Here is a 57671-nt window from a genome sequence, read left to right on the forward strand (position 1 = left end):
GTTCGAAGATGCCACCGCACAGGAGCTGCTGTCGATCCATGCCCAGAAGGACATGAAGACCAAGGTGCTGAATAACCGGATGACGGATGTGGTGGTGGACCACACCGAGACGGTGGGCAAAGGGCAGACGGTGACGGTGGGTAAAGAGAAAGTTGCCGGGCACGACCAGAAAACCACCGTGACAAATGACCGTGAAGTGACGGTTGGCAACGACCAAAAGCTTGACGTTGCGCATGACCACCACACCACAATCGGTAATGACCAGCATCTCGATGTGACCAATGATCGACATGCCACCGTCGGCAACAACCAGAGCAGCGACGTGACAGGTGTCGATACACAAAATGTCAAAAAATCGCAAATGATTACCATCGGCGAAAACTACACGCTGACGGTAAAGGACAGTCTCACCATCCAGGTAGGAAAAAGCCTGCTGACAATGAAAAAGGATGGGACAGTTACCCTGAATGGCGTAAAAATCCTGCTGAATGGGGAAAAAGACATCAAACAAGTCTCAGGTAAGGTCAATATTAACTGATGATTAATCTCACAACCGGTGTCGCCCCGCTGCTCGCGGAACAATATGCAGATATGTTATCGCTGGATTATCGCCGCCGGAGTGGTCTTCTGCACTCCTATCACCATAATACTGACGATTTGATTAAATGGGATAAGCGATTACACACTTATATTTCAGGTTTGCTTTATCTTAAAAATGAGGCGGCCTCTTACTTCGAAACACAACTCGACTCACCATTGAGTCGCGGAGATGTGTTTGCAATGGGTGTCTTCGCATTCCACTCGGGTAATATTCAACTGCTGGAAGGATGCCTGGGGCTTATGCAAGCAATACCGCATTTACTCTCTGTCATTAACCCTCTTATTGCGTGGGCACCAGTAAAGTCTTCTTTATGGGAACTCACATTTACAAATCCACTTTTCCGTGTTATTTCCACATATCAGAAAAATGGACTCCCACAAGCACCAGCATTGACAGATATTGAAATTAGCAAACTTGAAGATTTACCCGTGGCAATTCCAGGATTAATTTATGCACTTCATCAGCAACGGGATCCTGACTATTTCTCTCTGGTCGAGAGACTCTTAAACTCCCCAGACGTTCAAATAAGCCTAGAAGCAATACAAACCCTACTGGTACGGAACTTACCTTACCAGGGTATTTCTATTGAGGCGTTACTGTTCCGGCTTATTCAATGTAATAACGATAATATTCGTGAAAGAGCAGTGCAGTTATACCTTCTCAATACCGGTTATTCACCAACTCGTTGTATTGATATACTGAGTCAGAAATCATCTGACAAACGCTTGTATCTGAGCGCACTGGGAATATCGGGTATGCCAGAAAATATTCCCATACTCAGTGAATATCTCGAGTCACCTGACTATGCCCGTCTGAGTGCTGCTTCTATCGTTATGATTACCGGAAAGAGTCCGGAACAGGCCGGTTGGAATAAGCTATCTCCGCTTCCTGTATACTCCTCACACCTGACTCAGGATGACACGATCCCTGAAAATGAAGATGACGAAAATCTCAGTTGGGCAGATAAATCTGCTTTTGATCAATGGTGGGAAGAAAATTCCTGCAACTTTGAAAAATCGTATTTTTATACAGGTGGTTATCCCGCGACAGTTGCAGGACAGCAATCAGTATTACAACGTGGTTTACTTGCGCTGCATCCTTTGGCTATTGCCCGTTTGCAATACCTGAAACAAGAAGTCAGCACTCTCCCCATGCCCTCTTTTCTTCATATTTCCTGATATGAATAACGGGAAAACAAGGATGCACAAAATATGTTAGATACCAAAGAAATCCCCACTGCGCAAAATGATAACACGACGCGTAAAGATGCTGATGAAGTTATTTTTTCTTCCGAAAAGAAGATTACTCTCAGTTGCGGAAAATCGAGCATCACCCTTTATCCCAACGGTAAAATCGTTCTAAAAGGTGACTATATCCTCAGCGATGCAGAAGGTGTTAATCGCCTGTCTGGCGGGCGTATTGATATTAACTAAGGAACACAGGATGTGGAGCCTAAAAAATGAAACCCCTTACAGTGCAGAGCGAGGGTGGTACAGAGATGTTAATGGAGCAGAAGTTTGGGTTGTGGCGATGAAAGCAACCTACGACATCCGCGCTGACGGCTCAACCCAATTATCTTCACCGTTACCGGTTAATAGCAGCATTGTGATATCTCCTGACAGCGATGAGATATTATATGAAACAGATCTGGGCCCAGAAAAGAATTCCACAGATATTCTACTCAATGGCCACGCCTGGGCACCCAATAATCTCCCCGTGAACAGATTATTTATAGGCCTGAAAGTTTCCGGGTTATGTCGCCTTGCACGTGTAAGAGGTCCGCGTATCTGGAATGGTGATTCTTACGACTCGCCCTCAAAATTTCTAAGCATACCTTTGCGGTATCCTTATATGGCGCAGGGTTCTTTTTCTGATGAAAGTATTTGTAATCCGCTGGGAATAACTTTTGATGAAAATCCGGAAAAGGGTCGATCACGGCTTCCTCAAATTGAATTTTTGTCTGATTCAGGATATCCAGGCTTTGGTACCGTGCCCCGCCAGTGGCCGGGACGCGTTTGTCATGCGGGAACTTATGATAAGCACTGGCAGGAAACCCAATCCCCTTTATTACCTGAAGATTTTGACCCGCGTTTTTGGCAGGTAGCACCTCCGCCGCAGTATGCCGCAGGTCAATTACAAGGAAATGAAACAGTTACGCTGGCGAACCTTACCCCGCCATCGTTCAGCCCATCAAATATACTCAGTTTCGCAATCCCAAAGATTTCCTTCAATTTAAGAACTCAGTTTACCGACGGCAGTGTCAGCATACACAGAGCGAAAATACACACAGTCATTATTGAGCCGGATCACCCACGACTTAGCGTGGTATGGCATACCGCACTGCCCTGTCACCGGAAGGCCAACATGTTGGATTTCACGACGATTACTGAAAAGAAACGTCTGAATCACCACCCGCTGGTTTTGCCAACCCAGTTCAAAGAGTGGGAGCAATTATCATGAGTCTTGGGATCATCGCTGCTGGCTGTTCATTCCCTTCAGGTCCGACACTGGCACTGGCGGATATCGCAGTCAGAACACAATTTTCTCTTTCCCGTAAGCTTCCTTATGTTACTGATCGCTGTGGTATGCCGGTGAAAGCCAGCTATTTTCCACAACGTGAATTGGCTTTTGATATTTCCCGCTGGCAGGTGCTTGCAGACAACGCGATACAAGATGCGCTGTTATCAGCAGGAGATCTGATAAATCTGCCAACACGCCTCTGGCTCATATTGCCCCCTGCTGACCGGCCCGGCGTCCATTCCACGCTTGAACTGGTGCTGACAGCATCAATATCAACGCATTTGCCAGACTGCCAGCAAGTTAATGTACTGCGGGGCAATCATGCACAAGCCGGGAACGCACTACTTCAGATCCGTCAGTTGCAACTGCATGACACCAAATTAACTCTGGATATCCTCGTCGCCGTTGAGAGTTGGTTAAAGCCTGCAACACTGAATTGGCTTGAAGAGCAAAGACTGTTGCACGGCAGCTATAGTCGTTACAAAGACGAACCTCGTATAAATCCCTATGGCCGCATTCCCGGTGAAGGCGCTGCGGTACTGGTATTAGCGCCGACAAAATCCTTTTCTTGCTGGTGCGCTTTGCCAGGAATTGCTGCAACTGAAGAATCTGTTTTACCTGATGATGACCAGCCCTGTCTCGGATTCGGGCTGAGCGCAGCCGCCCATGAGGCGCTAAGGCAAGCCGATATCAATGCGATTTCGCATCTTTTCACCGATGTAAATGGTGAGATTTATCGCTTTGATGAATACGGTTTTACCCTTTCCCGCTTAAGTGGCTTTCTCAGTAATGATTTCCAGCGTATTGCACCGGTGCTGGCCAGCGGTGATTTAGGCTGCGCCAGCATAGTCACCCATCTGGCATTGGCAGCGTGGCAGATAAAATCAGACAAAGATAAAAGCAAGGGAAAATGCACTTTAGTGCTGTCCAGTTCAGACGGCCATCAACGCTGTGCGGTGGTGCTTAAGCCAATAACCCAGGGAGTGGAGCAGCATGATAACGATTAATATTAACGGGTTAACGCTGTGCCACAAAGGCAGCGGTGGGTTCACTCACAACACATTGCCTGATGTCTGTAAAACACCTCCGGATGCCGTGCCTGTACCCTATGAAAACGAAGCGTATTCCGCCGATTTAACCAACGGTACCAGCAGCGTATTTGCTGACGGCGGCAACACGATTGCTAATTTCGGCTCAAAATTTGCCCGCAGCATTTATGATGAATCCGGTTCAATGGGCGGAGTTAAATCCGGAACAAACAAAGCGGAGGCCGACTGGATTAGCCATTCATTTGATGTGTTCTTTGAAGGCAAACCCGCATGCCGCCTGACCGATAAGATGTTTATGAATCACCGGAATACGGTGAATATGGCGGGGCTAATGCAGGACCCATTGCCGGAACTTGCAGACGAAATTCGTGTGGCAAATGTTCCCGCAACCGGTGATGAGGCCGAAAACAAAGAGGACGAAAAACCTAATCCAATGCCTTGTATTGTTATTCTGATCCATGGTGTGAATGACGTGGGTGAAGCCTATCAGAATCAGGAAACAGGGATCATTACCGGACTGAAAAATCGTCTCAGCCGCACGGATTTAAGCGCACATGACTGGAAAGATTACCTCGCCATCCCGGCAAAAGACCCGCAGAAATCCAGTACTGCGGCCGGCCGCTCGCCAGTCATCCCCTTTTACTGGGGCTATAAGCCGGTCACGCATGATGATTACGTGGCAGATCAAAAACGTTACCGTGATGAGGTCAATAAACTAAGCAAAGACCCGAAACTCCCTTACGATGCCTACCAGGAAAACGATCCGAAAAAAATGGCTGCTCAGGGGAATGATGGCCATAACAGCGTAAAGTTTCAGAATGACTGTTTTAAAAATACGCTTGATGAAAATTACGCCAAAAATGGGGGTACATTTGCCAATGCGACAACCAATATCCCGGACATGCTCGGGCCGGGTTCTAACGGTACGGTCGTTGCGGCGGCGGGATTTGCCACTCTGTATATGAACGGCGGGGATTTCACCCACCCTATTTATCATAATCCGCACCGCATCTATCAATTTTTTGCCGCACAGCGGCTGGCGGATTTGATACTTCAGATCCGAAACGAACCAAATACAGCAAAAGATGTGATCAATATTGTCGCCCACAGTCAGGGTACCATTATTACTATGTTGGCAAATATGCTGGTTGAACAAGCAGGTCAAAAACCGGCCAACTGCACCATCTTTAATCACTCCCCGTACTCACTGGAAAGCCGGTTCAGTGAAAATCTCCAGGAAGGCCATCATCAGACGACGGAAGCGAGGGAAAAGACACTCAAAAACTTCTGCAAGCTGATGGCGACACAATACAAAGGCGGTTCTTACAGCGGTGGGGAAATTAAGCAGTTTGAGGAGTTATGTGTGCTTGGGGAGGCCGACCAGAACAAATGGCACAGCGATCCGCGCTTTAACCGTAACAATAATGGCAAAGTGTATAACTATTTTTGCCCGGATGACGGCACCGTTTCATTACAGAATATCAAAGGTTTTGGATGGCGTGGAATACCGCATGAAATTGCCAGGGATATGCCTAACCTCTATCAGCGAGTGTTCTATCAGCATGCAGTCGTGGGAAATAAGCCCGACGGCAAACTCTTCTCCATGCCCGCAAAAAAGGACGGCGACTACAAAACCACGCCAGTTATGAATGCCAGTTATGACTATGAAGATGTGATAGTTAACGGTGAAGAATTGCCTGAGACATTCATCTTCAAACTGATGGGCGAGGACAATCACCCGGATAACGATCCCAATAACTGCGATATTCCATACTCTGACAATATCGACCCGGACAGCCCCGATCAGGATATTTCCTATTCGGCTAAAGCGGGGGTTACTAGCAGAACAAATAAAGAAAACTATTCAATAGAAAAAAATGAATATCAAGATCTTGCCCCTGGTTCGGTACTGAATGAAGAACAACTGGCGAACGAGAGTGTTCTGCTCAAAAGGGAAGTTATTTATGGCGTGATAACAGGTAGCCGGGAGTACAGAGGAAAACAACTGACATGGCTTAAAACACGTGAAGAACTGGAAAAAGAATGGCTGGCAACGGATCCTGTTGCCTATAGCCAACATTCATCCATCGTGATGAGTGAATTTTCTCCGTCGCATGCCATGGCGTTTGATCTGGCTATTGGTCAATGTGAGTCTTTTGATTTTCAGGACGGGAAATTCTGGGAAGCATTGCTGCATCGGGCGGACTGGCGTGACCCACAGAATGGATATCCAGCGGCAAAAGAATATTATCAGACAGGTCGGCTTCCGACGGCTGAAACAAAATACCATATGAATAAACCTGATGAAGTATTGCCTACAGGAGAGTTCGGCGTAGTGAACGATTATGGTCCACGACTGAAACCGAATATACGTACTCGTAGAGAAATTGACCTGGGAATTACGCATGGCGATAGTGCAAGTATGATAACAATCATACAATGGGATATGCCGAAAACGCTCAATGACAAAGAGCTGAAATAAAACGGAGAAATAATGAAAGGATTAACAATATTAGTAGGTTTATTTGTGATGTTGATGGCTACTATCGCGCAGGCTAAAGACCCCCTTACTCAGGTGGTGTACCGCTTTGACGATCACCGATATCTGGAATTAAAAGGATATGATTGCGAAGGTGAACTTTGGTACACCGATACAGTGCGGGGTATCCACACTGAACCTGTAAGCCAGTTTTACCGGATTTTTACGCGTAAATTTATGCATCCTTCAGAACATTACATTGCTCTGCCTAATTGGGAGTCGGATGGTTTTATCATATCAAAAGATTATGGACAAACCTGGCAAGTTGCAAGGTTCTCACCAGGCCCCAATGAACCTAATGGGGATGATTATGCGCCTCGCGAAGATGTCACATCCTTCACCGTGGTCAACGACCAGGGTTTCTTACAAACAAAACACAGCCTCTATACCTCGTCAAAACCTTTTGAAGACCCGCGCGTTCTTCCCGGTGGGCCGGGTATTCCTTATACATTGGAAGATGGGACGGTTCAGACAGTCGAACCCAGCGCACCAGGTTGGGCCTGGGGAATGGTTTACATGACCAAGCAAGGACTTAGCCATAGTACTTCGCAATTCAAAACCAACTGGCAGGATTTACCCGATCACGTACCCGAAGTGAAAAACTATCAGGGCTGGGATCATATGCGCTGCGACATGGATGCGGGAAAAGCCACGCAGAAACTGTAAGCCGTATTCAGGCAACGCGATTCCCAAATAAAAAAAGGCCAGCAACGCTGGCCTTGTGTGTAATTAGGATCCTATAAAACTTACTGCGCCGCAGCGGCACCGGTTTGTTCTGCACCTACCAGCCCGACTTTCAGGTAACCGGCTTTACGCAGGTTATCCATGACGTTCATCAGCGTTTCGTAATCCACCGTCTTATCCGCACGGAAGAAAATCGTACTCTGCTTATTGCCCTGAGTACGCTGGTCAAGCATCGCGGTCAGATTATCGCTGTTCACTGGCGTGTCGCCGAGGAACAGCTGTTTGTCTGCTTTCACCGACAGGAAGACAGGTTTTTCCGGACGCGGCTGCGCTTTAGCCGTCGAAGCCGGTAAATCAACCCGGACATCTACGGTGGCCAGCGGCGCGGCGACCATGAAGATGATCAGCAGTACCAGCATGACGTCGATAAAAGGCGTGACGTTGATGTCATGCATTTCACCGCTTTCGTCGATATCGTCGTTTAACCGAATAGCCATAATCTGCTCTTATCCTACGCGTAACTGACCTGTCTGACCGCGTGGCGCATCGCCTTCGCTGGCAGCCAGATCCAAATCACGGCCCTGTAACAGGATAATCTGCGCCGCTACATCCCCGACCTGATGACGGTACGACGTAATGGTACGGGCGAAAATGTTGTAGATGACCACGGCAGGGATCGCTGCGACCAGACCGACTGCGGTCGCCAGCAACGCTTCTGCGATACCCGGCGCCACGACGGCCAGGTTAGTGGTTTGCGTCTGCGCGATACCGATGAAGCTGTTCATGATGCCCCAGACAGTACCGAACAGGCCGACGAACGGCGATATCGCGCCGATTGTGGCCAGAATACCATTGCCGCGGCCCATGTGACGCCCGGCAGCGCCGACGCGGCGCTCAAGGCGGAAGCCGGTACGTTCTTTAATGCCGTTGTTGTCGGTAGAACCGGCAGATAGCTCGAGCTCATTCTGCGCATCGCGGATCATCTGCGCGCTGGTGCTGCTGGCGGCGAAGCTTTCGGCTTGTTCAGCGGCTTCGTCGAGCGTACGTACAGAAGACAGCGCATCGAATTCACGGCGCATGCGGCGCTTACCGGTGAATACTTCAGCGCCTTTGCTGAACAGCAGCGCCCAGGTCACCACTGAAGCCAGCAGCAGGCCAATCATTACCGTTTTCACTACCACATCCGCGTGGTGATACATGCCCATAACAGACAAATCGGTTGGAATGACAGGCGTCGCTTCGGTCGGGGCCGGTTGCATCACCGGAGCTGGCGTTGCATCGCCGCTCGCCGGTGCAGGCGTTTCTGCCGTTGCCGGCTGAGTTGTTGCAGAAGTGACGGCTTGTCCAGCCGGCGTCGCAGGTGCTGCCATTGCGTTGCCGCTCAGACCAGCAACCAACATTAACGACATCAGTAATGAGGTCGCCTCTTTCATCTTATTGCGAGCCGTTTTCACGCGTCGCCTCCAGCCAGAATCAGTGTGTAGAAGGAATGAATAACGCCGAATGATATCAAAGAAAAAGCCCTAATTGATAGTCGTTCTCATTATTATTTACATTGTCGCGCCTGGAGGCTCGCGTGTCATTGACAGATGACAAGGTTTTTCCAGTTTGTACAAGGGTTGAACAATTTAGCCTCCGTCACACTTTCCATAAAAATCACGCAGTAAATCAATCATCTGAGCCTTGCTATTAAAGACAAAACAATGTTTTAAATATTAAGTAACACCTTTTTACATTTGTTATGAGTTTGTGATAACGCTCAAATACCGCGCAGCAAAAAATAGGATAAGGTGCTTGCACAGGCGAAGACCTCACACAGGTACGGCTTGTATCCCTATAATTTAAAAGCTTATTTGAAATTTTTGATAATGAACAGGCCAGAGCTTTCGTTCGCCCTGATCGACACTTGCTTTGATTTTTCTTTCCCTTACTGAGTACCCTGGAGACAAACTGATGAAAATGCAAAAAGCACTTCTCAGCCTTTGCCTGAGTTCCGCGACCCTCTTGTTCACCCACGGCGTATCCGCACAAACGCTGAAAGCCGCCGATGTGCATCCGCAAGGTTATCCGAATGTTGTCGCCGTTCAGCACATGGGCGAAAAGCTGCAAAAACAGACGGACGGACGCCTCGAAATCAAAACCTTCCCGGGCGGTGTGCTGGGCGATGAAAAGCAGGAGATTGAGCAGGCACAGCTCGGTGCGCTGGATATCATCCGTGTGTCGATGACGCCGGTCGCCTCGATTTTACCGGAGATAAACGTCTTCACCCTGCCCTATATATTCCGCGATGAAGACCATATGCACAAAGTGCTAGACGGTCAGATAGGTAAAGAGATCGGCGAAAAAATCACCAATAACCCGAATTCCCGGCTGGTGTTCCTCGGCTGGATGGATGGCGGCACGCGCAACCTGATCACCAAAGAACCGGTGGTGAAACCGGAAGATCTGCACGGCATGAAAATCCGCGTGCAGGGCAGCCCGATTGCGCTGGCGACGCTGAAAGCCATGGGCGCAAACCCGGTAGCGATGGGTGTCAGCGAAGTGTTCAGCGGCATGCAAACCGGCGTGATTGATGGCACCGAAAATAACCCGCCAACGTTTGTCGCCCACAACTATCTGCCGGTGGTGAAAAACTACACCTACAGCCGCCACTTCATCATTCCTGAACTGTTCCTGTATTCAAAAGTGAAATGGGACAAGCTGAAACCGGAAGACCAGCAGTTAATCCTCAAACTGGCGAAAGAAGCGCAGGACGAGCAGCGCCAGCTGTGGAAAGCCTACAACGAGAAAGCGCTGGCGACGATGAAAGCAGGCGGCGTGAAATTCTACGAGATTGATCCTGCGACGTATGTCAAAGCCACGCAATCTGTCCGTGATGAATTCGGTAAAGACCATCAGGATCTGATGCAGCAAATCGCTGACGTTCAGTAAAGCCTGATACCGGCAGCCTGCGGGCTGCCTCTTTATGATCTTTCGCCGGGGGATTTATGATTTCAAGTTATCACACCCTGATGGACATCCTTTACCGCTGCTCGATGTGGTTCGCCGGGATCGCGTTACTGCTGATGGTGGCGGTGATCCCGGTCGGGATCTTCGCCCGTTACGTGATGAACAGCGCCCTGTCGTGGCCGGAGCCGATCGCCATTCTGTGCATGGTGACGTTCACCTTTATCGGCGCCGCCGTCAGTTACCGTGCGGGTTCGCATATTGTGGTCGCCATGGTCACTGACCGTCTGCCGCCTGCCCTGAAAAAATTCGCCGCACTGCTTTCTGACCTGATGATGCTGGCGATAAGCGTATTTATTTTCTGGTACAGCCTGCAATTGTGCAGCGAGCTCTGGCAACAGCCGGTGGCGGAATTTCCGCTGCTGACCGCCGGACAAACCTATCTGCCGCTGCCAATCGGTTCTGCGCTGACGCTGTTATTCATCATTGAGCAGATCATTGCCGGACCGCAGCATCAGCGGCCTGTGGTGATGCTGGGCAATTCTGACGCCTGACCGGAGCCTGTTATGGATGCATTAATCTTGTTGTTAACGCTGGCGGTTATGCTGGCGATTGGCGTGCCGGTCGCTTATGCCGTCGGGCTGAGCGCGCTGGCGGGTGCCTGGTGGATTGATTTGCCGTTTGAAGCACTGATGATCCAGTTGACCAATGGCGTGAATAAGTTCTCTCTGCTGGCAATCCCATTCTTTATTCTGGCGGGTGCGATCATGGCTGAAGGAGGGATCGCCCGCCGGCTGGTCAGTTTTGCCTACATATTTGTCGGGTTTATCCGCGGCGGGCTGTCGCTGGTCAACATTGTGGCCTCGACCTTTTTCGGTGCGATTTCCGGGTCTTCGGTAGCGGATACCGCGTCGATTGGATCGGTGATGATCCCGGAGATGGAGAAGAAAGGTTATCCGCGCGACTTTGCAGCAGCGGTCACCGCCAGCGGTTCGGTGCAGGCGATTCTGACACCGCCGAGCCACAACTCCGTGATTTACTCGCTGGCGACCGGCGGCACAGTGTCGATTGCCGCGTTGTTCATCGCCGGTATTTTGCCTGGTTTACTGCTCAGCCTGACGCTGATGGTGATGTGCGTGGTGTTCGCCCACAAACGCGGTTATCCGAAAGGCGAACGTGTGCCGTTTCGTCAGGCGCTGAAGATTTTCATCGACACGCTATGGGGGCTGATGACCGTCGTCATCATCATGGGGGGTATTCTCAGCGGGATATTTACCGCAACGGAATCCGCAGCCATCGCCTGCCTGTGGTCGTTCTTTGTCACCATGTTTATCTACCGTGATTACAAATGGAGCGAGCTGCCGAAACTGATGTACCGCACGGTCAAAACCGTCAGCATCGTCATGATCCTGATTGGCTTTGCCGCCAGCTTTGGTGCGGTGATGACCTACATGCAACTGCCGATGCGGATCACCGAGTTTTTCACCTCGATCTCCGACAACAAGTACGTGATCCTCATGTGGATCAACATCATGTTGCTGGTGATCGGCACGCTGATGGATATGGCGCCGATCATTCTGATCCTCACACCGGTGCTGTTACCGGTGGTGTTATCGCTCGGCATTGATCCGGTGCATTTCGGCATGATCATGCTGGTGAATCTGGGAATTGGCCTGATCACTCCGCCGGTTGGCTCGGTGCTGTTTGTGGCCAGTGCGGTCAGTAAACAGAGTATCGAAAAAGTAGTGAAATCCATGATGCCGTTCTACTGCGTGCTGTTCGTGGTGCTGATGCTGGTGACCTACATTCCGACTATTTCACTGTTCCTGCCCAAACTCTTCGGCGTCTATACCGGCTGATGCCGAAACCTGTTTCTCCCTTGCCCGTCGTGATGACGGGCTTTTTTTTTGTGTGGAACGGGCGCGGTTGGCTGAAATTTTTTCATTCATCCGCCAAAAGTCTGATCCCATAAATTCATCATGTTAAGTTAATGACATATCAGCGGATGCCAGAGCGCGCCGCGCAACATAACAGGGTGAAATACGGATTATGTCGTCTAAAAAAATAGAAACTGCATTGGTCAGCGCCGGACGTGACAAGAAATTCACGCAAGGCTCAGTGAATGCGGTGATCCAGCGCGCATCATCTCTGGTGTTTGAAACCGTGGCTGATAAGAAACATGCCACCGCTAACCGTGCCAACGGCGAGCTGTTTTACGGACGCCGCGGCACACTGACGCATTTCTCCTTGCAGGAAGCGATGGTTGAACTGGAAGGCGGCGCAGGCTGCGCGCTCTATCCTTGTGGCGCGGCGGCGGTCAGTAATGCCATGCTCTCTTTTGTCAGCAGCGGCGACCACATTCTGGTGGCCGGTTCCGCTTACGAACCGACGCAGGATTTCTGCGAAAAAGTACTGAAGAAGCTCGGCGTTTCCACCACTTATTTTCCGGCCAATATTGGCGCGGCGTTAGATACGCTGATGCAGCCCAATACCAAAGTAGTGTTCCTCGAATCGCCGGGCTCCATCACCATGGAAGTGCCGGATATTCCGGCGATGGTCAAAGCCGTGCGTGCAGTGAACCCGGAAGTTGTCATCATGATCGACAACACCTGGGCGGCCGGCATTCTGTTTAAAGCGCTGGAATTTGATATCGATATTTCGATTCAGGCGGGCACCAAATACATCGTCGGGCATTCCGATGCGATGATTGGCACCGCCGTTTCAAATGAACGTTGCTGGGCACAGCTGCGTGAGCATTCTTACCTGATGGGGCAAATGGTCGATGCCGATACGGCTTATGTGGCGAGTCGCGGGTTGCGCACCATGGGCGTGCGCCTTAAACAGCATGCAGAAAGCAGCATTCGCATTGCGCAGTGGCTGGCAGAGCGGCCGGAAGTGGCGGTGGTTAATCATCCGGCATTGCCTGGCAGCAAAGGGCATGAATTCTGGAAACGTGATTTCACCGGCAGCTGCGGTTTGTTCTCTTTCGTGCTGAAACAGCGTCTGAGCAAACAGCAGCTTTCTGATTATCTCGATCACTTCGCACATTTCAGCATGGCGTATTCGTGGGGCGGCTTTGAATCGCTGGTGCTGGCCAATCAGCCGGAAGAAATTCAGGCTATCCGCCCGGCGGAAACCGTCGATTTTACCGGCACGCTGGTGCGTCTGCATATCGGGCTGGAAAACTGTGACGATCTGATTGCCGATCTTTCGGCGGCTTTTGAACGGATAACCGCTTCCTCATAAGCCACAGAGATTGCGACATACCGCGCAGATCGGTAAGGTAACCGGCGGATATTCATTCGCATATCGATAATAATCTGTAAGCTCTCTATAGCTCCGGGCGACTGATGCCGGAGCCTTCTGTCTTTTTACAGTGTCCTCAGATCAACATATCCTTCACTGATCCGCGTTACGATCCGCGTTACACTGGCAGGCGACAGTTTTTAATGAACAGAAACAGGACAGAATATGGCAGTGCTTTGCGACATTTTTCATGCACTCTGGCAGCGTGATTTCAGTATGCTCGCCGACCCGAATATCCTCTGGGTCATTTATGCCGTCCTGTTTGCCACGCTGTTTCTTGAAAACGGCTTACTGCCCGCTTCTTTCCTGCCCGGTGACAGCCTGCTGCTGCTGACCGGCGCGCTTATCGCCAAAGGCGTGATGAGCTTCATTCCTACCCTGATTATTCTGGTCACGGCGGCGAGTCTGGGCTGCTGGCTGAGTTATATTCAGGGGCGGTGGCTTGGCCACACCAAACTGGTCAAAGGCTGGCTGTTGCAGCTTCCGGCACATTATCATCAGCGTGCGCATCAGATGTTTATTCAGCACGGACTGATGGCGCTGCTGGTGGGCCGTTTTCTGGCTTTCGTGCGGACACTGTTGCCGACAATGGCGGGGATCTCCGGCCTCAACAATGCCCGCTTTCAGTTCTTTAACTGGCTGAGCGCGATATTGTGGGTCGGCGTGGTGATTTCTCTGGGCTTCGCGTTGAGCCATATTCCGATAGTCAAACGCCATGAAGACCAGGTCATGGCGGGGCTGATGATTTTACCGGTTCTGCTGCTGGTCGTCGGTCTGGCTGGTGCACTGCTGGTTATCTGGAAGAAACGCAAATGTCGTTTCTGAACCGTCATTTCTGAACAGCTGCTTCAGGCTTTCAGTACCACATCCGCTAGTGCCAGAACGCCGGAACTCCCTTCACGCAGGCGCGCCATTTCATCGCTCGGCGTGACGCCGAAATAGCGTTTGAACTCCCGGCTGAACTGGGACGCGCTCTCATATCCGACCTGTAAAGCCGCCACGCTGGCTTTCACACCATCATAAATCATCAGCGTACGTGCGCGGTGCAGGCGATAGGTTTTCAGATACTGCAGCGGCGAGGTGCTGGTCACCGCTTTGAAGTTATGGTGAAACGCCGAAATGCTCATATTCACTTCGCTGGCCAGCGTTTCCACGCTGAGATTGTCGGCGTACTGCGCTTCAATCCTGCGCAGGGATTTGGCAATCTGGCTGAAATGCGTATGACGGTTAACCAGCGCCTGGAGCGCCCCGCCGTTCTCACTGGTCAGAATAAAGAACAGGATTTCGCGGATAATTTTCGGCCCCAGAATTCGGGCGTGCAGCGGCTTATCCATCACATCCAGCAGGCGCTCGGTCGCACACAGAATATCGCCATCCAGCACACCGGAGTTGATGCCTGTTGAGGATTCTTTCTGACGCATCACGCTTTCGTCACCCATATCCATCAGCAGATCCTGCAACATCAGGTTATCAATGCTGATCTGGATACCGGCCAGAGGCTCTTCGGGGCTGCTGAAGGTTTCACATTCAAAAGGCAGCGGCACGGTCAGCATCAGATAATTATGCGGATCATAAGAGAAGGTTTTCTTGCCCAGGTAACCGACTTTTCGCCCCTGAAAGAGGATAACAATGCCGGGATTGTACAAAACCGGCTGGCGCGGATGGTAACGCGTGGTGTACATCAGCGTCACCTGCGGGACCGCTGACGGCACCAGGTTCTTATCTCCGCTGAGTTGTGCAACTCTGGCCGCCATACGGGCGCACAGGCTGTTCACGTTTTCCATCGTTGTGCTCCACTTATTCATTAAACTGGCAATGATTCTGCCATAACCCCTTATGTTCCTACAGAGACAAGCAGAAACAGGCAAGACTCTGGCAGAAATGGGCATCATGCTGCTGCCCATTTTCTCCTACAGTTAATGTCGCCTTCCGCAGGGGGACACTCCTGCATAAATGCGATGAACTGCTAGTCTGTATGAACGCACTTTTCATTCGCAGATCATGACCGGCGTTCCGGTCATCGGTTATATATTCTGATAACTCCTTATTTCTACTCATTATTCATCTAACCCGATAGTTCGGAGGATTTTATGTCTGCACCTGTTGCCACTGAAAATACCTTTAACGCCTGGGCCGCTACCGGCCCGAACCAGCCACTTGAAGCGTTTGCTTTCGACGCTGGCCCGATTGGGGATGAAGAAATCGAAGTCGCCATTGATTACTGCGGCGTCTGCCATTCCGATTTATCCATGCTGAATAACGACTGGGGCATTACCCAATATCCGTTTGTACCGGGCCATGAAGTGGTCGGAAAAATCGTCAAAATTGGCAATCATGCGCAGAACAAAGGGCTTAAAGTGGGCCAGATTGTCGGCGTGGGCTGGAACCGCGGCAGCTGTATGCACTGTCACCCGTGTATGTCCGGCGATCAGCATCTTTGTCATGATGTGGAAGCCACCATCATCGGCCATCACGGCGGTTTCGCGGATAAGATCCGCAGCCACTGGGCGTGGGCTATTCCGCTGCCGGAAGGCGTGGACATCACCAGTGCCGGCCCGTTGTTCTGCGGTGGGATCACCGTCTTCAATCCGCTGTTGCAGTTTGGCGTGCTGCCGACTCACCGCGTTGGCGTGATTGGCATCGGCGGCCTGGGCCACATGGCTCTGCGCTTCCTGAATGCCTGGGGCTGCGAAGTCACCGCGTTTACGTCATCACTGGCGAAACGTGACGAAGCGGTTTCACTCGGCGCACACCGCGTTATCGCCACCCGTGACAGCGATGAGCTGAAGAAAATCGCCGGTCAGCTGGACTTCATTATGGTCACTGCCAATGCCTCACTGGACTGGGACGCCATTATCGGCGCACTGGCACCGAAAGGCCGCCTGCACTTTGTCGGCGTCGTGCCGGAAGCGGTACCGCTGCATGTGATGGCGCTGATCAGCAAACAGGCTGAAGTTTCCGGTTCGCCGACCGGCTCACCTTCGCGTCTGGCCGACATGCTGGCGTTCTGCGCCCGTCATGACATCACGCCGCAGGTTGAGCACTTCCCGCTGAGCAAAATCAATGATGCCGTTGAGCATCTGCATGAAGGGAAAGCGCGCTACCGCGTGGTGCTGGATATGAACGCTTAAGCATCTTTCCTGTCTGAATATGCGTAGCCTGCTCAGCAAGATGCTGTTTCGTTTACTAGACTTAACGTCAATCCCTACACGGTGCCCGTGCTTTACAGCGGGCACTCTGCCCTGAAAGGAGAAACTCATGGCAACGCAACCCATCATCAAACTTCACGATGGCAATCTGATGCCCCAGTTAGGCCTTGGCGTATGGAAAGCCAGTAATCAGGAAGCCACCAGCGCGGTGAAAACGGCGATTGAAACCGGTTATCGTCACATTGATACCGCCGCCATCTACAAGAATGAGGAAGGCGTCGGCGAGGCGATTGCTGCCAATCTGGTGCCTCGCGAAGAGCTGTTTATCACCACCAAATTGTGGAACGACGATCAGTTAAACGCCCCACAGGCGCTGGAAACCAGCCTTAAAAAGCTGAGAACCGATTATGTCGACCTGTATCTGATCCACTGGCCACAGCCGGCTCAGGGGCATTATGTGGAAGCCTGGAAAGCCCTGCTGAAACTGAAAGAAGAAGGTCTGGCGAAAAGCATCGGAGTATGTAATTTCCCGCTGCAACATTTGCAGAAGCTGAAAGATGAAACCGGTATTTTCCCGGTGGTGAATCAGATTGAGCTTCATCCGCTGATGCAACAGCGCCAGCTGCATGCATGGAACGCCACGCACACCATTGCGACCGAATCCTGGAGCCCGCTGGCACAGGGCGGTGAAGGCGTATTTGATCAGCCGCTGATCCAGAAACTGGCCGAGAAATACGACAAGACGCCGGCGCAGATTGTCATCCGCTGGCACCTGGATAACGGCCTGATTGTTATCCCGAAATCGGTGACGCCAAAACGCATCCGCGAAAACTTCAACGTGTTTGATTTCAAACTGGAAAAAGAAGAACTGGCGGAAGTCACCAAGCTGGATAAAGAGCACCGTCTGGGCCCGGATCCGGAAAAGGATCTGTAAAATATTCAGTAACGCCATAAAACAAAAACCCGCCGAGGCGGGTTTTTTATTGCGCGATAACCGCTTACATCGAAGGCTGTACCAGCATATTGGCCGCAGAACCGCGATCGGCCAGTTCCAGCGCGCCACTGCGATAGACGAACGGGAAGTGTTCATAGGAAGGCTGATTGAAATACACCAGCAGTTCGACGTCACCGTCCACCCACACCGTGTCTTTGAATCCGGCATCTTCTACCAGCGGCGCGGCGCCATTGACGCTTTTCACCAGGAAGGAAACGCCTTCAACATGGAACGTCTGCGGCATATCCGCATGCACCGTCCAGCGTTCCCACGTGCCTTGCTGCGCCGTGAGATCGATACGGTTGATGTCCCATTGCGCGCCGTTGATCCCCGGCTCACTGTCGCCCAGACGCAGGTCACGGGTGCGGACAACGTTACCAGTAAGGATCTGATCCGCCAGTAAACGCATCGGCAGATTGTCTGTCACCAGCGGCAGCAGGCCGGTTGGTTTCAGGGTCAGCACGATGGTGGATACCAGAATGCTTGAAGGCTCGAACAGGCCGCGTAGTCTGTCCATCACGCCCGCCGCTTCACCAGCGGTGATCGACACTTCCTCGCCCTGCGACATATCCACCAGCACTTCACGGCGTTCACCCGGCCCGAGGGAGAGACGTTTCACCGTCATCGGCGCAGGCAGGAAACCGAGATCAGAACCGACGACGTGGAACGCGCGGTTATCGGTCATGCTCAGTTCGTAGCGACGCGCATTGGAGGCATTCAGTAAACGCAGACGAACCCAGCCGCGCGAAACCTCAACGAACGGGCTCTGAACACCGTTCACCAGCATGGTATCGCCAAAGAATCCGCCGGAAGCCGGGGTGTCGTATTGCGGTACGCCGAACCCGTCCAGACGCTTGTCCTGAATGATAATCGGGAAGTCATCCACGCCGTAGTGATTCGGTAGCGGCAGATTCTTGCTGACTTCATCCTCAACAATCCACATCCCCGCCAAGCCGTTATAGACGTGCGGTGCCATGCGGTTTGGCGTGTTTGCGTGATACCAGCAGGTGGCTGCGGCCTGTCGGATAGGCAATACCGGGGACCAGTCAACGCCCGGCTGCATCAGACGTGCTGCGCCGCCGGTTAAAGTGCCCGGTTCAAGCAGTCCGCTGACGGTCATAGAAACAGGTTCGGCCAGACGGTTGCTGTAAATCAGTTTGACGTCATCACCGCTGTGTACTTTGACCGTCGGGCCAAGATACATGCCATTAATGCCCCAGACCGGCGCTTTTGCACCGCCCAGGAATGACCAGTGAGCAGCCTGCAAAGTCAGAAACAGCGGTTGTCCGCGACGCGATTCGAGCAGCGGCGGAACAGGCAATGCGGGTTGCGAACCGCTCGCTTCTGCTTTTAATGGCAGAGCACCTGCGGCAAGAGCCACGCCGGAGGCTTGCAGGAACGAGCGACGACTGAGTGACATATCTTCTCCATGAAAACAAAAGTGATGACCCGTCGCCATCAATGGCAACGGGCAGTAATTTACGTGGGATAACTTTTATTTTTTTGCAGCAGCTTCGCGCTGTGCGACTTCGGCATCAAGCTCGGCGATTTTATCCGTCATGATCTGACGGCAATGCTCCGACAATTCACGCAGGCGATCTTTGGTATAACCGCTGGTGTCGATTGGCGGCAGCATTTCGACAATCACCAGGCCATTTGACCAGCGATTTAACTTCACCTTGTTGCTGGTGTTTGAAACGCAAATCGGCACAATCGGCACGCCGGCCGCAATGGCAGCATGGAAAGCGCCGGTTTTAAATGGCATCAGGCCACGGCCGCGGCTGCGAGTCCCTTCAGGGAACATCCAGATCGACAGATTTTTTTTCTTAATCTGGGTCACCACCTGAGCAATTGTACCGTGCGCTTTGGCGCGATTATCACGGTCAATCAGCAGGTTGCCCGTCAGCCAGTAAAGCTGACCAAAGAACGGGATCCAGGCCAGGCTTTTTTTGCCGACGGTCACCGTTCCTGGCATGACAACGGACGACGCCGTCACCATGTCGTAATTGTTCTGATGGTTGGCAATATAGATACAGTTGCCGTTATTCACTGCTTCGGCAGGAATACGTTTTTCGACGCGAAGCCCAAATACCGGCGCCAGGCGGCCAAACAATTTGCCGAAAGTCGACACATGCTTCGGGTTACGCGGACTGAAAAGACAATAAATACAACCAAAAACAGAGACCAGAATCGAGTAAACCACCACGATAATCAGACGCAAAATAAATAACATAACATCCTCTTAAAACTACAGCCGAAGCCGGTAAGAAACCTGTGCAGTTTCGCTCCCTGTGAGGTGAACTATTCTCAAGCCTCATTCAGCAGGGTACAACGGTTTTATTGATACAAATGTAAAATCTTTGCACTGCACAACAGTCTCAGGCCACTGCTTTCCCTCAAAAAGAGTTCAGGGCACAAATGTGCCCTGACTTTAGGAGGTCAACAGCGGTCTTATTCTTCGCTGTCACCACCGGTGGTACGTGCAGGCGCGTCGACTTCTACCCGATCGATACGTTGCAGACCGCGTGGCAGCAGAGTTCCTTTGCGGCCACGTTCAGCGCGGAATTTCTGCAAATCTTCCGGACGCAGAGCCAGCTTACGTTTACCCACATACAGGATAATCGACGTTTGCGGTGGCAACACCAGCAGCCATTGTAGTTTATCTTCGCCACTTGCTGCCTGAGCAGAAGGGATTGAAACAATTTTGTTACCTTTGCCCTTCGACAACTGCGGTAAATCGGCCACCGGGAACATCAGCATACGGCCCGCGGCTGTAATCGACAGTAACATATCATCGGCGCCATGAAGCTCCATTGGCGCGAAGGCTTTCGCATTTTCCGGCAGAGTGATCATGGCTTTACCGGCACGGTTTCTGGCCACTAAATCGTTGAAGGTACAAACGAAACCATAACCGGCATCAGATGCCATCAGTAACTTCTGATCGTCGGCGGCCATCAGCACGTGTTCAATGGTCGCACCCGGCGGCGGCGTCAGTTTACCGGTCAGCGGTTCACCCTGACCGCGCGCCGATGGCAGCGTGGTCGGATCGAGCGCATAACTGCGGCCGGTGGAGTCCATAAACACCACCGGCTGATTGCTCTTACCTTTCGCAGCGGCACGGAAACTGTCACCGGCTTTGTAGCTCAGGCCGGAGGCATCAATGTCATGGCCCTTAGCACTGCGCACCCAGCCAGACTCGGACAACACAATCGTGACCGGCTCGGACGGAATGAAATCGTGCTCACTCATCGCCTTGGCTTCATCGCGTTCAGTGATCGGCGAACGGCGCTCGTCACCAAAAGATTCGGCATCAGCCTGAATTTCTTTGCGGATAAGCGTGCTCAGTTTGCGTTCGGACGCCAGCAGCGCCTGCAACTGATCGCGCTCTTTCGCCAGTTCATCCTGCTCACCGCGAATTTTGGTTTCTTCGAGTTTCGCCAAATGACGTAATTTCAACTCGAGAATAGCTTCAGCCTGAGTATCTGACAGCTCGAAACGCTGCATCAGCACCGGTTTCGGCTCATCTTCCGTACGGATGATGTGAATGACTTCATCGATATTAAGGAACGCAGTCAGTAGACCTTCGAGGATATGCAGGCGTTTCAGGACTTTATCGAGGCGGTAATTCAGACGACGGCGTACGGTATCGCGACGATAAGCCAGCCATTCTGTCAGAATTTCCAGCAGCCCTTTCACCTGCGGACGGTGATCGAGGCCGATCATATTCATGTTGATGCGGTAGCTGCGTTCCAGATCGGTGGTCGCGAACAGGTGGTTCATCACCTGATCAAGATCGATACGGTTAGAGCGCGGTACCACCACCAGACGCGTCGGGTTCTCGTGATCGGATTCGTCACGCAGGTCTTCGACCATCGGCAGCTTTTTGGCACGCATCTGGTTGGCAATTTGCTCCAGCACTTTTGCGCCGGAAACCTGATGAGGTAATGCGGTGATCACCGCACTGCCGTCTTCTTTATGCCAGACCGCACGCATACGCACCGAGCCTTTGCCCGATTCGTACATTTTGCGGATTTCATTGCGTGGCGTAATGATTTCGGCTTCGGTCGGGAAATCTGGCCCCTGAACGAATTCCAGCAAATCTTCCAGCGAGCTGTTCGGTTTTTCCAGCAGCGCAACCGCAGCGGCGGCTACTTCACGGATGTTATGTGGCGGAATGTCCGTCGCCATCCCGACCGCAATGCCGGTGGTGCCGTTGAGCAAAATATTCGGCAGACGCGCAGGCAGCATTTTCGGCTCCTGCATGGTGCCGTCAAAGTTCGGCACATAATCGACCGTCCCCTGCCCTAATTCACGTAACAGAACGTCGGCATATTTTGACAGACGCGATTCGGTATAACGCATCGCGGCGAAAGATTTCGGATCATCCGGCGCACCCCAGTTCCCCTGCCCGTCGACCAGCGGATAGCGGTAAGAGAACGGCTGAGCCATCAGTACCATCGCTTCGTAACAGGCGCTGTCGCCGTGCGGATGGTATTTACCCAGCACGTCACCGACGGTACGGGCGGATTTTTTGAATTTGGCGTTATTACTCAGGCCGAGCTCGGACATCGCATAAATAATACGGCGCTGTACGGGCTTGAGCCCGTCACCGATAAACGGCAGCGCGCGGTCCATGATGACGTACATGGAATAGTTGAGATAGGCGTTCTCAGTAAACGTGTGCAGTGCTAAACGCTCTGTTCCGTCATGAGTCATTTCGCTCATTGATGTTTAATCCTCAGACCCGTGGCGTTATCGTTTTTGGAAATTAAGGAAGCTTGCACCTGCAGGCGCACACAGGCGGCTTTCGCAGGGCAATGATGTTCGCGATAGTACATCATCTGCCGTATGGCTGTCACAGTTGCTGTGTTTATGGTTCTTTTTTCAGCCATTTTTCCACAAAAGAAAGATTAAATTGTCGTGTCGATTCTTCGATTATTGCATCTGAGTCAATAGTCTTGTGCGCTATATCACATTTTTCTGCGGTACAGAGTTAAGTACACTATGTGATAACAGCCTGACCACCAGAATTCTATTTAAGGGAAATCCATGAGCAATATCCTGATTATCAATGCCGGCAAAACATTTGCCCACTCTAAAGGCGCGCTGAATAACAGCCTGACTGAAGTCGCCACCAGCTTCCTGCGCGACAATGGCCACGACGTGCGTGTGACTGTGCTGGAAGACGGTTACGACGTGCAGACCGAAATCGAAAGCTATCTGTGGGCGGATGCCATTATTTATCAGCAACCGGGCTGGTGGATGGGGATGCCGTGGACGCTGAAAAAATATGTCGATGAAGTGTTCACTGAAGGCCACGGTAAACTCTACGCCAGCGATGGTCGTACCCGTTCTGATGACGCGAAAAAATACGGTTCCGGCGGCCTGCTGGAAGGGAAATGCTACATGCTTTCCGTCACCTGGAATGCCCCGCTGGAAGCGTTCGAAGATAAAGAACAGTTCTTCCACGGCGTCGGCGTTGACGGCGTTTATCTGGCGCAGCATAAAGCCAACCAGTTTATCGGCCTTGATACCCTGCCGACCTTTATGTGTAACGACGTGATTAAACAGCCTGATGTGGAAGGTGATTTTGCGCGCTACCGTGCTCACCTTGAAAATGTATTCGGTCAGGCTTAAGGTTGAAGGTCACCCGGGAAAGAGGTTTTTATGATCACTGTTATTGCTGAAATCAAAGTAAAACCAGGCCGCCGCGATTCGGTTATGGAAAAAATCACCGCCCTGCTGCCGGACGTTCTGGCAGAGAAAGGCTGTCACCGTTATGAGCCTTACGTTGATTTCAGCGGTCAGATCCCGTGGCGTAAAACGGTACCTGATTCCATCTTTATGCTGGAAGACTGGGAAAGCCTGGCGCATCTAGAAGCGCATCAGCAGGCTGAGCATATGGACAAGCACCGCGAAAACATCAAAGCCGACGTGCTGGATGTAGTGATCCATATTATTGAGAAAGCGTGATTTTCTGATTCGTTTCTAAGACATCGATTTTCTAGAAACCAAAATTCAGAAACAAAAATGCCGGAGCTGCAAAGCGTCCGGCATTTTTTTATGGCGACGGTGAAAGGATCAGACGTCCAGTTCGGCGGTGTCGCCTTTTTCCTGCAACCAGTTGCGGCGATCTTCAGAACGCTTCTTGGCCAGCAACATATCCATCATTCGCAGCGTCTGATCGATATCCTCTTCATCGATAGTCAGCTGCACCAGACGGCGGGTATTCGGATCCAGCGTCGTTTCGCGCAGCTGTAACGGGTTCATTTCACCCAGACCTTTAAAGCGCTGTACGTTCGGTTTGCCTTTCTTGCGTTTCAGCTGATCCAGCACGCCTTCTTTTTCCTGCTCGTCCAGCGCATAGAACACTTCTTTGCCCAGATCGATACGGTATAAAGGCGGCATCGCCACATACACATGGCCGCCACGCACCAGAGACCGGAAGTGACGGACAAACAGCGCGCACAGCAACGTGGCGATATGTAAGCCGTCGGAGTCCGCATCCGCCAGGATACAGACTTTGCCGTAACGCAGCTGGGTCAGATCTTCGCTGTCCGGATCAATACCGATCGCTACAGAAATGTCATGCACTTCCTGCGAAGCCAGCACTTCATCGGAAGAGACTTCCCAGGTATTTAAGATCTTACCTTTGAGCGGCATGATCGCCTGATATTCACGATCACGCGCCTGTTTGGCAGAACCGCCTGCGGAATCTCCTTCCACCAGGAACAGTTCAGTCATGTTCAGATCCTGCGACGTACAGTCCGCCAGTTTGCCCGGCAGCGCAGGGCCGCTGGTCAGTTTCTTACGCACGACTTTTTTCGCCGCGCGCAGACGGCGCTGGGCGCTGGAAATACACAGTTCCGCCAGCTGTTCTGCCGCCTGAACGTTCTGGTTCAGCCACAGGCTGAACGCATCTTTCACCACACCGGAAACAAACGCCGCACACTGACGTGATGACAGACGTTCTTTCGTCTGACCGGCGAATTGCGGATCCTGCATTTTCACGGAAAGCACATAGGCGCAGCGTTCCCAGATATCTTCCGCAGACAGCTTCACGCCGCGCGGCAGGATATTGCGGAATTCACAGAACTCACGCATGGCGTCGAGCAGCCCCTGACGCAGACCGTTGACGTGTGTACCGCCCTGCATGGTCGGGATCAGGTTGACGTAGCTTTCGGTCAGCAGTTCACCGCCTTCCGGCAGCCACAACAGCGCCCAGTCGACCGCTTCAGTATCACCGGCAAAATTACCGACGAAGGCTTTTTCTGGCAGGGTAATCAGGCCATTAACCGCTTCCATCAGGTAGTCAGTCAGACCGTCGTCATAACACCAGCGTTGTTCGGTGTTATTCACTTTGTCTTTGAACAGGATTTCTACGCCAGGACACAGTACGGCTTTGGCTTTCAGCAAATGGCTGAGGCGGCTGACCGAAAAACGCGGGCTGTCGAAGAAGCTGCCATCTGGCCAGAAATGTACGCTGGTGCCGGTATTGCGTTTACCGCAGGTGCCGGTCACGTGCAAATCCTGCACTTTATCGCCGTTTTCGAACGCCATTTCATACACTTCGCCGCCGCGTTTTACCGCCACTTCGACACGTTTAGATAAGGCGTTGACCACCGAAATACCCACGCCGTGCAGGCCGCCGGAGAACTGGTAGTTTTTATTTGAGAATTTACCACCTGCGTGCAGACGGCAGAAAATCAGTTCGACTGCCGGGACGCCTTCTTCCGCGTGGATATCCACCGGCATACCACGGCCATCATCGATGACTTCAAGAGACTGGTCTTCGTGAAGGATGACTTCGATGCGTTTCGCGTGGCCGGCTAATGCCTCATCCACGCTGTTATCAATGACTTCCTGGCCGAGGTGGTTTGGCCGGGTGGTATCGGTATACATGCCCGGACGGCGGCGCACCGGTTCGAGTCCGCTGAGGACCTCTATGGAATCCGCGTTATAAGTTGATTGGCTCATCGTTGATTATTCGTGGCTCATAGGTTTGTGGGCTAACGATACAGTATTTGGGCGGGAATCAGCACTGGCAGCAAGCAGACGCGATAAATCCGGGGATCAAATCACCCTGACGATGTTAGTCTGCGGCCAGTTCAAGGAAATCTACAATCGGCGAAAAGAAACGCTCAAAGCCGACAAATGCATGATTCCCTTCGGGTTCGACCGTCTGGCGACAGGTGGTGTAATACGCCACAGCCTGACGGTAATCGAGAGTTTCATCGCCCGTTTGCTGCAGTAACCAGATTAAATCAGGTGACTCCAGCGGTTCAACCTGCATCACTTTCAGGTCATAAACGTGGCGTGACTCTAACACATATTGCTGGCCGGTGTAGGGGTTCTCGTTTTGTCCGAGGAAGTCGATCAGCAGCTCATACGGCTTCACGGCGGGGTTCACCACCACTGCGGGCACGGCAAAACATTGCGACAGCCAGGTGGCGTAATATCCGCCAAGCGAAGAGCCGACAATCCCCAGTTTTTTACCGGCATTCTGGATAACCAGCGTTTCCAGCTGCTCAGCCGCGTCCGCCGGATAAGGCGGCAGTTGCGGGATCACCATATCAATATGGGGATAATTGACCGCCAGCCAGTTTTTTAACGACGTGGCTTTGGCTGAGTTCGGGGAACTGTTGAATCCGTGCAGGTAAAGTAAGGTGTTCATTCGTAGCCGTCCGACTCCGTGTCAGGATGAAACTCGCTGGTTGCCAGACGGAAGACTTCAGTCTCCACACGGCCATCCGGATACAAATCAAGATAGCGCCAGCCCGGCGCAACGGTATCAATCGTAAAATTAGTGCAATGCGGTTTGAACTGCACACAGGTTGAGGGCGTCGCATAGAGACGACGGCCATACCAGTCGAGATCCAGTTCCTGATGAATATGTCCGCACAAAAGCGTATTCACTTTCGGGTAATTCACCAGCGTGTTCGCCAGCATATGTGCGTTGCGCAGGCTGTGCTGATCCAGCCACGTACAGCCGGAAGGCAACGGGTGATGATGGAGCATCAGCAACGTAAAACGATCCGGATAACCCTTCAGGCAACGTTCCAGCCACTCCAGCTGATATTCGCTCAGTTCACCGTGCGGCACGCCAAACACCTGGGTATCGAGCAGAACGACCTGCCAGTGTTGCCCCAGAAGTACGTGCTTGGAAGGGTTGATACCGGCATCGCGCAGCGCATCTACCATCGCTGGCTGAAAATCATGGTTGCCGGGCAGCCAGACACAAGGAGCGGTGAGCTCACAAATGCCGCGGGCAAACTGATGGTAGGCTTCCAGCGACTGATCCTGAGCCAGGTCACCTGTTGCGGCGATGATATCCACTTCACGCTGCTGTGCCTTGATGGCATCCAGCACTGCGCGATAGCTGTTAAACGTATTCACGCCTAACAACGTTTCATCTTCGCCGGCAAAGAGATGGGTATCAGTAATCTGTAGAATCCTGACTTTGGCCCCATTCACCAAAGGCAGTGTAAACAGGCTTTCCAAATCGTTTCCTTTGTTGTTGAAGTCTGTCTAACAAACCGGAATTGCCATCGCTCCATGCGCAAGGCAATAACGCAGCCAGTCCGCCAGGAACTGGTTAATTTGATGCTTTTCATCACGCTGATGCAACTTTTTATTCGGGTAATCATAGCGTGCTTTGAAGCGAAAAATCTGCTGACTTGCACACACTTCGGCCACCATCGCATCGTGATACAGGCGAACGGTGAGCGAAGGCAGGCTCCAGTAACTGACAGCCGGTGCCGTCTGTTTGATTTCCACCAGCGAGGTATAACGCGTTGATTCGAGGATCGTCAGGCGATACGTGGCGCTACTTACCTGATATGTCACAGTTTCACCGGGCTCGTCGGTGCGTGGCATTAAACGGCGCAATTGTGCAAAGTTAGTTTCGCACAATCTCATCATTTCAGGGAAATCAGGGGTATAGCGCTTAATCATTCGTTGGCCCACTCTTTTCTCAGGGATTCATGGTGCAGTTGCAGCCATTGCAGGGCAATCACTGACGCCGCATTGTCTATCGCTCCTTCTTCCACCCAGCGGTAGGCCTGTTCGCGGCTCACCACATGTACCCGGATGTCTTCATTCTCTGCTTCCAGACCGTGAATTCCTTCTGCCGTTGTGGCATCGACTTCACCGACCATAATAGAAAGGCGCTCACTGGTTCCGCCCGGACTTGCCAGATAATTCAGAGCCGGTTTGCAGCGCTTCACCACTATGTTCGCTTCTTCGTGTGCTTCGCGGCGGGCGACATCTTCGACTGTCTCGCCCTCTTCAATGATACCGGCGACCATCTCAAGAAGCCAAGGGGTATCACTGGAATCCAGTGCCGGGATACGGATCTGTTCAATCAGCACCACTTCGTCCCGTTTTGGATCATAAGGTATGAGCACCGCCGCATGTCCGCGCTCGAAAACTTCGCGCACAACTTCACCGCTCATTTCCCCATTAAACAGCCGATGGCGAAACCGATATGCAATAATAGAAAAAAAACCTTTATATCGCGTCTCACGTGCAATAATTTCTACATCATCTTTGCCGAAAGTAACCGGTGACCGTTTAAATGAAGACATAAAACGTTTCCTTATCCCTCTTAAAGGTAATTTATCGCCCTTTGAGGTCAATTTGATGAAAATGCGTTAATAATAATCAAGGTTGTTTGTGATAGATTTAGGCTCATTCAGTCGGGAGGGCACGTTAAGCCAACCAACCCGTTAGCCTGACTCTGCTAGAATCCGCGTCTATTGGTAATTTGACAGCGCCACCATACATAACAACATTGCTGCACAACAAGGAATGCAAATGAAGAAACTGCTCCCCCTTCTCATCGGACTCAGCCTGGGCGGCTTCAGTACGATAAGCCAGGCCGAAAACCTGATGCAGGTCTATCAGCAAGCCAGGACAAGTAACCCGGACCTGCGCAAATCTGCTGCTGACCGGGATGCTGCATTCGAAAAAATCAACGAAAGCCGCAGTCCTTTATTACCGCAACTCGGTTTGGGTGCGGATTATGGATATACCAATGGCTATCGTGATGCCAATGGCGTTAACAGTGATGTTGGCAGTGCCAGCCTGCAATTAACGCAGACCATCTTTGATATGTCAAAATGGCGCGCCCTGACCTTGCAGGAAAAAACTGCGGGTATTCAGGATGTGTCATATCAGACTGACCAGCAATCCTTGATCCTGAATTCCGCCACGGCATATTTCAACGTTTTGAGTGCGATCGATTCACTCTCTTATACCGAAGCGCAGAAACAGGCTATTTACCGTCAGTTGGATCAAACCACGCAGCGCTTTAACGTCGGTCTGGTCGCGATTACCGATGTGCAGAACGCCCGTTCACAATACGACACCGTATTGGCCAACGAAGTGACTGCCCGTAATAACCTGGATAACGCACTGGAATCTCTGCGTCAGGTTACCGGTATGTACTATCCGCAGCTGTCTTCGCTGAATGTCGACAACTTCAACACCACGCGTCCGCAACCGGTCGCCACTCTGTTGAAAGAAGCCGAAAGCCGCAACCTGAGCTTGCTGTCTGCACGTCTGTCACAGGATCTGGCACGTGAGCAAATCCGTTATGCGGAAACCGGCCACATGCCAACGGTGGACCTGACTGCCTCTACCGGCATCAGCAACACCAAGTATCACGGCGACAAAACCGGTGGCGGATCCAGCTATCAGGATGCCGACGCAGGTCAGAACAAAGTGGGTCTGAGCTTCTCCCTGCCACTGTACAGCGGCGGCTCAGTGACCTCTCAGGTCAAACAAGCTCAGTACAGCTTCGTGGGTGCCAGCGAGCAACTGGAAAGCGCGCACCGCAGCGTTGTTCAGACCGTTCGTTCTTCCTTCAACAACATCTCTGCCTCAATCAGCAGCATCAACGCGTATAAACAAGCCGTTGTTTCTGCTCAGAGTTCTTTAGATGCAATGGAAGCCGGCTATCAGGTAGGTACCCGTACCATCGTTGATGTGCTGGATGCGACCACCACGCTGTATAACGCCAAACAACAGCTTTCCAGCGCACGTTACACGTATCTGATCAACCAGCTGAATATTAAATCAGCGCTGGGTACGTTGAACGAAAGCGATTTGCTGGCACTGAACGGTGCACTGGGCAAACCGGTTCCGACTGCGCCTGATCAGGTTGCGCCGGAAACGCCAGACCAGGATGCAGCAGCAGACGGTTACGGTAACAAAACCGCAGCAGCACCTGCACCACGCGCTCAAAAAGCCAGTGCAACAACCTCTGCGAACACCACGAAAAAGAACGGTAATCCTTTCCAGAACTGATCCTGAAAAGTCCTGCACATTTCGACTAAAGCAGCCTGAAAAGGCTGCTTTTTTTTGCCTGTGTCACGCCGCTCTGTAAAGTCTCGTAACAATTGCCTGTCGCTGCTTTAACATTAACCAACTTTCCCCTATTCTTAGGCCCTACTGGGAAAGGGCGAAAAAGCCCTACACATGGGATAAGAACGATGAAACGGACACAACAAGTCAACTTAGCTACCTTCCGTAAATCATGGCGTAGCTCTCGGATCACTCCTGTCGCTCTGGCAGTCAGTGCGGTCTTTATGCTGGCCGGCTGCGAGAAAACCGACGAAACAGTTTCTCTGTATCAGAACGCGGACGACTGCTCGAAAGCCAATCCGTCAGGCAGCGCGCAATGTGTCGCCGCTTACGATGCTGCAAAACAGGAAGCGGCGAAAACTGCGCCGAAATATGCCAGCCGTGAAGACTGTATTGCTGAATTTGGCGAAGGTCAGTGTACTCAGGCTCCTGCTCAGGCAGGCGTTGCGACAGCTGAAAACCAGAGCAGCGGTGGCAGCATGTGGATGCCACTGATGGCCGGTTATATGATGGGTCGTATGATGAGCGGCGGCGGCTACGCGCAGCAGCCACTGTTTAGCTCAAAAAATCCTGCCAGCCCGGCGAACGGCAAATTCGTTGATGCGACCGGTAAAAACTACGGCCCGGCAACCACCGGTGGCCGTACCATGAACGTACCACGCACCGCGATGGCACCAAAACCGGCCGTGACCAACACCATCACCCGTGGCGGTTTCGGCGACAGTGTTGCTAAACAAACCTCGATGCAGCGCAGCTCTTCTGCCGCGACCCGCAGCCCTGGCCGCAGCATGGGTGGCTAAGAGATACCGATGAAACGTTTAGCCATTAATGAGCGCCCGGACTGGCGCGAAAAAGCCACGGAGTTTGGCTTTAATTTTCACACCATGTATGGCGAGCCGTACTGGTGTGAAGATGCGTATTACCAGTTCACGCTGGCGCAGATTGAAGAGATTGAAGACGCCACCGCTGACATTCACCAGATGTGCCTGAAAGTGGTTGAGCGCGTGGTGAATGACGACAAGCTGATGGCGAAATTCCAGATCCCAAAACACGTCTGGGACTTTGTCCGCAGTTCATGGCGGACAAATCAGCCTTCGCTGTATTCACGTCTGGATCTGGCTTACGACGGAATCAATCCGCCTAAGCTGCTGGAAAACAACGCCGATACGCCGACCTCTCTGTATGAAGCGGCCTTTTTTCAGTGGCTGTGGCTGGAAGATCAAATCGCGGCGGGCAACCTGACTCAGGATGCTGATCAGTTCAACAGTTTGCAGGAAAAGCTGATCGAGCGTTTTGCCGAGCTGAAAAACGAACATGGTTTTTCGCTGCTGCACATCGCCTGCTGTCAGGACACCGAAGAAGATCGCGGTACTGTGCAATATTTGCAGGACTGCGCGCTGGAAGCCGAACTGGCCAGCGAGTTCCTGTTTATTGAGGAAATCGGTCTGGGCGAGCGCGGGCAATTCACTGACACGCAGAATCAGGTGATCTCAAACCTGTTCAAGCTGTATCCGTGGGAATTCATGTTCCGTGAAGTGTTCGCCACCAAGCTGGAAGATGCCGGTGTACGCTGGCTGGAACCCGCCTGGAAAGCGATTCTGTCGAATAAAGCCCTGCTGCCGTTGCTGTGGGAAATGTTCCCGGATCACCCGAATCTGTTACCGGCCTATTTCGCCGAAGATGCACATCCGCAACTCGATCACTACGTCGTGAAACCGCTGTTCTCACGCGAAGGCGCTAACATCAAGGTCATCGAAAAAGGCCAGGAAGTGGCGAGCGTAGAAGGCCCGTATGGCGCTGAAGGCATGATCGTGCAACAGTTCCATCCGTTGCCGGTGTTTGAAGGCAGTTATACTTTGATCGGCAGCTGGCTGGTGAATGATCAACCTTGCGGCATCGGTATCCGCGAAGATAAAGCGCTGATCACACAAGATCTGTCCCGTTTTTACCCACATACCATCGTCGGATAAAAACAAAAAAAGAGGATAATGCAGAAATTCATTATCCTCTTTGCTTTACCGGCTTAACCCACCTGTACCGACAGCATCGAAAGCGATCCCATCACGATCCCGTCAGTCGGCTGAGTGACCGGCTCCGCACCATCCCACGCCCCTAAAACATACAGCAATGGCAGATAGTGATCCGGTGACGGATTCGACAACGCGCCGCCCTCATGTTCCATAAACTTCACCAGAGGATGATCTTTCGCCTCGCCCTTCCAGCTCAGGTTATCTTTCACATATTTCTCGAATGCAACCGCCCACGGATATGGCTCGCCGTTGCCGTCCCATTTCACCATACGCAGGTTATGCACCACGTTTCCGCTGGCGACAATCATCACACCTTCATCCCGCAGAACCGCCAGCTTCCTGCCTAACTCGAAGTGATATTCCGGCGGTTGCGTGCCGTCGATGCTCAGCTGGATAACCGGAATATCCGCATCAGGATACATCTTGATAAGCACCCCCCAGGTACCGTGGTCAAAACCCCACTCGCTGGTGTCGGCCATCACATTCACCGGGCTGAGCAATTCCTGCACCCGTTTCGCCAGCGCCGGTGAACCCAGTGCCGGATAACGTTTATCAAACAGCGCCTGCGGGAAGCCACCAAAGTCGTGAATGGTGCGCGGGTTTTCCATCGCCGTCACAGCGGTACCTCGGGTGAACCAGTGAGCAGAAACCGCCAGTATCGCTTTTGGCCGTGGGAGTGACCCGCCCAGCGCATGCCAGGCACGGGTATAAGTGTTGTCTTCCAGCACGTTCATCGGGCTGCCGTGGCCTAAGAAAAGTGCGGGCATACGTTGAGTTGTCATCATAAATTCCTTACCGCAAATAAAAGTGAGCGGGCCAAAAAGCAGCCTGTGCGTGATGTGATTACGGTACTCTTTTTGATTACGGGTTACAGCCGGATAACCGTGAAGGAGATGTTCAATAAATTTGATGAGACAAATCAAAAGAAGAAGGTGGGAAATAGCGCTAAAGACAAATTGCAGCAATAGAAAGCAAAAAGGCCGCATAAGCGGCCTCCTGGTCATGCACTACTGGTCAGTTAACTGGCCTGACGGGTCTGCGCCTGACGATAAGCCACCAGATCGGCGATGGTCACGACCGGCATATTATGCTGACGGGCAAAGACAATCACTTCCGGCGCATGCGCCATGCTGCCATCGTCATTGGTCAGTTCACACAGCACGCCGAAAGGCTTCAGGCCAGCCAGTGTCGCCAGATCGATGGACGCTTCTGTATGACCGCCGCGGGTCAGCACGCCACCTGCCTGCGCACGCAACGGGAAGATATGCCCCGGGCGGTTCAGGTCGGAAGGTTTCGCGCCGTCTTTGATTGCCGCACGGATAGTCGTGATGCGGTCAGCGGCAGAAACGCCGGTGGTCACACCTTCAACCGCTTCGATAGTCACGGTGAAAGGGGTCTGGAACGGGCTGGAGTTGTTCTCAACCATCATCGGCAGGTCCAGCTTTTTACGGCTGTCTTCGTTCATGGTGAGGCACACAATTCCGCTGCCGTGGCGAATAGTCAGCGCCATTTGCTCAACGGTCATGTTTTCAGCGGCAAAGATTAAATCGCCTTCGTTTTCACGATCTTCGTCATCCAGTACCAACACACCAACGGCGTTACGCATGGCGTCAAGAGCACGCTCAACACGTTCAGTTGATGTACCGAATTCGGAAAGTAGGGTCTGATTCATGGTAAAAATAACCTCATGTTCTGTATGTGGATTACCAGAATCAGGGCGTCTTGAGGAGGCTAGCTGCAACAGCCGCATGGCGTGCTACAGTTATAAAAAATAACGCAGCGGGCAATAATGTGCCCGGCTTGAATCGTTACTCTCTCCCATCCGGACTTTAACCGTCGGCCCCGGAATTACACCGGATCTGCTGACCTCTAACCCCGAAGGATTGAGCGCTCGCGGGCTTCCACATGGAAGGATTATGACTCTTCCGATATTCCGTGGTTTACCGCCGGTGGGGACTTTCACCCCGCCCTGAGAATAAGCAAAGCAACTATAGCGCCAATAAATGAACAGGGCAATCCTGCGGATTGGCCAATTAGTGCCACTGATGGTTTATAGAAACGGCGTCAGCGATTACACTAAGGGAAAGCACCTCCTTCGAGAAAAGGACTAATCATGATTGACCCGAAAAAAATTGAACAAATTGCCCGCCAGGTTCATGAATCTATGCCTAAAGGGATCCGTGAGTTTGGTGAAGATGCCGAAAAGAAAATCCGTCAGGTATTACAGGCGCAGTTCAGCCGTATGGATTTAGTTAATCGCGAAGAGTTTGACGTTCAGACGCAGGTTTTACTGCGCACCCGCGAAAAACTGGCCGTACTGGAACAACGTCTCGCGGCGCTGGAAGGCAAACAAGCTGAAGCGGCAAAACCGCAAGATCCGGCCTGATTGCTGCTGGGTGCAGAAATGGGTCCGGAAACAGAAAAGGCCTGCTAAGCAGGCCTTTTTACTTTGTAGTCATGCACTTATCTGGCGTTAAGAACCGCTTTAGAGCGTGGCAACAGCAGCGACAACGCCGCAAACACCACCACCGCGTACAGCGCTTTCCAGCCGACCATCGCCAGCAATCCGCAGCACAATACCGCGCCCAGCATCGCCATCCATTTTGACCTCCCTTTCAGCAGTCGCGTACCCGCCAGCATACAAAGCAGGTAGATCAGGATGAAAATACCGTTGGCGTAAGTGATCAGCGCGCCCAGCGGCAAATGCAGCCAGTAAATCAGCAAGGTAAACAACATACAGCTGCCGACCACCAGATTCAGCGCAGCGACCGGCACCTGCTGAGAGGAAAGCTGCGCCAGCTTACTGTGCGGCTTGAGCTGAGCCTGCGACCACACCAGCCGGGCGAAGCTTTGGGTATAAATATTCACGCTGGCAAAACACGCCAGATAGCCAATGATGCAGGCCACCCACAGCGCTTTTTGCCCGAACAGTTGCACGACGATGCCGGGGAGCGAAGCGCCCGCTTCCCGCCCTTCTCCCCACGCATGGAATTTCAGTACGGCAACGGTACAACCCCAGTACACGGCGCCCGCCACCAGCATGCCAATCAGCAGAGCACGCGGGAAATCCCGCTCCGGATTGCGAAATTCTGTCGCCAGATGGGCAAATGCTTCCAGTCCGACAAAGCACCAGAACATCACCGCCAGCGCATCAAACAGGTTTGATAGTGAAACGTCACGTATCGCAGGCAACGGGATTTCAGGCAGGGAAATCCCGCCTTTCCACCAGATAGCAATTACCAGCGCAATGACCAGCAGAGCAATCAGCGTCTGGATATTGGCGCTCGAACCGGCACTGCGTGTGCCCAGAAACCAGATAACCAGCAACGTTGCGAGCTGTACCAGCAGCAGATTTTCACTGCTCCAGCCAAACGCCGCCTGCCAGAAACCGGCCGCGATATGCAGCGCGGCAGGTAAGCCGACCGGAATAACTGACAGAAACAGCCAGCCGGTGACGCGCGCCATATGCGGGCCGAAGGCTTTACCGACAAAATGCGCCGCGCCGCCTGCACTGGGAAAATGTCTTCCCAGCGCGGCGAAACCAATAGCGATGGGAAACACCAGCAGGATCAGCACCGGCCACGCCCACAGGCTGTCGTTTTGCGCCAGTTGTGCCGCCAGCGCAGGCACGGCAAAAACACCGGTTCCCAGCAACGACGTGGATAACAACCCGACGCCCTGCGCCAGGCTTAATTCCTGTTTTAATCCGCTCACAGCGTGGATCCGCTCATAACAAAGTCACTTCCGTTTTGTGTTATTGACGAAATACTCAAAAAGAAAAAGGGCTTATCAGATAAGCCCTTTCATGCAGACAGCCGGTATTAAAATCAGTCCTGCGCTTTGATCTGATTGATGATTTTGGTGGTAGATAAACCATCTTCAAAATTCAGCACGCGCACTTCACCGCCATTCGCCCAGACTTCCTCACAACCGGCAATTTGCTCAGGCTTATAGTCGCCGCCTTTGACCAGCAGATCAGGCAAGATCCCGGCGATCAAACGCTGCGGGGTATCCTCTTCGAAAGAAACCACCCAGTCCACTGCACCCAGCGCACCCAGCACGATCATGCGGTTTTGCAGCGCATTCACCGGACGGGTTTCACCTTTCAGACGTTTGGTCGAGGCATCGCTGTTAACCGCAACAATCAGGCGGTCGCCGAGTTTGCGGGCATTCGCCAGATATGAAACGTGTCCGGCGTGCAGGATGTCGAAGATGCCATTGGTCATCACGACTTTTTCGCCGCGCTGACGCGCCATCGCCACCGCCGCTTTCAGCTGTTCTTCATTCATGACACCAAAGCCGACGTCCGAACGCCCGCCGATGGCGTTTTCCAGTTCAACCGGAGAAACGGTAGACGTACCCAGTTTACCGACCACCACACCGGCGGCGGCATTAGCCAGGAAGCAGGATTCTTCCAGCGTATTACCGGCGGCCAGAGCCGCTGCCAGGGTGCCAATCACCGTGTCACCGGCACCGGTCACGTCATACACTTCCTGCGCCTGCGTTGGCATATGGAAAGGTGCTTTGCCCGGCTGCAATAAAGTCATACCGTGCTCGGAACGGGTCACCAGCAATGCAGAAAGCTCGAAATCAGCAATCAGCTGCATACCGCGCGTGACGATTTCATCTTCGTTTTTGCAGCGACCGACAACGGCTTCGAATTCGGACAGATTTGGCGTCAGCAACGTCGCACCACGATAACGTTCAAAGTCAGAACCTTTAGGATCCACCAGCACCGGCACACCGGCTTTTCTCGCCAGCTGGATCATCTTCTGGACTTCTGTCAGCGCGCCTTTGGCGTAATCTGAAAGCACCAGCGCACCGCTTTGCGGTAAGGCCTGCTCGATTTTGGTCAGCATCGGCTGGAGATCAACACCTTCAAAACCTTCTTCAAAGTCGAGGCGGATCAGCTGCTGGTTACGGGACAAAATGCGCAGTTTGGTGATGGTCGGGTGAGTCGGCAACGCCACGAAATCGCAGTTTACTTTCACTTCCGCCAGACGTTCGCTCAGCGCACGTGCCGCGTCATCCACACCGGTCAGGCCGATGAGACGCGAAGAAGCCCCGAGAGACGAAATGTTCATCGCCACGTTTGCCGCGCCGCCAGGACGTTCCTCGATAGTATTCACCTTCACGACCGGTACCGGTGCTTCAGGTGAAATACGGTTAGTCGGGCCATACCAGTAGCGGTCTAACATTACGTCACCGACCACCAGCACGCCGGCACGGTGGAAATCAGGCAAAGTCACTTTCATCCCAAGACTCCAAAACAGATAAATCAAATCGGGTAAACACAATGCGCCGGATAATATCACAAGCGCCTGTTAGCCGAATAAAAACCCTCAGCCCAGCCAGTTCGCCCAGCTGGCGCGGATTTGCGCACGCTCTGTCGCAAAGCTGTCTGCGGCCACTTTTCCGCTGTGTTCCTGCAAGGCGAGGTGATGAATTTCATCGCGCAGCGTGACATAAGCCTGCGTCAGATTTCGTGCCTCTTCTTCCGGCATGATGTCGTATTGTGCCATCAGCTCGAAAATCCTCACATTATCGGACCAGCGTGTCAGCTTTGGCTCGTCGTGAGCAAAACGTAAGACCAGATATTGTGCAATGAATTCAATATCAGTGATGCCACCCGGATCGGCTTTCAGATCAAACTGGTCGGCCTTTTTACTGCCCAGATGCGCATACATTTTCTCGCGCATCTCGCGCACTTCTTTGCGCAGCCCTTCGTCATCACGCTGGCGACACAAAATATCGCGGCGCGTAGCGTTAAATTGCTGCGTCAGCTGCGGGTCACCATAGACCACACGGGCGCGGACCAGCGCCTGATGCTCCCACGTCCAGGCCTCATTTGCCTGATAATCTGCAAAGGCTTCAATGGTGCTGACCAGCATGCCGGAAGCACCCGAAGGCCGCAGGCGCGCATCGACTTCATACAGAATGCCGGATGACGTTCGCGTGCTGAACAGGTGCATAATGCGCTGCGCCAGCCGCAGATAAAACTGACGCCCGTCGATGACGCGATCGCCGTCGGTCATGACTTCCGGCGCACAGTCGAGCAGGAAAACCAGATCCAGGTCTGAACTGTAGCCCAGCTCCCAGCCGCCGAGTTTGCCGTAACCAATGACGGCAAAACCACGCCCTTCGCGAAGCTGAAGATGCGTTGGCTGGCCGTATTTCACCACCATCTGTTCCCACGCCTGCTGCACCACAACGTCGAGAATGGCTTCGGCGAGATAGGTTAAGTGGTCACTGACTTTCATCACCGGCAACGCGCCGGAAATATCCCCGGCGGCGATACGCAGATGCTGCGCCTGCTTAAACTGGCGCACGGCTTCAAGCTGCTGCTCTTCGTCTTCTGTCGGCACGCGCATCAGATACTGGCGCAGTTCATCACGATAGGCGGTCAGTTCAATCGGCTGATACAACGTGCGCGGATCAAGTAATTCATCAAGCAATAACGGGTGACGGGCCAGCTGCGTCGCGACCATCGGGGACGCCGCACACAGGCGGATTAACTGTTTGAGCGCGCCGGGATATTCCACCAGCAGCTCGATATAAGTGGTACGCGTGACGATATTCAGCAGCAGTTGCATCAGGCGCTGAAGCGTTACGTCGGCGTTTTTATAGATACAGACCTGCGCCAGTAAACGCGGCATCAGTAAATCCAGTTGCTCGCGTCCGCGCGGTCCGATGGTGCGTTTATCGACGTCCCGACGGAATTCGGCAATTTGCTGTAAAACATGGCGCTGCGCATTTTCATCGAGCAGTGGAACCAGCGGTGCCAGTTCGGCAGGTTCCAGCGCATCAATCCACAAACTGCTGAACTGGGCTTGTTGCTGATCGTCTTCAGCATCCGGCGTATCATCGCCAATCAGATCGTTAAACACCGCACGCACGGCCTGCATGTGAGCATTCACTGCATCCAGAAGCTGTGGCCAGCCGGCGTAATCCATTCCCCAGGCCAGACGCGCCTGATTCAGTTCGTCAGAAGGTAAGGTTTGTGTCTGCTCATCGGAAATGGCCTGCAACAGGTTTTCCAGACGACGCAGGAACAGATAACTGGTGCGCAGTTGCAGCACCTGCTCGACCGGCAGCAGCCCCAGATTCTCCAGCGCCTGCAATGTCGGCAACAATGCGCGCAATTGCAGCGCCGGTTCACGTCCACCACGGATCAGCTGGAAGACCTGAACAACAAATTCAATCTCGCGGATACCGCCCGCGCCGAGTTTGATGTTGTCTTTCAACCCCCGGCGGCGGACTTCACGCGCGATCATCCCTTTCATGTTACGTAATGACTGGATCACGCTGAAATCAATGTAACGACGGAAGACAAAAGGCATCAGCATTTTGCGCAGTTCCTGACTGCTGATGTCTTCCGCGCCGCCCATCAGACGCGCTTTCACCATCGCGTAACGTTCCCAGTCGCGCCCCTGCTCCTGATAATAATCCTCCAGTGCCGGGAAACTCATCACCAGCGGACCGCTGTCGCCGAACGGGCGCAGACGCATATCCACACGGTAAACAAAACCGTCGATAGTCGGCTGATCCAGCGCCTTAATCAGCCGCTGTCCGAGACGGGTGAAGAACTGAGCGTTATCCAGTTCGCGGCGTCCGCCACGGGTCTGGCCGTTTTCCGGATAGGCAAAAATCAGGTCGATGTCAGAAGAAAAGTTCAGCTCCCCGCCGCCGAGTTTGCCCATACCGAGGATCAGCATTCGCTGCGGTTCGCCCGCCGCATTCACCGGTGTACCAAATTCACGACAACAGGCGTCGTACAGCCAGTCGCGGGCGCTGACGATCAGCAGTTCAGCCAGTTCGCTCAGTTGATGCAGCGTGTCTTTAGCCTCGCTGGTTTGCGCGGATTGCGACCAGGCAATGCGGGTCAGAATACGGCGGCGGAACAGGCGCAACGCTTTCATCAGCCCGTTTTCATCCGTTACACCGGCCAGAGCTTCTTCCAGCCACGGACGATAAAGCTGCCACTCCTGCGCCCCGGGCGGAGTTTCATTGATTTCATGCCACCACTGCCCGAACGCCAGCAGGCTGTCCGTAACGAATTCACTGCTGGTGAGTACAGCCAGCTGTTGCTCATCGGGAAGCGGGAGGTTTTCAGGATGTTCACGCCAGCGCTCAAGCACACTCTGCGCATGGCTTTGCAAAACAGAAGAAAGTGGCAACATGAAGTCAGATTCCTTGCAAAAAAAAGCCCGGGCAAGTTGCCCAGGCTTATCAGTCAATTAACGAGGTTGTCCGTTTAACCAGAACGCATCCATCATCACCGCGTGGGAACGGGCTGAATCCTCCCAGGCATGCTGTTGCTGAACGATAGCCTGTTGCAGCTCGACCCAGCCGGCAATGTACGCAGCAACGTCTTTCTCAGGATAAGCACCGCCCAGCAGATGGAAGGTAATAATCTGACGCTTCAGACGCGCCAGCTGATCGCGATAGCCTTCTTCGGTCAGCGGCTGTGCAAACGCTTCTTTCAAATCGGCGGCGGTGCGGCCCAGCATGATGTCGGCAAAGCGCTTGAAGGAGCCTTCCAGTTTTTTCGCCGATTTATCGTCGATGAACGGCGTCCAGCCTGAAGTCGCCAGCCAGGAAGTAAGCACTAACTTGCATTTCAGATAGCTGGCGCTGTAACAAATTTCCTGCGCATCAGCAGATTTCTGTTCCAGCACAGGCACCAGATCAGTGAGCAATGTACGCAGTTCAGAAGAGGCTTTACGCGGTACCAGGCCGCCGAACAGCACCAGAACCTGACGCACGGTTTCTACCGCCTGTAATACGGTCAGACGCGCAGTTTTGTCGCCACGCACCCACAGTTCTTCGTGATATTGCCAGTGATCCAGCGCCAGTTCGAACATGGCTGACATCGCCTGCTCCAGGGTCGCTTTTGGCTGGGCTTTGAACACCGGTAACGGCTTGATTTCACGGGCAGGATTGCCTTTCGCCAGATGATAGCCGCGGGCTGCCTTGCTGAATCCGCCCTGACGTAAACCGCCGTGTGCGCCGATTTCAGCGGCCAGCGCCAGCAGATCGGCGGTGTTGCCTTTTTTCAGTTCCAGTTCCACTTCTGCCAGTGCTTCAGAAAGCTCACCGGCGACGATTTCGCCCTGATCCAGACCCAGTTCGATCTCGCTTTCGCCATAAGTGATCACCCACTTCTCACGGGTGAAATCCGTACGGAACAGCGGAGCCAGCTCTTTTTGCAGCGCGGCAGGCTTACAGCCTTCCGGCCAGATATCTTTCGGGAAGGCGCTGAGCTTCAATACCGGCTTTTTCAGCTCGACATTATATTCTGGGCGCTGATGCAGTCCGCCCACCACTTTCCCGCCGGTTTTGATGGTCATTTCGTACTGATCGTCGAAACCACGGATACGCAGGCCAATATCGTGCGAACGTAAATAGTTTTCCGCAGTCTCAAAATAGATGTTGGTCAGTTTCGAAGGCGCGGTGTGCACGCTGTTAAAACCAGCGAGTTGCGAAGGTAATTCGGCGATTGCGGCCGGGGTGGCGATAAATTTTAATTCTATTTCTACGGTCATAGGAGTCTTCACACCGATTCTTTGCTGCCAAAAGGGATAAACGCGTCGCTGCAATTCTATCATAACCACTGCCCGCAAGCCGCATGTTGCGGGATTGTAAGATAGTTCTCATTCCGGTTTATACATTGCGTCGTCACACTGTTGCCCTTACTATCGGTATCCAAACTTTTAGTACATTCATGAAAGCAATGGCCGGACAGAGGCGGTTGCAGAAGACGTATCCCGATAAAACGGATCCACACTTCACGTTCCCTAAATTCACAAAGAAACGATGAAATAATGCAGAAATTACGCCTAATTGGTTTCGCTTTGCTTGGTTTAAGCATCACATGGGGCGCTCACGCTGATGAGAAGCGCTATATCTCCGACGATTTGATCACCTATATCCACAGCGGTCCGGGTAATCAGTATCGCATTGTTGGCACCCTGAATGCCGGTGAAGAAGTCACCCTGCGCAGCGTCAACGACAGTACTAAATACGGTGAGATTGTTGATTCAAAAGGTAAAACAGCCTGGATCCCACTGGATCAGTTAAGCAATGTGCCGAGCCTGCGTACCCGCGTTCCGGATCTGGAGCAACAGGTGAAAACGCTGACGGACAAGCTGACCAACATTGATTCCAGCTGGAACCAGCGTACTGCGGAAATGCAGAGCAAGGTTTCTTCCAGCGACGGTATTATCAATGGCCTGAAGAAAGAAAATCAGGATCTGAAAAATCAGCTGATCGTGGCGAAGAAGAAAGTTGATGCAGTAAACGTTCAGCTCGACGACAAACAAAGAACCATTATTCTGCAATGGTTTATGTACGGCGGCGGCGTTGCTGGCGTAGGTCTGGTTCTGGGCCTGTTGTTGCCGCATCTGATCCCACGTCGCAGGAAGAAAGATCGCTGGATGAGCTGACAGCTCACCTGCAGATCACACCTGTTAAGACATTTTAATCCGTTAAGGCACATTGGTGCCTTTTCGTGTTTCCATCAATCAGGAAATCTTCATCGCAACTTTGCTATGATGAACAAAGAGTCATTTGCCTTATTTCAGGAGTTATCGCGTGGAGATTTACCTGGTCGGCGGCGCAGTCCGAGACAGTTTATTAAACCTGCCTGTGTCTGAACACGATTGGGTAGTGGTGGGCGCAACGCCTGAATACATGCTCGAAAATGGCTATCAGCAGGTCGGCAAAGATTTTCCGGTCTTCCTGCATCCGCGTACCCGTGATGAATATGCCTTGGCCCGCACCGAGCGAAAATCAGGTTCCGGCTATAACGGGTTTACCTGCTACGCCGCACCCGATGTCACGCTGGAACAGGATTTGATGCGCCGTGACCTGACCATCAATGCCATCGCAAAAAGTGAAGATGGGACGCTTTTCGACCCCTATCACGGACAGCGCGATATCGAACAACGTCTTCTGCGCCATGTCTCTGACGCCTTCGGTGAAGATCCGCTGCGCGTGCTGCGTGTCGCCCGCTTTGCCGCGCGTTTTGCCCATTTAGGTTTTACCGTCGCTCCTGAAACACAGGCGCTGATGCAGCACATGGCGCAAAGCGGTGAGCTCGAAGCCCTGACGCCTGAACGCGTCTGGAAAGAAACCGAGAAAGCCTTGCAGACGCAGGATCCGCAGGTGTATTTCCAGGTGCTGCGTGACTGCGGCGCGCTCAAAGTGCTGTTCCCGGAAATCGACGCGCTGTTTGGCGTTCCGGCTCCGGAGAAATGGCATCCGGAAATTGATACCGGCATTCATACGCTGATGACATTGAAAATCGCCAGCACGCTGACGCCTGAAGTGAATGTGCGTTTCTCTGCGCTTTGCCATGACTTGGGCAAGGCGCTGACCCCGCCGCAATTCTGGCCTGCCCATCACGGCCACGGGCCTGCTGGTGTGAAACTGGTGGAAAATATTTGTCAGCGTCTGAAAGTCCCGACGCATATCCGCGATTTAGCCAAACTGGTCGCAGAGTTCCATGACCTGATCCACACCGTCAATAAACTGCGTCCGGAAACTCTGTTAAAGCTGTTCGACACCATCGACGTGTGGCGTAAACCGCAACGGCTTGAGCAGATGATTATGACCAGTGAAGCGGATGCACGCGGACGTACCACCTTTGAAAACAACCCTTATCCGCAAGGTAATTACCTGCGTGAGGCTTTCAAAGTGGCGAACAGCATCACCAATAAAGAAGTGCTGGATGCCGGTTTTCAGGGGATAGAAATCCGCGATGAGCTGAAAAAGCGTCGCACACAAGCACTGGCGGACTGGAAACAAACGCAGGACGTGACGATTTAACTCGCATTAACGATCAAAAAAAGCCCCGTGCGTTTTGCGCCGGGGCTTTTTTTTGTCGCCAGTATTTTTGTCGCCGATAAGGGAAATCAGGCGATAAAGACGAAGTAAACCGCGATAGCAACAAAGAACCGATAGATAGCAAACGGAATAAAGGAAATACGTTTAATCACCGCCAGGAAGGTTTTAATCGCAATCAGGGCCACGATAAATGCGCAGATAAAACCGGTGGCAAACATCGGCAAATCAGCCATCGTCAGGAAGCTGTAACTCTTATACAAGTCCAGCGCCGTCGCACCCATCATCATCGGCACCGCCAGCAGGAAAGAGAACTCAGACGCGGCAAAACGGCTGATGCCCATTAACATCCCGCCGCTGATGGTCGCACCTGAACGGGAGAATCCAGGCCAGAGCGCCAGACACTGGAAAACACCGATCATAAAGGCCTGCAAATAAGTGATGTCATCCACCCCTTCAGCACGCGGTTTTTTTGGTTTCAGCAGTTCGGCTGCAATCAGCAAAACACCGCCGACGACCAGTGCATACATCACAAATTTCGGCTCAAACAGGGACTTGATCTGCGAATGCAGCAGTAAACCCAGGATGGTTGCCGGGATCATCCCTAAAATAATATGCAATAAATTCAGACGGCGGTTACCCGTGCCCTCATGAACTGGCGGCTTGCCAAAGTGCAGGCCAATCATGCCAAACAAACGACGCCAGAACATCACCACCACAGCAAGAATCGAACCTAACTGGATAACCACTTCAAATGATTTTGAGGTATCTCCGGTAAAGCCGAGCAGATTTCCTGCAATGATCAGATGGCCGGTCGATGAAACCGGTAAAAACTCAGTCAACCCTTCAACAACACCCAAAATTGCTGCTACAAGCAACGAATGACTTTCGACGATCATTATCGCACCCTACCCTATGAAATTTCCGCTAGTGGGAAAACATGCTCAAAGTACAGACAACAAAAAAGCGGCATCACGCTGAGCCGCCTCATTAAAGGAAGCCCGGTTCTCCGGACTTTCCTTGTAACGCTTCTTTATGACATTAAATAGACACGCATTTCTTAAAATGTATCCATTTAAGAATTAAAATTAAGAATTAAAAACGTTTTCCACGCTCAATAATCACGCCGACATTGGAGGCCTGCGCCACCGCACCGGGCTTACTGAGCTTAATCCGCACCCAGGGCGAATTAAAACGGGTCAGAAGCAGGGTTGCCACTTCTTCAGCCACACGCTCTACCAGCGCGAAATTTTGCGATGCCACATGTTCAGTCACCGCATCACTGACGTCGGCATAGCTTAAACAGTCATTCACATCGTCGCTGGCGGCGGATTTTCGGTTATCCCAGGCCATTTCGATATCGAACACCAGTTTCTGTTTAATGGTCTGTTCCCAGTCGTAAGCGCCAATCGTGGTGATTACATTTAGTTGCTCAATAAATACGATATCCATCACGTGATTCTCTGTTTTTGGCCCAGCCGGATACCACTTCCAGCAGAAAATGCGTATTATCCATGGATGTTGCGATTAAAACGACCCTTATTAGACGGAACTGCTTTATGAGTGCTACCGCGCTTGGAATGATTATTTTCGCCTACCTCTGCGGCTCGATTTCCAGTGCGATTCTGGTCTGCCGGGTAGCCCGGTTACCGGATCCGCGCACAGCGGGCTCTGGCAACCCCGGAGCCACGAATGTCTTGCGACTCGGTGGTCGTCTGGCCGCGGCGTCTGTGCTCATCTTCGATATTCTTAAAGGGATGCTGCCTGTCTGGCTGGCCTATCGCCTGAATATTCCGCCGATGTACCTCGGACTGACCGCCATCGCCGCCTGTCTGGGCCACATCTATCCGGTATTTTTCCGTTTTAAAGGCGGTAAAGGCGTTGCCACGGCGTTTGGTGCTATCGCCCCTATCGGCTGGGACTTAACCGGCCTGATGATGGGGACATGGCTGCTGACCGTGCTTCTGGGCGGATATTCGTCACTGGGCGCGATTGTCAGCGCCCTGATCGCACCTTTTTACGTCTGGTGGTTCAAACCTGAATTCACCTTCCCGGTCGCCATGCTTTCCTGTTTGATATTGTTGCGTCATCACGACAATATTCAGCGCCTGTGGCGCGGTCAGGAAGGTAAAATCTGGGATAATCTGAAGAAGAAACGTAAAGCAGCGAAAGAAGATAAAGCCGAATAACGGATAACCTCAGATTTCAGACATTAAAAAACGACCTCAAGCGGGTCGTTTTTTTATTGTTTTTTCACCTCAGCCAGCCTGACTGGACGTGAGCGAGACAAGGCGTCAGGAGACCTGAAAGCGCAGCATACTCAAGTATGTGAGCATTTCGGGTCGGCGCAGCAACGCAGTCTCAGCCTTGCTCAGACTGGCGGAAGCTCAGCGAGAGGCCAGCGCGGACGGACTGTCACGCCAAGATCAGGCGTCGCGCCGGTTTTCAACCGCACCATACCCGCGTAGGCGATCATCGCACCATTATCGGTACAAAATTCAGGACGCGCGTAGAACACCTTACCGCCGCGCTTAGTCATCACTTCTTCAAGTTTGGCGCGTAAAGTACGGTTCGCGCTGACGCCACCGGCCATCACCAGTTGTTTGAAACCGGTCTGATCCAGTGCGCGTTTGCATTTAATGGCCAGCGTATCGACAACAGCATCTTCAAAAGCACGGGCAATATCGGCGTGCGTCTGCGGGTCGCTGTCATTACCACGAATGGTATTGGCTGCAAAAGTCTTGAGGCCGGAGAAACTGAAATCCAGCCCCGGACGGTCAGTCATCGGGCGCGGGAAGGTAAAGCGACCGGCCACACCCTGAGCCGCCATTTTCGACAGCAGCGGGCCGCCCGGATAATCCAGACCCAGCAGTTTAGCCGTTTTATCAAAGGCTTCACCGGCGGCGTCATCAATGGATTCGCCCAGTAATGTGTATTCGCCGATACCCGTAACGCTGATGAGCTGCGTGTGCCCGCCGGAAACCAGCAGCGCCACAAACGGGAAATCAGGCGGATTATCTTCAAGCATCGGTGCCAGCAAGTGGCCTTCCATATGATGAACAGGCACCGCAGGCACATCCCAGGCAAACGCCAGGGAACGTCCGATAGTGGCGCCGACCAGCAATGCGCCGACCAGGCCCGGACCGGCGGTATACGCCACGCCGTCGATATCCTGAGCGGTCAGCCCGGCTTCTTTCAGCGCGGCCTGAATCAAAGGGATTGTTTTACGTACATGGTCACGTGACGCCAGTTCTGGCACCACGCCGCCGTAATCTGCATGCAGTTTTACCTGACTATACAGTTGGTTGGCTAATAAACCGGTTTCGCTGTCATAAACTGCAATTCCGGTTTCATCGCAGGACGTTTCAATACCCAGTACTCGCATCACTCTTTCCATCATAGTTTTCGCGCTAACTCGCGGCGCGCAGTTTAGCACACAAGGCGCTGCGGGCGCTGCACCGGAGTGGGAATTCCTTGCTTCATAAGCCAATTAATGTCGAGCAATTTCGATTGATTGGTATATAATCGCCGCCCGACGCAAAAGCGAGCGCACAATGTTGCAGAAGGGTTGCTGAAGGCGCCTGTTTCAATTTGCCGTTATGCTTTACAAGACGAGGCGAATTGGAGTAAAATTCCGCACCATTTTGAAATGTGCTGGTACAACATCAGCAAACAAACCGATTTTATCGAGGTGAGAGGCACATGCCTGTAATTAAAGTACGTGAAAACGAGCCGTTCGACGTAGCTCTGCGTCGCTTCAAGCGTTCCTGCGAAAAAGCAGGTGTTCTGGCAGAAGTTCGTCGTCGTGAATTCTATGAAAAACCGACTACCGAACGTAAACGCGCTAAAGCATCTGCAGTAAAACGCCACGCCAAGAAACTGGCTCGCGAAAACGCACGTCGCACTCGTCTGTATTAATCTTCGGGGGCAACCCCAAATCGCGTGATTTGCAATATTAAGAACGCGCAGACTGCGTAGTAGCATACGAAGGCCGTGCTTTCCGAAAGGAATGCGCGGCTTGTTCTCGTTTATAGGCTAGTGAGTAAGGGGCTTATGGCTGGGAGAATTCCGCGCGTATTTATCAATGACTTGCTGGCTCGCATCGATATCGTCGATTTGATCGACGCTCGGGTAAAGCTCAAGAAACAGGGTAAAAACTATCACGCGTGCTGCCCTTTCCACCATGAGAAAACACCCTCATTTACCGTAAATGGCGATAAGCAGTTTTATCACTGTTTCGGCTGTGGTGCCCACGGCAATGCCGTCGATTTCCTGATGAACTATGACAGGCTTGAGTTTGTCGAAAGCATTGAGGAACTGGCGACAATGCAGGGTTTGGAAGTGCCGTACGAAGCCGGCGCCGGTCCAAGCCAGATGGAGCGCCATCAGCGTCAAAGCCTCTACCAGTTGATGGCACCGCTCAGCGAGTTCTATCAGCAATCACTTAAACAACCTGCAGGTGCCCCCGCACGGGAATACCTTGACCGGCGCGGTTTAAGTGAAGACGTCATCAGTCACTTCGCTATTGGTTTCGCCCCACCGGGCTGGGACAACGCATTAAAGCGTTTCGGCAAAAATGCCGATGATAAAGCGTCTCTGATTGACGCCGGTATGTTGGTCACCAATGACAATGGCCGCAGCTATGATCGTTTCCGCGAACGGGTGATGTTCCCTATTCGTGATAAACGTGGCCGCGTGATTGCCTTTGGCGGCAGGGTTTTGGGCGATGGTACGCCAAAATATCTCAACTCACCGGAAACCGAAATTTTTCATAAAGGCCGCCAGTTATATGGTCTGTATGAAGCACAGTTAAAGCACCCGACGCCGGCGCGTTTACTGGTCGTTGAAGGGTATATGGATGTCGTTGCACTGGCGCAGTTCGGCATTGATTACGCCGTTGCCTCATTGGGGACGTCCACGACCGCTGATCATATTCAGCTGATGTTCCGCAGCACCGATAACGTCGTTTGTTGTTATGACGGCGATCGGGCGGGACGTGAAGCCGCGTGGCGCGCGCTGGAAACAGCACTGCCCTATCTCAATGATGGCCGTCAGCTGCGTTTTATGTTTTTACCTGACGGCGAAGATCCGGACACGCTGGTACGTAAAGAAGGCAAAGAAGCGTTCGAACAAAGAATGGAGCAGGCGATACCGCTTTCCACTTTCCTGTTTGATTCGCTGATGCCGCAGGTTGATTTGAGCAGCCCTGACGGGCGCACCAAATTGAGCATGCTGGCATTGCCGTTGATCCGCCAGGTACCCGGTGAAACGTTACGGATGTATTTGCGTCAGCAGTTAGGGAATAAGCTCGGGATTTTGGATGACAGCCAGTTGGAAAAGCTGATGCCTAAACAGGCGGAAAGTAGCAATGTCTATCAGGCGCCCCAGCTAAAACGCACAACCATGCGTATACTTATAGGGTTACTGGTACAAAATCCACAACTGGCTACACTTATACCCTCGCTGCAAGGTTTGGAGCAAGCGAAGCAGCCAGGATTGGATCTGTTCAGCGAGTTAGTCACCACTTGCTTAGCCCAGCCGGGGCTGACGACAGGCCAGTTACTGGAACTTTATCGCGATAATAAGTTCTACCAACAACTTGAAACTCTGGCGACATGGAACCACATGATCGTAGAGGACATGGTCGAAGAGGAATTTCGTGCCACGTTAGCCAGCCTGTATGACTCGATTTTAGAGCAACGGCTTGAAACTTTGATTGCAAAAGCCAGGACGCACGGCCTGAGTCCAGAGGAACGCACCGAAGTCAGTTCCCTGAATCAGGTATTAGCGAGAAAGAGTTAATTTTCATAACAAGAACATATAATTACCCGAAATAACTCGAGTTGCAGGAAGGCCGCAACCGAAGAGTCCCGGTGAGCTTACACAGGTAAGTGATTCGGGCGAATGAGAGCAGCCAACGCACCTGCCACTCGAAATATGACGGGTAAAACAGAAAACACGGCTTAAGTGCCGATATAAAGCGGGGCACGGCCCTGCGCAGAGCCGCCCTGGTGGGCCGCGGCACAATAAACGCCCCTAACGTTATTGTTGGCGATGTTACCCGACCGACACCAACCCAAATACTCTGAAGTGTGGATACCGTCTTATGGAGCAAAACCCGCAGTCACAGCTTAAGCTACTTGTCACCCGTGGTAAGGAGCAAGGCTATCTGACCTATGCTGAGGTCAATGACCATCTGCCGGAAGATATCGTCGATTCCGACCAGATCGAAGACATCATCCAGATGATTAACGACATGGGCATCCAGGTACTTGAAGAAGCTCCGGACGCCGATGATTTAATGCTGGCCGAAAACCGCCCTGATACCGACGAAGACGCTGCAGAAGCGGCGGCGCAGGTACTTTCCAGCGTTGAATCCGAAATTGGCCGTACCACCGACCCTGTGCGTATGTACATGCGCGAAATGGGTACCGTTGAGTTGCTGACCCGTGAAGGCGAAATCGACATCGCCAAACGTATCGAAGACGGTATCAATCAGGTTCAGTGTTCCGTTGCTGAATATCCTGAAGCTATCACTTATTTGTTAGAGCAATATGACCGTGTGGAAGCTGGCGAAGTTCGTCTGTCTGACCTGATCACCGGTTTTGTTGACCCTAACGCTGAAGAAGAAATCGCACCAACTGCGACTCACGTGGGTTCTGAACTGACCACGGAAGAGCAGAATGATGATGACGAAGACGAAGATGAAGACGACGACGCTGAAGACGACAACAGCATCGACCCTGAACTCGCTCGTCAGAAGTTCACAGAACTGCGTGAACAGCATGAAGCGACGCGTCTGGTCATCAAGAAAAACGGCCGTAGTCACAAGAGCGCAGCAGAAGAAATCCTGAAGCTGTCCGATGTGTTCAAACAGTTCCGTTTAGTGCCAAAACAGTTCGATTTCCTGGTGAACAGCATGCGTTCCATGATGGATCGCGTTCGTACTCAGGAACGTCTGATCATGAAAGTGTGCGTTGAACAGTGCAAAATGCCGAAGAAAAACTTCGTCAATCTGTTCGCCGGTAACGAAACCAGCGATACCTGGTTCGATGCGGCTCTGGCAATGGGTAAACCATGGTCTGAGAAGCTGAAAGAAGTCACCGAAGACGTACAGCGCGGCCTGATGAAACTGCGTCAGATCGAAGAAGAAACTGGCCTGACTATCGAACAGGTTAAAGACATCAACCGTCGCATGTCGATCGGCGAAGCGAAAGCCCGCCGCGCGAAGAAAGAGATGGTTGAAGCAAACTTACGTCTGGTTATTTCTATCGCGAAGAAATACACCAACCGTGGTTTGCAGTTCCTTGACCTGATCCAGGAAGGTAACATCGGCCTGATGAAAGCCGTTGATAAGTTTGAATATCGCCGTGGTTATAAGTTCTCAACTTATGCGACCTGGTGGATCCGTCAGGCTATCACCCGCTCCATCGCCGACCAGGCGCGTACCATCCGTATCCCGGTGCATATGATTGAGACCATCAACAAACTCAACCGTATCTCCCGTCAGATGCTGCAAGAGATGGGCCGTGAGCCGACGCCGGAAGAACTGGCTGAGCGTATGCTGATGCCGGAAGACAAAATCCGTAAAGTGCTGAAAATTGCTAAAGAGCCAATCTCCATGGAAACGCCAATCGGCGACGATGAAGATTCGCATCTGGGCGATTTCATCGAGGATACGACTCTCGAACTGCCACTGGATTCTGCAACGTCTGAAAGCCTGCGTTCTGCAACGCATGACGTTCTGGCTGGTCTGACCGCACGTGAAGCGAAAGTTCTGCGTATGCGTTTCGGTATCGATATGAACACTGACCACACTCTGGAAGAAGTGGGCAAACAGTTCGACGTTACCCGTGAGCGTATCCGTCAGATCGAAGCGAAAGCGTTGCGTAAACTGCGCCACCCAAGCCGCTCCGAAGTGCTGCGCAGCTTCCTGGACGATTAATCGCCCTCAGGCTGTCAGCCAATAAAAAGCCCCGCCTTTCTCAGGAAATGGCGGGGCTTTTTTTATTCTGCTGAGTTAGGGCTTCAGGAATGCAGCGCGTCATAAAGCTCGCAATAAGCCGCGACCAGCTCCTCCAACGTCGCACGGTTCAGCCCGCTGGGATTGGGCAATACCCAGACTTCTGTGTCGCCGATTTTCAACGCCTGTCTTCCCCAGACCACCTTGCTGATGCCAAACGCTTTGCTGAATGCCTGCTTGCCTAAAATCGCTAACGCACGCGGCTGATAGCGCAGGATTTTCTCTTTTAAAAGCTCGCCACCATCACGCAATTCATCACGCAACAGCTCGCTGGCCGCCACCGTCGGACGCGCCACAAGCGCCGTGATACCGCAGCCGAAATCCTTCAGTTGTTGCCACTCCTGCGGCGCTAACTGCCGCCCGGTAAACCCCGCCTGATGAATGACTTTCCAGAAACGGTTACTGCCATTAGCAAAAGGATAACCTTTATGGGCAGAAGAAAGACCGGGGTTGATGCCGCAGAACACGACCTGAAGATCCTCAGCAAGGATATCTGACATCATAATGTTTTCCTGAGACGTATTTGTTCAAGTTATCAGTAAAAAAGTCTGCGAACACAACATACTAGAATTGTGCACAAAACGCGCATACAAACCGAACACATGTAGACCTGTAAGCAAGATTTACCGTATAATCCCGCACCTTGGCCCTTTAGCTCAGTTGGTTAGAGCACGCGACTCATAATCGCTTGGTCGCTGGTTCAAGTCCAGCAAGGGCCACCAAATTTTAGCTTCAGATACAAACGATTAAGCCACTTCTTTCGAAGTGGCTTTTTTGTTAGCAAAACCAGAATGGCGCTAAAGTGGCGCCTCAGATTTAAAGCACGCCCTGCCCCAGCATGGCATCGGCGACTTTCACGAAGCCGGCGATATTGGCGCCACGCACATATTGCGTCTGCTGGCTATCGCCGCCGTACTCCACGCACGACTGGTGAATATCCAGCATGATGTGGCGTAGACGCGTATCCACTTCTTCGGCTTTCCAGCTCAGACGCGCGGCATTCTGCGCCATCTCCAGCCCGGAGGTTGCGACACCACCGGCGTTTGCCGCTTTGCCCGGTGCGAACAACACACCCGCATCGGTGAACAAATCGGTCGCTTCAATCGTGGTTGGCATATTCGCGCCCTCGGCGACGGCTTTGACGCCATTGGCGATAAGTACGCGTGCCGCACCCGCATCCAGTTCATTTTGTGTCGCACAAGGCAGCGCGATATCTACCGGCACACTCCACGGCTGCTGGCCTTCGAGGTACGTCAGCCCGAGTTTTTGCGCGTAATCCGCCACACGCCCGTCACGGCTGGCTTTAATTTGTGTCAGCAGCGCCAGTTTTTCTGTGGTGAAACCAGCCTCGTCGACGACGGTACCGTTGGAGTCAGATGCGGTGATCACGCGCGCGCCCAGCGACATGGCTTTTTCAATCGCGTATTGCGCCACGTTACCGGAACCGGACACCGCCACGCGCATGCCTTCAAAATCCAGACCGTGGCGGTTGAGCATCGACTCGGTGAAATATATCAGGCCATAACCGGTGGCTTCCGGGCGGATCAGACTGCCGCCAAACGACAGCCCTTTGCCGGTGAAAACGCTGGCGGTATTATTGGAGAGCTTTTTCATCATGCCCGCCATATACCCGACTTCACGCCCACCAACGCCGATATCACCGGCTGGTACATCAGTATCCGGTCCGAGATGGCGGTAAAGTTCCAGCATCAGCGCCTGACAAAAACGCATGATCTCGCCTTCGCTTTTGCCTTTCGGATTGAAATCACTGCCGCCCTTTCCGCCGCCCATCGGCAATGTGGTCAGCGCATTCTTGAAGGTCTGCTCAAAGCCGAGGAATTTCAGGATCGACAAATTGACCGACGGATGGAAACGCATCCCGCCTTTATACGGGCCAATCGCTGAGCTGAACTGCACGCGCCAGCCACGGTTTACCTGTACCTGATTTTTGTCATCCACCCACGCGATGCGAAACTGAATGACACGCTCCGGCTCGACCAGACGCTCCAGTAAAGCCGAACGGCGGTATTGCGGATTCTGTTCGAGGAAAGGCCATAGCGTGGTCATAACTTCGCGTACGGCCTGGGAGAATTCGACCTGATGCGGGTCGCGTTGTTGCACTGAGGATAAGAACTGTTCGAGGGATTGAATCTGATCCATTGATTTAAAACTCCGTTTGTAAGTGATGTTGTCTTTTTTATTTACTGCTTATTTTTTGACTATGCATCGACTTACAAGCGGACATCAAGCGATTTATTTATGCGGGAGAAACCCTAGGATTTACGTCCTTCCAGCCTGAGTAACAGCGCTTTGTTATCCAGACCGCCAGCAAAACCGGTGAGTTTGCCGGAGGAGCCAATCACCCGATGGCACGGTGCCACAATCGAAATAGGATTGCGGCCATTAGCGGCACCCACGGCGCGTACGGCTTTCGGGCGTCCGATACGACGGGCAATTTCACCGTAGCTTCGCGTTTCACCAAAGGGAATTTCCAGCAGTGCGGCCCAGACTTCTTTCTGAAATTCAGTGCCGGTAAAATCGAGATCCAGCTCAAAACGGGTACGCTGGCCCGCAAAGTATTCGTTCAGCTGTTGTTCGGCTTTCACCAGGATCGGAAACGCAGGGTCTTCCACCATTTCGCCCAGTTTTACCCGGCCGTCGATTTCGCACTCCCACAAAATCGCCGTCAGTTTGTCGCCTTTTGCCGCCAGCGTGAGCAATCCGACCGGTGATGCCATGCGTTTAAATCTGTATTCCATCTGTTTCGCCCTCAGCGTGTTTTACGAAAGACACTTTACCGAAAGCACGGGGGCTGACCAAGGGACAAAACAGGAAGTTGCGGGAAGTATTCCGGAAAGTTTTTATGAAATGAAAGCGTTACATCGCAAGAAGTAACGCTTCAGAGGTAGAAAATAAGGGGGATTACTTCAGGCCGAGCTGCGCACGCAGTTCTGCTTTTGCCGCGTCGAATTCAGTTTTAAAATCAGGCTGCTCTTCCATTTTCTGCGCAATCAGCGCAGCACCGGTGCGGCTCATCACGGTATCAGAACGGTAATGGAAACCGGCCACCAGACGGTTCTCAGCGTAACCGGCGGCACGGGTGAACAGCTCGTTGCGTTTTTCCGGCACCATTTCACCGAGCACGGTCGCCATCAGATAGCCGATGGTGGAATGCCCGGAAGGCCATGAACCAGATTTCGATTTTTTCAGCAGCGGATGAATTTGTTCATCCAGCATATAAGGACGCGGGCGGTTAAAGGCTTTCTTAGCGTGATCGTCGACCACGTCTTCTGTCGCCACAATACGGTCGAACAGCGCGGCGGTTTTTGGCAGTTTGGCGGCATCAAAATCCGGGCCCATCACATCGGCAAAACGCCATACGTTTTCTTCAGCATCGGCAATGGCTGCTTTTTCCTGTTCTGGTGTACGGGTGGCCTGAATTTCCAGCAATTCTTTGAGTTCAGCTTTGGTCTGTGCAGAATCATCCGCCGGGGGTGCAGGGAGATACCTGGTCAGATCCAGTTCCTGACTGGTAATAAACGGTTTGGCTTCATCCGCAGCCTGTACAGCAAAGGTGGAACCCAGAGTGAAAAGCAGCAAAGCGACAAGGGACTTACGCACGGTGAAACTCCTGATATTAGTTTGAATATCAGGAGAATAGAGAAGAAATGTGACGGTTAAATGACAGGTATCAGCCCAACAGTCCCAGTTTGCCGGTCAGCTTGCGCACCACTTTCTTATTTCCTGCCAGCGCGATCCCCAGCAGTTGCAGGCTTTCTGTCGGCACTGCTGAAACCGCTTCACGAAACGCCGCGTAGTCGGTGGTCTGCTGCCCTTCGGCCGGGAAAATAATACCGTCCATTTCGTCGTCATTGAGCAGATGCTGATGCAGTTGCGTCAGTTGTTCGCTGTCGGCCACTAACACGCTGATACCAATCGGGATCAGCCCCGGATGCTCGCGGTTATCGGCGTCAATCAGCGGAGCGCCCACCAGCATCGGATGGCGCTGACCCAGCGTCAGGGCCAGAACCGCGGCGGCATTGGCGGCGTGTCCGGCGGCAAGTTGCTGGTTGATAACAATCACGCAGCGTTCTGGTGGAGAAGATAAAATAGTGGCAGGCGTATTCATTATTACAGGCTCCGGTTCAGTTGAAATCTGAGCTTAACCTGTCACTTTTTCTCAATCTGGAAGATTTGTGCACAGCCGCCGGTAATGTGCAGGCGTCAACTGGTAAGCACGCCGGAACCAGCGCCCGAGATGACTCTGATCAGCAAATCCTAAATCTGCCGCCACTGCCGCCGGTGTGTATCCAAGCGCCAGCCCTTCCCGCGCACGGGTCAGTTTCAGTTGAATAAGATACGCGTGGGGCGGCAATCCGAATTCGGCTTTAAACGCACGGCTTACCACAAAACGGCTCTCGCCGGTCGCCGCTGCCAGTTGCTCAAGGCCGATATCTTCATGCAGATGGGCGTGCAGGTATTCCCGCGCCTGATGCGCCACGCGTGACCATGGCGTAAATTTCTCATGCTGGGGCGGCTGCCACGTCAGATGTCCGCCCAGCGCGCTGAGTAATCCGTCGAGCGCGGTCTGGCGTACGATACGTAACTCTTTGCCATGCAGCACCTGAAACGCCAGTGATGTCGCCTGCGCCAGCTGCGGATCCTGCGCTAAGGTATTTTCGAAACTCGGGTCACCAGCAGAAGAAAGGGAATCGCGCCGCGCCGCCAGTTCGCGACTCAGCCAGTGCGGATCGAGATACAACATCTGATAAGTAAAGCCGCCCGGCTGTACGGCATCGCCGTCATGGATTTCGCCCGGCTCCAGCATGAAAATTTTACCCGGAAGGCTCTGATGTTTCTGACGGCGGCAGCTGAACTGCTGTAAACCGGATTGGGTGATGCCGACTAAATAGCTGTCGTGCCAGTGAGGATCGTAAGCATGGCCTTCAAAATGCGCGTGGATCGTTTCGATCCCGCTGTCTTTATCTTTCGATAAATCGACCCAGTTTGCAGACGCCATAAATCCCCCGCCAAATGAATTAACAAGAGGGTAACAAATAGAAGGGAGAAAAAGAAATGAGGAGATTTTGGTATGGCACGGTGTGCTCCCTCACCTGCGAAGGCGAGGGAACTAAGAAAACTTAGTGTTTAACGCTTTCAATAAAGGTCTTACGGGCAGTTTTCGAGCCCAGACGTTCGGCTTCATCCAGCAGTTTCAACGCTTTATCCACATCCCCTGCTTTCACCGCTTTCTTAATGGCATCGTTGAAGTAGGTTTCGGAATCGCTGAGCATTGGTTCAGACGGTTTTGCCGGGGCTGGAGCAGGTGCTGGAGCCTGAGTGCTGCCGACAACCACTGGCGCAGCCGCTGCTGGTGCGGATGACGGGAAGATTTGACCAATCATCACGTTTCCGGTTTTCTGCTCGGCGGTCACTTTCAGGCTCAGCGTACCGGTTGGGGTATGACGGGCAATAGGATCCGGGATATCCGGCACGGCGTTACCCACGCCAGCGGCAAAGGCTTTCGCCGGGTTCACCATCTGCGTGGTCTCTGACAAGTCCTGACGGGTGGTGTAAACCAGCAGATAAATTTGTTTCTGACCCAGTGCCGGAGTCAGTT

Annotated in this window: 53 protein-coding genes, 1 tRNA gene and 1 riboswitch (1 of these 55 running past the window's edge); of the genes, 27 read left to right on the forward strand and 27 right to left on the reverse strand. The window is 52.6% G+C overall.

Annotated features, from left to right (window positions below; translation table 11 throughout):
- The 7 genes from D6C13_RS25645 to D6C13_RS13090 all read left to right on the forward strand — a co-directional run.
- Positions 1–538 (forward strand): bacteriophage T4 gp5 trimerisation domain-containing protein (locus D6C13_RS25645; protein WP_425272714.1); only part of this gene is annotated, 538 nt, incomplete at its 5' end.
- Complete coding sequence (locus tag D6C13_RS13065) at positions 538–1779, forward strand: hypothetical protein (protein WP_120133171.1); 1242 nt, start codon at positions 538–540, stop codon at positions 1777–1779. The genes D6C13_RS25645 and D6C13_RS13065, both read left to right, overlap by 1 nt.
- A 33-nt stretch (positions 1780–1812) precedes the next feature.
- Positions 1813–2034 carry a hypothetical protein gene (locus tag D6C13_RS13070; protein ID WP_120133172.1) on the forward strand — a complete coding sequence of 74 codons (222 nt, stop codon included), beginning with the start codon at positions 1813–1815 and terminating at the stop codon, positions 2032–2034.
- 10 nt (positions 2035–2044) lie between these two features.
- Positions 2045–3061 (forward strand): DUF2169 family type VI secretion system accessory protein, encoded by a 1017-nt coding sequence (locus D6C13_RS13075; RefSeq protein ID WP_120133173.1) that lies wholly within the window; start codon positions 2045–2047, stop codon positions 3059–3061.
- Entirely contained in the window at positions 3058–4128 is a 1071-nt protein-coding gene (locus D6C13_RS13080) for a hypothetical protein (RefSeq protein ID WP_120133174.1), read from the forward strand. Before D6C13_RS13075 ends, D6C13_RS13080 begins: the two co-directional genes overlap by 4 nt.
- Positions 4115–6652, forward strand: a complete 2538-nt coding sequence (locus D6C13_RS13085) for a T6SS effector phospholipase Tle3 domain-containing protein (RefSeq protein WP_120133175.1) — start codon at positions 4115–4117, stop codon at positions 6650–6652. The genes D6C13_RS13080 and D6C13_RS13085 overlap by 14 nt, the downstream gene beginning before the upstream one ends.
- A gap of 12 nt (positions 6653–6664) precedes the next feature.
- Positions 6665–7375: a T6SS immunity protein Tli3 family protein gene (locus tag D6C13_RS13090; RefSeq protein ID WP_425272715.1), complete on the forward strand. Its 711-nt coding sequence runs from the start codon at positions 6665–6667 to the stop codon at positions 7373–7375.
- Positions 7376–7455: 80 nt separating this feature from the next.
- On the opposite strand, the gene exbD is transcribed toward D6C13_RS13090, so the two are convergent.
- Positions 7456–7890: a TonB system transport protein ExbD gene (gene exbD, locus D6C13_RS13095; RefSeq protein ID WP_120133176.1), complete on the reverse strand. Its 435-nt coding sequence runs from the start codon at positions 7888–7890 to the stop codon at positions 7456–7458.
- 9 nt (positions 7891–7899) lie between these two features.
- Positions 7900–8826: a tol-pal system-associated acyl-CoA thioesterase gene (exbB, locus tag D6C13_RS13100; RefSeq protein WP_244212689.1), complete on the reverse strand. Its 927-nt coding sequence runs from the start codon at positions 8824–8826 to the stop codon at positions 7900–7902.
- Between the two features lie 520 nt (positions 8827–9346).
- Between exbB and D6C13_RS13105 the strand changes: the two genes are divergently transcribed.
- From D6C13_RS13105 to D6C13_RS13125, 5 genes are all read left to right on the forward strand, one after another.
- Positions 9347–10324, forward strand: a complete 978-nt coding sequence (locus tag D6C13_RS13105; RefSeq protein WP_120133178.1) for a TRAP transporter substrate-binding protein — start codon at positions 9347–9349, stop codon at positions 10322–10324.
- Positions 10325–10380: 56 nt separating this feature from the next.
- Entirely contained in the window at positions 10381–10893 is a 513-nt protein-coding gene (locus tag D6C13_RS13110) for a TRAP transporter small permease (RefSeq protein ID WP_120133179.1), read from the forward strand.
- Positions 10894–10905: 12 nt separating this feature from the next.
- Positions 10906–12198 carry a TRAP transporter large permease gene (locus tag D6C13_RS13115; RefSeq protein ID WP_120133180.1) on the forward strand — a complete coding sequence of 431 codons (1293 nt, stop codon included), beginning with the start codon at positions 10906–10908 and terminating at the stop codon, positions 12196–12198.
- Positions 12199–12388: 190 nt separating this feature from the next.
- Entirely contained in the window at positions 12389–13585 is a 1197-nt protein-coding gene (metC, locus tag D6C13_RS13120) for a cystathionine beta-lyase (protein WP_120133181.1), read from the forward strand.
- A gap of 225 nt (positions 13586–13810) precedes the next feature.
- The gene (locus D6C13_RS13125) at positions 13811–14470 is read left to right on the forward strand and encodes a DedA family protein (RefSeq protein ID WP_120133182.1); all 660 of its coding nucleotides are present in this window, start codon (positions 13811–13813) and stop codon (positions 14468–14470) included.
- 23 nt (positions 14471–14493) lie between these two features.
- Here D6C13_RS13125 and D6C13_RS13130 read toward each other — a convergent pair whose 3' ends face one another.
- Complete coding sequence (locus D6C13_RS13130; protein ID WP_120133183.1) at positions 14494–15429, reverse strand: AraC family transcriptional regulator; 936 nt, start codon at positions 15427–15429, stop codon at positions 14494–14496.
- A 306-nt stretch (positions 15430–15735) separates the two neighbouring features.
- Here D6C13_RS13130 and ahr point away from each other — a divergent pair, with 306 nt between their 5' ends.
- Both ahr and dkgA read left to right on the forward strand, forming a co-directional pair.
- Entirely contained in the window at positions 15736–16776 is a 1041-nt protein-coding gene (ahr, locus tag D6C13_RS13135) for an NADPH-dependent aldehyde reductase Ahr (protein WP_120133184.1), read from the forward strand.
- Positions 16777–16903: 127 nt separating this feature from the next.
- Positions 16904–17728, forward strand: a complete 825-nt coding sequence (gene dkgA / locus D6C13_RS13140) for a 2,5-didehydrogluconate reductase DkgA (protein WP_120133185.1) — start codon at positions 16904–16906, stop codon at positions 17726–17728.
- 64 nt (positions 17729–17792) lie between these two features.
- Here the strand turns inward: dkgA and ftsP are convergent, their stop codons facing one another.
- The 3 genes from ftsP to parC form a co-directional block, all read right to left on the reverse strand.
- Positions 17793–19208 carry a cell division protein FtsP gene (ftsP, locus tag D6C13_RS13145; protein WP_120133186.1) on the reverse strand — a complete coding sequence of 472 codons (1416 nt, stop codon included), beginning with the start codon at positions 19206–19208 and terminating at the stop codon, positions 17793–17795.
- 75 nt (positions 19209–19283) lie between these two features.
- Positions 19284–20021 (reverse strand): 1-acylglycerol-3-phosphate O-acyltransferase, encoded by a 738-nt coding sequence (locus D6C13_RS13150; protein WP_120133187.1) that lies wholly within the window; start codon positions 20019–20021, stop codon positions 19284–19286.
- A 218-nt stretch (positions 20022–20239) separates the two neighbouring features.
- Positions 20240–22513 carry a DNA topoisomerase IV subunit A gene (parC, locus tag D6C13_RS13155; protein WP_120133188.1) on the reverse strand — a complete coding sequence of 758 codons (2274 nt, stop codon included), beginning with the start codon at positions 22511–22513 and terminating at the stop codon, positions 20240–20242.
- Between the two features lie 324 nt (positions 22514–22837).
- Between parC and D6C13_RS13160 the strand changes: the two genes are divergently transcribed.
- Both D6C13_RS13160 and D6C13_RS13165 read left to right on the forward strand, forming a co-directional pair.
- Positions 22838–23425: an NAD(P)H-dependent oxidoreductase gene (locus D6C13_RS13160; protein WP_120133189.1), complete on the forward strand. Its 588-nt coding sequence runs from the start codon at positions 22838–22840 to the stop codon at positions 23423–23425.
- A 30-nt stretch (positions 23426–23455) separates the two neighbouring features.
- Positions 23456–23761: a putative quinol monooxygenase gene (locus tag D6C13_RS13165; protein ID WP_120133190.1), complete on the forward strand. Its 306-nt coding sequence runs from the start codon at positions 23456–23458 to the stop codon at positions 23759–23761.
- A gap of 108 nt (positions 23762–23869) precedes the next feature.
- On the opposite strand, the gene parE is transcribed toward D6C13_RS13165, so the two are convergent.
- The 5 genes from parE to nudF all read right to left on the reverse strand — a co-directional run bounded on the left by parE (position 23870) and on the right by nudF (position 28374).
- Positions 23870–25765, reverse strand: coding sequence for a DNA topoisomerase IV subunit B (parE, locus tag D6C13_RS13170; RefSeq protein WP_120133191.1), 1896 nt, complete (start codon positions 25763–25765; stop codon positions 23870–23872).
- Positions 25766–25880: 115 nt separating this feature from the next.
- A complete protein-coding gene (yqiA, locus tag D6C13_RS13175; protein ID WP_120133192.1) occupies positions 25881–26462 on the reverse strand; it encodes an esterase YqiA in 582 nt (193 codons plus the stop codon).
- Positions 26459–27289: a 3',5'-cyclic-AMP phosphodiesterase gene (gene cpdA / locus D6C13_RS13180; protein ID WP_120133193.1), complete on the reverse strand. Its 831-nt coding sequence runs from the start codon at positions 27287–27289 to the stop codon at positions 26459–26461. Before cpdA ends, yqiA begins: the two co-directional genes overlap by 4 nt.
- Before the next feature lie 27 nt (positions 27290–27316).
- Positions 27317–27742, reverse strand: a complete 426-nt coding sequence (locus tag D6C13_RS13185) for a DUF1249 family protein (RefSeq protein WP_120133194.1) — start codon at positions 27740–27742, stop codon at positions 27317–27319.
- Positions 27739–28374 (reverse strand): ADP-ribose diphosphatase, encoded by a 636-nt coding sequence (gene nudF, locus D6C13_RS13190; RefSeq protein ID WP_120133195.1) that lies wholly within the window; start codon positions 28372–28374, stop codon positions 27739–27741. The genes D6C13_RS13185 and nudF overlap by 4 nt, the downstream gene beginning before the upstream one ends.
- A gap of 223 nt (positions 28375–28597) precedes the next feature.
- Between nudF and tolC the strand changes: the two genes are divergently transcribed.
- The 3 genes from tolC (at position 28598) to D6C13_RS13205 (ending at position 32124) form a co-directional block, all read left to right on the forward strand.
- A complete protein-coding gene (gene tolC, locus D6C13_RS13195) occupies positions 28598–30097 on the forward strand; it encodes an outer membrane channel protein TolC (protein WP_279630067.1) in 1500 nt (499 codons plus the stop codon).
- Between the two features lie 185 nt (positions 30098–30282).
- Positions 30283–30954 carry a DUF1190 family protein gene (locus D6C13_RS13200; protein WP_120133197.1) on the forward strand — a complete coding sequence of 224 codons (672 nt, stop codon included), beginning with the start codon at positions 30283–30285 and terminating at the stop codon, positions 30952–30954.
- A gap of 9 nt (positions 30955–30963) precedes the next feature.
- Positions 30964–32124, forward strand: a complete 1161-nt coding sequence (locus tag D6C13_RS13205) for a glutathionylspermidine synthase family protein (protein ID WP_120133198.1) — start codon at positions 30964–30966, stop codon at positions 32122–32124.
- 53 nt (positions 32125–32177) lie between these two features.
- On the opposite strand, the gene ygiD is transcribed toward D6C13_RS13205, so the two are convergent.
- On the reverse strand, positions 32178–32966 hold the full coding sequence (gene ygiD, locus D6C13_RS13210) for a 4,5-DOPA-extradiol-dioxygenase (RefSeq protein ID WP_120133199.1): 789 nt from the start codon (positions 32964–32966) through the stop codon (positions 32178–32180).
- A 236-nt stretch (positions 32967–33202) separates the two neighbouring features.
- Entirely contained in the window at positions 33203–33856 is a 654-nt protein-coding gene (gene ribB, locus D6C13_RS13220; RefSeq protein WP_120133200.1) for a 3,4-dihydroxy-2-butanone-4-phosphate synthase, read from the reverse strand.
- A gap of 134 nt (positions 33857–33990) precedes the next feature.
- A riboswitch (FMN riboswitch) is annotated at positions 33991–34165 on the reverse strand.
- Between the two features lie 132 nt (positions 34166–34297).
- On the opposite strand from ribB, the gene ubiK reads away from it, so the two are divergent.
- Positions 34298–34570, forward strand: a complete 273-nt coding sequence (ubiK, locus tag D6C13_RS13225; RefSeq protein ID WP_120133201.1) for a ubiquinone biosynthesis accessory factor UbiK — start codon at positions 34298–34300, stop codon at positions 34568–34570.
- Between the two features lie 77 nt (positions 34571–34647).
- Here the strand turns inward: ubiK and yjeH are convergent, their stop codons facing one another.
- The 4 genes from yjeH to D6C13_RS13245 all read right to left on the reverse strand — a co-directional run bounded on the left by yjeH (position 34648) and on the right by D6C13_RS13245 (position 41729).
- A complete protein-coding gene (gene yjeH, locus D6C13_RS13230; protein ID WP_120133202.1) occupies positions 34648–35898 on the reverse strand; it encodes an L-methionine/branched-chain amino acid transporter in 1251 nt (416 codons plus the stop codon).
- A 113-nt stretch (positions 35899–36011) separates the two neighbouring features.
- Positions 36012–37439, reverse strand: a complete 1428-nt coding sequence (gene hldE, locus D6C13_RS13235; RefSeq protein ID WP_120133203.1) for a bifunctional D-glycero-beta-D-manno-heptose-7-phosphate kinase/D-glycero-beta-D-manno-heptose 1-phosphate adenylyltransferase HldE — start codon at positions 37437–37439, stop codon at positions 36012–36014.
- Between the two features lie 87 nt (positions 37440–37526).
- A complete protein-coding gene (gene glnE, locus D6C13_RS13240; protein WP_120133204.1) occupies positions 37527–40364 on the reverse strand; it encodes a bifunctional [glutamate--ammonia ligase]-adenylyl-L-tyrosine phosphorylase/[glutamate--ammonia-ligase] adenylyltransferase in 2838 nt (945 codons plus the stop codon).
- Between the two features lie 57 nt (positions 40365–40421).
- The gene (locus D6C13_RS13245) at positions 40422–41729 is read right to left on the reverse strand and encodes a CYTH domain-containing protein (RefSeq protein WP_120133205.1); all 1308 of its coding nucleotides are present in this window, start codon (positions 41727–41729) and stop codon (positions 40422–40424) included.
- 279 nt (positions 41730–42008) lie between these two features.
- On the opposite strand from D6C13_RS13245, the gene D6C13_RS13250 reads away from it, so the two are divergent.
- Both D6C13_RS13250 and D6C13_RS13255 read left to right on the forward strand, forming a co-directional pair.
- Positions 42009–42629: a TIGR04211 family SH3 domain-containing protein gene (locus tag D6C13_RS13250; protein ID WP_112286724.1), complete on the forward strand. Its 621-nt coding sequence runs from the start codon at positions 42009–42011 to the stop codon at positions 42627–42629.
- A gap of 148 nt (positions 42630–42777) precedes the next feature.
- Positions 42778–44013, forward strand: a complete 1236-nt coding sequence (locus D6C13_RS13255; RefSeq protein ID WP_120133206.1) for a multifunctional CCA addition/repair protein — start codon at positions 42778–42780, stop codon at positions 44011–44013.
- An 86-nt stretch (positions 44014–44099) separates the two neighbouring features.
- Here D6C13_RS13255 and bacA read toward each other — a convergent pair whose 3' ends face one another.
- Together bacA and folB are read right to left on the reverse strand one after the other, a co-directional pair.
- Positions 44100–44924 (reverse strand): undecaprenyl-diphosphate phosphatase, encoded by an 825-nt coding sequence (gene bacA / locus D6C13_RS13260; protein WP_120133286.1) that lies wholly within the window; start codon positions 44922–44924, stop codon positions 44100–44102.
- A 199-nt stretch (positions 44925–45123) separates the two neighbouring features.
- Complete coding sequence (folB, locus tag D6C13_RS13265) at positions 45124–45480, reverse strand: bifunctional dihydroneopterin aldolase/7,8-dihydroneopterin epimerase (RefSeq protein ID WP_120133207.1); 357 nt, start codon at positions 45478–45480, stop codon at positions 45124–45126.
- A 107-nt stretch (positions 45481–45587) separates the two neighbouring features.
- Here folB and plsY point away from each other — a divergent pair, with 107 nt between their 5' ends.
- Positions 45588–46217 carry a glycerol-3-phosphate 1-O-acyltransferase PlsY gene (gene plsY / locus D6C13_RS13270; RefSeq protein WP_120133208.1) on the forward strand — a complete coding sequence of 210 codons (630 nt, stop codon included), beginning with the start codon at positions 45588–45590 and terminating at the stop codon, positions 46215–46217.
- A gap of 182 nt (positions 46218–46399) precedes the next feature.
- On the opposite strand, the gene tsaD is transcribed toward plsY, so the two are convergent.
- Positions 46400–47413: a tRNA (adenosine(37)-N6)-threonylcarbamoyltransferase complex transferase subunit TsaD gene (gene tsaD / locus D6C13_RS13275; RefSeq protein ID WP_120133209.1), complete on the reverse strand. Its 1014-nt coding sequence runs from the start codon at positions 47411–47413 to the stop codon at positions 46400–46402.
- 317 nt (positions 47414–47730) lie between these two features.
- Between tsaD and rpsU the strand changes: the two genes are divergently transcribed.
- The 3 genes from rpsU to rpoD all read left to right on the forward strand — a co-directional run bounded on the left by rpsU (position 47731) and on the right by rpoD (position 51973).
- A complete protein-coding gene (gene rpsU, locus D6C13_RS13280; protein ID WP_001144069.1) occupies positions 47731–47946 on the forward strand; it encodes a 30S ribosomal protein S21 in 216 nt (71 codons plus the stop codon).
- A gap of 135 nt (positions 47947–48081) precedes the next feature.
- Positions 48082–49830 (forward strand): DNA primase, encoded by a 1749-nt coding sequence (gene dnaG, locus D6C13_RS13285; protein WP_120133210.1) that lies wholly within the window; start codon positions 48082–48084, stop codon positions 49828–49830.
- 304 nt (positions 49831–50134) lie between these two features.
- On the forward strand, positions 50135–51973 hold the full coding sequence (gene rpoD, locus D6C13_RS13295; RefSeq protein ID WP_120133212.1) for an RNA polymerase sigma factor RpoD: 1839 nt from the start codon (positions 50135–50137) through the stop codon (positions 51971–51973).
- A gap of 83 nt (positions 51974–52056) precedes the next feature.
- Here rpoD and mug read toward each other — a convergent pair whose 3' ends face one another.
- The gene (gene mug, locus D6C13_RS13300; RefSeq protein ID WP_120133213.1) at positions 52057–52554 is read right to left on the reverse strand and encodes a G/U mismatch-specific DNA glycosylase; all 498 of its coding nucleotides are present in this window, start codon (positions 52552–52554) and stop codon (positions 52057–52059) included.
- Between the two features lie 142 nt (positions 52555–52696).
- On the opposite strand from mug, the gene D6C13_RS13305 reads away from it, so the two are divergent.
- Positions 52697–52773: transfer RNA gene (locus D6C13_RS13305), tRNA-Ile, on the forward strand.
- 94 nt (positions 52774–52867) lie between these two features.
- Here D6C13_RS13305 and gdhA read toward each other — a convergent pair.
- From gdhA to malM, 6 genes are all read right to left on the reverse strand, one after another.
- Positions 52868–54211, reverse strand: coding sequence for an NADP-specific glutamate dehydrogenase (gene gdhA, locus D6C13_RS13310; protein WP_120133214.1), 1344 nt, complete (start codon positions 54209–54211; stop codon positions 52868–52870).
- Positions 54212–54324: 113 nt separating this feature from the next.
- Positions 54325–54810 (reverse strand): methylated-DNA--[protein]-cysteine S-methyltransferase, encoded by a 486-nt coding sequence (locus D6C13_RS13315; RefSeq protein WP_120133215.1) that lies wholly within the window; start codon positions 54808–54810, stop codon positions 54325–54327.
- A gap of 163 nt (positions 54811–54973) precedes the next feature.
- Entirely contained in the window at positions 54974–55672 is a 699-nt protein-coding gene (locus D6C13_RS13320) for an acid phosphatase (RefSeq protein WP_120133216.1), read from the reverse strand.
- A 70-nt stretch (positions 55673–55742) separates the two neighbouring features.
- On the reverse strand, positions 55743–56180 hold the full coding sequence (locus D6C13_RS13325; RefSeq protein ID WP_120133217.1) for a DUF2000 domain-containing protein: 438 nt from the start codon (positions 56178–56180) through the stop codon (positions 55743–55745).
- A gap of 51 nt (positions 56181–56231) precedes the next feature.
- A complete protein-coding gene (locus D6C13_RS13330; protein WP_120133218.1) occupies positions 56232–57071 on the reverse strand; it encodes an AraC family transcriptional regulator in 840 nt (279 codons plus the stop codon).
- Between the two features lie 121 nt (positions 57072–57192).
- A protein-coding gene (gene malM / locus D6C13_RS13335) for a maltose operon protein MalM (protein WP_120133219.1) crosses the window boundary here: on the reverse strand, positions 57193–57671 show its 3' portion. The gene runs 418 nt beyond the window's last position; only the last 479 of its 897 coding nucleotides appear in the window; the start codon falls outside the window, past its right edge; the stop codon is at positions 57193–57195.

It is taken from the genome of Rahnella woolbedingensis (genome assembly GCF_003602095.1).
Taxonomy (GTDB): Bacteria; Pseudomonadota; Gammaproteobacteria; order Enterobacterales; family Enterobacteriaceae; genus Rahnella; species Rahnella woolbedingensis.

Excerpts from the sequence above, each read along its gene's own strand:
- D6C13_RS13065 (WP_120133171.1), top strand. The coding sequence starts at position 538 with ATGATTAATCTCACAACCGGTGTCGCCCCGCTGCTCGCGGAACAATAT.
- D6C13_RS13070 (WP_120133172.1), top strand. The coding sequence starts at position 1,813 with ATGTTAGATACCAAAGAAATCCCCACTGCGCAAAATGATAACACGACG.
- D6C13_RS13075 (WP_120133173.1), top strand. The coding sequence starts at position 2,045 with ATGTGGAGCCTAAAAAATGAAACCCCTTACAGTGCAGAGCGAGGGTGG.
- D6C13_RS13080 (WP_120133174.1), top strand. The coding sequence starts at position 3,058 with ATGAGTCTTGGGATCATCGCTGCTGGCTGTTCATTCCCTTCAGGTCCG.
- D6C13_RS13085 (WP_120133175.1), top strand. The coding sequence starts at position 4,115 with ATGATAACGATTAATATTAACGGGTTAACGCTGTGCCACAAAGGCAGC.
- D6C13_RS13090 (WP_425272715.1), top strand. The coding sequence starts at position 6,665 with ATGAAAGGATTAACAATATTAGTAGGTTTATTTGTGATGTTGATGGCT.
- exbD (WP_120133176.1), bottom strand. The coding sequence starts at position 7,890 with ATGGCTATTCGGTTAAACGACGATATCGACGAAAGCGGTGAAATGCAT.
- exbB (WP_244212689.1), bottom strand. The coding sequence starts at position 8,826 with ATGAAAGAGGCGACCTCATTACTGATGTCGTTAATGTTGGTTGCTGGT.
- D6C13_RS13105 (WP_120133178.1), top strand. The coding sequence starts at position 9,347 with ATGAAAATGCAAAAAGCACTTCTCAGCCTTTGCCTGAGTTCCGCGACC.
- D6C13_RS13110 (WP_120133179.1), top strand. The coding sequence starts at position 10,381 with ATGATTTCAAGTTATCACACCCTGATGGACATCCTTTACCGCTGCTCG.
- D6C13_RS13115 (WP_120133180.1), top strand. The coding sequence starts at position 10,906 with ATGGATGCATTAATCTTGTTGTTAACGCTGGCGGTTATGCTGGCGATT.
- metC (WP_120133181.1), top strand. The coding sequence starts at position 12,389 with ATGTCGTCTAAAAAAATAGAAACTGCATTGGTCAGCGCCGGACGTGAC.
- D6C13_RS13125 (WP_120133182.1), top strand. The coding sequence starts at position 13,811 with ATGGCAGTGCTTTGCGACATTTTTCATGCACTCTGGCAGCGTGATTTC.
- D6C13_RS13130 (WP_120133183.1), bottom strand. The coding sequence starts at position 15,429 with ATGGAAAACGTGAACAGCCTGTGCGCCCGTATGGCGGCCAGAGTTGCA.
- ahr (WP_120133184.1), top strand. The coding sequence starts at position 15,736 with ATGTCTGCACCTGTTGCCACTGAAAATACCTTTAACGCCTGGGCCGCT.
- dkgA (WP_120133185.1), top strand. The coding sequence starts at position 16,904 with ATGGCAACGCAACCCATCATCAAACTTCACGATGGCAATCTGATGCCC.
- ftsP (WP_120133186.1), bottom strand. The coding sequence starts at position 19,208 with ATGTCACTCAGTCGTCGCTCGTTCCTGCAAGCCTCCGGCGTGGCTCTT.
- D6C13_RS13150 (WP_120133187.1), bottom strand. The coding sequence starts at position 20,021 with ATGTTATTTATTTTGCGTCTGATTATCGTGGTGGTTTACTCGATTCTG.
- parC (WP_120133188.1), bottom strand. The coding sequence starts at position 22,513 with ATGAGCGAAATGACTCATGACGGAACAGAGCGTTTAGCACTGCACACG.
- D6C13_RS13160 (WP_120133189.1), top strand. The coding sequence starts at position 22,838 with ATGAGCAATATCCTGATTATCAATGCCGGCAAAACATTTGCCCACTCT.
- D6C13_RS13165 (WP_120133190.1), top strand. The coding sequence starts at position 23,456 with ATGATCACTGTTATTGCTGAAATCAAAGTAAAACCAGGCCGCCGCGAT.
- parE (WP_120133191.1), bottom strand. The coding sequence starts at position 25,765 with ATGAGCCAATCAACTTATAACGCGGATTCCATAGAGGTCCTCAGCGGA.
- yqiA (WP_120133192.1), bottom strand. The coding sequence starts at position 26,462 with ATGAACACCTTACTTTACCTGCACGGATTCAACAGTTCCCCGAACTCA.
- D6C13_RS13185 (WP_120133194.1), bottom strand. The coding sequence starts at position 27,742 with ATGATTAAGCGCTATACCCCTGATTTCCCTGAAATGATGAGATTGTGC.
- nudF (WP_120133195.1), bottom strand. The coding sequence starts at position 28,374 with ATGTCTTCATTTAAACGGTCACCGGTTACTTTCGGCAAAGATGATGTA.
- tolC (WP_279630067.1), top strand. The coding sequence starts at position 28,598 with ATGCAAATGAAGAAACTGCTCCCCCTTCTCATCGGACTCAGCCTGGGC.
- D6C13_RS13200 (WP_120133197.1), top strand. The coding sequence starts at position 30,283 with ATGAAACGGACACAACAAGTCAACTTAGCTACCTTCCGTAAATCATGG.
- D6C13_RS13205 (WP_120133198.1), top strand. The coding sequence starts at position 30,964 with ATGAAACGTTTAGCCATTAATGAGCGCCCGGACTGGCGCGAAAAAGCC.
- ygiD (WP_120133199.1), bottom strand. The coding sequence starts at position 32,966 with ATGACAACTCAACGTATGCCCGCACTTTTCTTAGGCCACGGCAGCCCG.
- ribB (WP_120133200.1), bottom strand. The coding sequence starts at position 33,856 with ATGAATCAGACCCTACTTTCCGAATTCGGTACATCAACTGAACGTGTT.
- ubiK (WP_120133201.1), top strand. The coding sequence starts at position 34,298 with ATGATTGACCCGAAAAAAATTGAACAAATTGCCCGCCAGGTTCATGAA.
- hldE (WP_120133203.1), bottom strand. The coding sequence starts at position 37,439 with ATGAAAGTGACTTTGCCTGATTTCCACCGTGCCGGCGTGCTGGTGGTC.
- glnE (WP_120133204.1), bottom strand. The coding sequence starts at position 40,364 with ATGTTGCCACTTTCTTCTGTTTTGCAAAGCCATGCGCAGAGTGTGCTT.
- D6C13_RS13245 (WP_120133205.1), bottom strand. The coding sequence starts at position 41,729 with ATGACCGTAGAAATAGAATTAAAATTTATCGCCACCCCGGCCGCAATC.
- D6C13_RS13250 (WP_112286724.1), top strand. The coding sequence starts at position 42,009 with ATGCAGAAATTACGCCTAATTGGTTTCGCTTTGCTTGGTTTAAGCATC.
- folB (WP_120133207.1), bottom strand. The coding sequence starts at position 45,480 with ATGGATATCGTATTTATTGAGCAACTAAATGTAATCACCACGATTGGC.
- plsY (WP_120133208.1), top strand. The coding sequence starts at position 45,588 with ATGAGTGCTACCGCGCTTGGAATGATTATTTTCGCCTACCTCTGCGGC.
- tsaD (WP_120133209.1), bottom strand. The coding sequence starts at position 47,413 with ATGCGAGTACTGGGTATTGAAACGTCCTGCGATGAAACCGGAATTGCA.
- rpsU (WP_001144069.1), top strand. The coding sequence starts at position 47,731 with ATGCCTGTAATTAAAGTACGTGAAAACGAGCCGTTCGACGTAGCTCTG.
- dnaG (WP_120133210.1), top strand. The coding sequence starts at position 48,082 with ATGGCTGGGAGAATTCCGCGCGTATTTATCAATGACTTGCTGGCTCGC.
- rpoD (WP_120133212.1), top strand. The coding sequence starts at position 50,135 with ATGGAGCAAAACCCGCAGTCACAGCTTAAGCTACTTGTCACCCGTGGT.
- mug (WP_120133213.1), bottom strand. The coding sequence starts at position 52,554 with ATGATGTCAGATATCCTTGCTGAGGATCTTCAGGTCGTGTTCTGCGGC.
- gdhA (WP_120133214.1), bottom strand. The coding sequence starts at position 54,211 with ATGGATCAGATTCAATCCCTCGAACAGTTCTTATCCTCAGTGCAACAA.
- D6C13_RS13315 (WP_120133215.1), bottom strand. The coding sequence starts at position 54,810 with ATGGAATACAGATTTAAACGCATGGCATCACCGGTCGGATTGCTCACG.
- D6C13_RS13325 (WP_120133217.1), bottom strand. The coding sequence starts at position 56,180 with ATGAATACGCCTGCCACTATTTTATCTTCTCCACCAGAACGCTGCGTG.
- D6C13_RS13330 (WP_120133218.1), bottom strand. The coding sequence starts at position 57,071 with ATGGCGTCTGCAAACTGGGTCGATTTATCGAAAGATAAAGACAGCGGG.